Here is a 57,671-nt window from a genome sequence, read left to right as displayed (position 1 = left end):
CGGTCGGGGTAGACGGAGATGTCGAGGAAGTGGTCCTCGGAGTCGACGCCGCCGGCCCAGCGGCGGCGCGGCTCCTCCAGGTTCACGTACCAGCTGCGGAAGCGCCAGCCGCGCTCCCAGAAGAGCCAGACCGACCACGGGTCGCCGGGGCGGGCGAGCTTGAGCACCCCGCTGCCGGCCCAGCGGGCGCGCTCGGTGGTGCGGGGCGCGGTGTAGCGGGTGGCGAGCGGCTCGTCGTGGACGGCGGTGCCGTCGGCGAGGACGGGCCGGACGCATTCGGTGCCGGGCGCCATCCACACGGCGAGCAGGTCGGGCGCGTCGTGGACGACCGTCACCGGCCGGCAGATGTGCACCTCGTCGGTGCCGATGCCGCGGTAGCGCCAGAGGATGTGCTCCCCCGGCGCCCAGTGCTGGATGTCGCCCGAGCCGTCCGATCCTGTCATGCGCAGATCTTAGGGGCGCGCTCCCACCGGCGCTGCGGTACAGGTCACGCTTGAGTCACGCGGGGGACGGCCGGGCTTCACCGGGGGGTCAGGGGCGGGTCATGCGCAGGACGTCCAGGGCCTCGTCGAGCTGTTCGAGGGTGAGGTCGCCGCGGTCGACGTAGCCGCCCTCCAGGACGACCTCGCGGATGGTCTTCCGCTCGGCGAGGGACCGCTTGGCGATCTTGGCGGCCTCCTCGTAGCCGAGGTACTTGTTCAGCGGGGTGACGACGGAGGGGGAGGACTCGGCGTACTCGCGGGCGCGTTCGGCGTTGGCGGTGATGCCGTCCACCGTGCGGTCGGCGAGCAGCCGGGAGGCGTTGGCCAGGAGCCGTACGGATTCCAGCAGGTTCTTGGCCATCACCGGGAGCATCACGTTGAGCTCGAAGTTCCCGGCCGCGCCGGCCACGGCGACCGTGGTGTCGTTCCCGGTCACCTGGGCGGCGACCATGAGGACCGCCTCGGGGATCACCGGGTTGACCTTGCCGGGCATGATCGAGGAGCCGGGCTGGAGGTCGGGGAGGTTGATCTCGGCCAGTCCGGTGCGGGGGCCGCTGGCCATCCAGCGCAGATCGTTGGCGATCTTGGTGAGGGAGACGGCGACGGTCCGGAGCTGGCCGGAGGTCTCCACCAGGCCGTCCCGGGCGCCCTGGGCCTCGAAGTGGTCGCGGGCCTCGGTGAAGGGCAGGCCGGTGGCGCGGGCGACCTCGGCGATGACGGCGGCCGAGAAGCCGGGCGGGGTGTTGATGCCGGTGCCCACCGCCGTGCCGCCGAGGGGGAGTTCGGCGAGCCGGGGGAGGGAGGCGCGCAGCCGTTCGATCCCGTACCTGACCTGGGCCGCGTAGCCGCCGAACTCCTGGCCGAGGGTGACCGGGGTGGCGTCCATCAGATGCGTACGGCCGGACTTCACCACCGTCGCGAATTCGGCCGATTTTCGCTCCAGGGCGGTGGCCAGGTGGTCGAGCGCCGGGATCAGGTCGCGGGTGACGGCGGCGGTGGCGGCGATGTGGATGGAGGAGGGGAAGACGTCGTTGGACGACTGTGAGGCGTTGACGTGGTCGTTGGGGTGGACGGCCCGGTCGGCGGGGAGCCGCTCGCCGGCCAGGGTGGCCAGGACCTCGTTGGTGTTCATGTTCGAGGAGGTGCCGGAGCCGGTCTGGAAGACGTCGACCGGGAACTGGTCGTCCCAGCGGCCCTCCGCGACCTCCTCGGCGGCGGCGGCGATCGCCTCCGCCCGGTCCCGGTCGATCACGCCGAGCTCGGCGTTGACCTTCGCCGCGGCGGCCTTGATCCGCGCCAGCGCCTCGATGTGGGCGCGCTCCAGGCGCTGCCCGGAGACCGGGAAGTTCTCCACCGCCCGCTGGGTCTGGGCCCGCCACTTGGCGTGCGCGGGGACCCGCACCTCGCCCATGGAGTCGTGCTCGACGCGGTAGCCGTCGTCGTCGTTCGTGCGTTCGCTCATGGTTCAACCTCCGTAAAAAGATGAGCACTTGTCTTGTTCGATGTATTCCCAAGGCGCGTACCGGCCAGTAAAAACCGTGGGTAACCCCACTTCCAGGAGGCGCAATGACGCGCACCAGGCACAGACTCCGGTGGCCCATCGCCGCCGTCGCCGCGGCGGCCGCCGCCCTCGGCTCCCTGACCGCCGCACCCGCCGGAGCGGCCGACACCGGTACGAGGGCCGCCGTCGCCTCCGTACCCCTCCCGCCCGAGCTGGAGGCGATCCGGGCCGCCGAGGCCACGAAGATCTACGGCAGCCCCGAGGAGCGCCCCCTCGACCAGCGGAAGACCGGCCTGATCTCGCTCGGCGACAGCGAGATCTCCGGCGAGGGCGTCGGCAGCTACGAGCCCCCCACCAACGGTCCCACCAACTGGTGCCACCGCTCGCCCGACGCCGCCATCCACCGCACCGGCATCGCCGCCGACCTCACCTTCAACGTCTCCTGCTCCGGCGCCTACACCGGCCACATCCGGATCGGCGGGCACAAGCAGTACGCCGACGAGCTCGTCCAGAGCGACAACCTCGCCGTCAAGGCCCGCAACACCCGCGTCAAGATGGTCCTGCTGGTCGCCGGCGCCAACGACGACCTCCAGTTCGGCCCCGTCATGACCGACTGCGTCACCCGCTTCGTCCTCAGCCAGGGCGCCTGCGAGCCGAAGTACGCCCCCGGCTGGCAGGCCCGCGTCGACGCCCTCGTCCCCAAGGTCGAACAGACCGTCCGCGACCTGAGGACCGTCATGCGGGACGCCGGGTACGCCGACGGCGACTACAAGCTCGTCGTCATGGGCTACCCCAGCCCCATCGGCCCCGACTTCCACGACAACCCGAACTTCCCCGGCAAGCTGGCCTGCGGCGGCATGGGCTACGACTCCGACACCAAGTGGGGCCGCAACGTCGCCGTGCCCGCCTTCGAGCGCGGCATGCGCCGGGTCGCCGCCTCCACCGGCGCCGTCTACCTCGACAACTCGCGGCTCTTCCACGGCCACGAGGTCTGCATGGAGGACGCCTGGGCCCGGGGCCTGTACATCGACCTCTCCAAGCCCGGCGGGATCGACGAGAACTCCACCCGCCAGTCCTTCCACCCCAACAAGAGCGGCCACGCCGCCTTCGCCTCCTGCCTGACCCAGCTGTACGCCTCGGGCCTGCGCGAGGCGAGCTGCGCCGACGTCAACTCCTCCGGCACCCCGACGCTCTTCCCGCTCGCCTGGGACGACGTCTACGAGCCGCTGCGGAACGAGGCGACCGGCAACTGCCTCGACGTGAACGCCTCCGAGTCCGCCAACGGCACCGCCGTCCTCGGCTGGGACTGCCACGGCGGCCGCAACCAGGGCTGGTGGTACGACTCCGCCCGGAAGACCGTCCACACCGAACTCACCCAGGACCGCTGCCTGGACGTGCCGGGCGCCGCCTACCAGGCGGGCAAGGCGCTCATCCTCTGGAACTGCTCCGGCGCGGCCAACCAGAAGTTCGTCCGCGACGGCGCCACCATCCGGCCCGCCGCCGCGACCGGCCTCTGCCTGACGCAGGGGGCGGCGAAGGAGCCGGTCCGGCTCCAGACCTGCAACGGCTCGGCGAACCAGAAGTTCGCCTAGGCCGCGGGCCCGAGAACGCCGTGGCCCTCCGTCCGGTGCGGGGCGGGGGGCCACGGCCCTTTCACGGGGCCCGGGCGTGTCCGACGGGGCCTGGGCGCGCCTTCACGGGGCCCACGTGCGCCTCACGGGTCCCGCACGCGCCTTCACGCCTCACGTCCCGTACGCGCCTTCACGCCTCACGTCCCGTACGCGCCTTCACGCCTCACGTCCCGTACGCGCCTTCACGCCTCACGTCCCGTACGCGCCTTCACGGTCCCCAGGGGCGTCTCACCGGACCCAGGGGCGTCTCACCGGACCCAGGCGTCTCACCGGACCCGGAGGCGCCTCACCGGACCCGGACGCTCGACCTCGCCAGCTCGTACGCGGCGATCATCTCGTCCTCCTCGGCGTCGAAGCCGCCGAGCTCCACGACGACCGTGCTCTTCGCGGTCTCCACCGCGAACGCCCGCCCGTCCCGGTCCTCGTCGAGGAGTTCGCTGTGCACGGTGTAACGGGCCTCCACGACGGGCGCTCCCCCCGCCCCCACCTCCGCCAGGGCGAGCCCCTTGCTGCCCTCCTCGGCCTTCACGAACGCCTGAAGGGCGGCCCGGGCCGAGCCCTTCGGCGCGGACCACACCCGCAGGAAGCCCAGGTTCCCGGTGGCCTTGGCGTTGGCCTCGCACACGGCGGTGGCCGGGCCCTGCTTCACCAGCTCGGCGAAGTCGGGGTCGGCGGGCATCTCGACCGCCTTCGGCTCCCAGTCCTCCGCGAGGGAGAAGGAGACGGGCAGGGCGCAGGCCGTCCCCGGCCCGCCGAGCGAGGCGGCGGCGACCGCCGCGGCGGACTCCTCCGGCGTCGTGGCCGGGGCCGCGGGCGTGGCCGCGTCCGTCGTCCTCGCGGGCGGCGCGGCGGGTTCCCGCCCCGCGCCGCAGCCGGTCAGCAGCGAGCCCGTGACCAGCAGGCCCAGGGCGGCGAGGGGCACCGCCGCGCGTATCGGTGATCTTTCTGGCATGTGCCCATCATCGCCGACCGGCGTGCGGGCCCCCGGGCCCGGCCGGACAATGGTGGGCGGGCCTCGGGGGAGATCCGCCACCCCACAGGAGGACGGACATGATCCGCAGCTTGACGAGGACCGGACGCCCGCGCGCCGGCATCGCGCTCGGCGCCTGCGCCGTCGCCGTCGTCGCGTTCGGCACGGCGGCACCGGCGGCGGCCGTGCCCGCCGACGGCTACGAGTTCACCCTCTACTCCAAGGAGATCCCGACGGACCGGAACGGCGGCGGGACCTCCGAACCGCCCGAGGCGCCCGAGGTCGGCGACTCCTTCGCCTTCGCCGACGACCTCTTCCGCACCAAGGGCGGCGAGAAGGCCGGCCGGGACGGCGTCAGCTGCACCGTGGTGCGCACCGGGAACCCGACCGACTCGCTCTGCGTCGGCTCCTTCGCCCTGGACGGAGGCCCGGGCGGCCAGCTCAGCGGGCAGGCACTGATCTCTGCCGACCCCTCGGACGAGGCCCCCGCCGCGTTCGACATCGCGATCACCGGCGGCACCGGCGACTTCGCGAACGCCCGCGGCTGGATCCGCTCCACCCCCGACGGGGACTACTCGAAGCTGGAGTTCCACATCACCCGGTAGCGATCATCCGGTAGTGATCGCCCGGTAGTGATCGCCCGGTAGTGATCGCCTGGTAGTGATCGCCCGGTGGCGATCATCCGGTGGCGAGCGGACCCCTACGACAGCTTGCCGTAGTCCGGCAGCTTGAAAGCGCGCTCGGCGTGGCCGCCGACGATGTCGGTCGTGTTGTTCCCGATGTTCGCGATGATCGTGTAGCCCTTGGCCTCGATCTCGGCGCGCTTCTCCGTCTTGTACGCGCTGACCTCGGCGAAGAGGTCGGGCAGCGAGCGCACGTACAGCCCGTCCACCGGGTAGCCGACCTGCTTCAGGTTCCACTCGGTGAGCGAGTGGATGATCCCGGGGCGGGCGGTCACGAAGAAGACCTTCACCCCGCGCGCGTGCGCGTCCCGGACCAGCGCGCGGACCTCGGGAATCGCCGGGGTCGGCAGCTCCCAGAAGGGGTGGAAGTCCGTCTCCAGGGAGCTGTTGTCGATGTCGAGGACGATCGCCTGCTTCTCGGTGCCGGCGTCCTCGGCGCGCTCCTCGACGTACGGGCGGGCCTCGGCGACGACGGCCGCCACGTCACGGCGCCAGGTCGCGTAGTCCACGCCCTCGATCGCGGCGGCGGAGGTGAGGTGGGCGTCCGGGTCGGCGGCGGAGGCGGCGGGCGCGGGCCCGACGACGAGGAGGGCGGTGAGGCCGAGGAGGCCGGTGGCGGTGGCCGCGGACCTGGCGGAGGGCGTGGAGGGCATGGGGGGCTCCCGAGTGGTCGACCGTCTCAGTGGTTGACATGCTCGCGACCCATACTGACCAGTAAGTGGCCGGCTGACTACCGGTCGGTAGCGACTTTCGGAGCGGGACGTGACGCCGCCCCCGGTCCACGGGGGACCGGGGGCGGTGGAGTGGTGCTACCGGGGGTTACGAGAGCTGGGAGCCCTGACGCACCGGGATGTGCGTGAAGGTCGGCTCCGGCGCGGGGTTCTGGAAGAAGTCGTTGCCCTTGTCGTCGACGACGATGAAGGCCGGGAAGTCCTCGACCTCGATCTTCCAGACCGCCTCCATGCCGAGCTCCTCGTACTCGACGACCTCGACCTTCTTGATGCAGTCCTGCGCCAGGCGCGCCGCCGGGCCGCCGATCGAGCCCAGGTAGAAGCCGCCGTGCGCGCCGCACGCGTCCGTGACCTGCTTGCTCCGGTTGCCCTTGGCCAGCATGACCTTCGAGCCGCCCGCCGCCTGGAACTGCTCGACGTAGCTGTCCATGCGGCCGGCCGTCGTCGGGCCGAAGGAGCCGGAGGCGTACCCCTCGGGGGTCTTCGCCGGGCCCGCGTAGTAGACCGGGTGGTCCTTCAGGTACTGCGGCATCTCCTCGCCCGCGTCCAGGCGCTCCTTGATCTTGGCGTGCGCGATGTCGCGCGCCACGACCAGCGGGCCGGTCAGCGAGAGGCGGGTCTTCACCGGGTACTTGGTCAGCTCGGCGAGGATCTCGTCCATCGGCTGGTTGAGGTCGATCTTCACCACGTCACCCGACTCGTCCAGGTGCTCGTCGGTGGTCTCCGGCAGGAAGCGCGCCGGGTCGGTCTCCAGCTGCTCCAGGAAGACGCCCTCGGCGGTGATCTTCGCGACGGCCTGGCGGTCGGCCGAGCAGGAGACGGCGATCGCGACGGGCAGCGAGGCGCCGTGCCGGGGGAGGCGGACCACGCGCACGTCGTGGCAGAAGTACTTGCCGCCGAACTGCGCGCCGATGCCGATCTTCTGCGTCAGCTCGAAGACCTTCTCCTCCAGCTCCTTGTCCCGGAAGCCGTGGCCGGTGGCCGGGTCGCCCTCGGTGGGCAGCTCGTCCAGGTAGTGCGCGGAGGCGTACTTCGCGGTCTTGAGCGCGAACTCGGCGCTCGTGCCGCCGACGACGATCGCCAGGTGGTACGGCGGGCAGGCCGCCGTGCCGAGCGAGCGGATCTTCTCCTCCAGGAACTTCATCATGGACGCCTCGTTGAGGACGGCCTTGGTCTCCTGGTAGAGGAACGACTTGTTGGCCGAGCCGCCGCCCTTGGCCATGAAGAGGAACTTGTACGCGCCGCCGTCGGTCGCGTACAGCTCGATCTGCGCGGGCAGGTTCGAGCCGGTGTTCTTCTCCTCCCACATGGTCACCGGGGCCATCTGCGAGTAGCGCAGGTTCAGCTTGGTGTACGCGTCGTAGACGCCCTTCGACAGGGCCTCCTCGTCGCGGCCGGAGGTCAGCACGTTCTGGCCGCGCTTGCCCATGACGATCGCGGTGCCGGTGTCCTGGCACATGGGGAGCACGCCGGCGGCGGCGATGTTCGCGTTCTTGAGCAGGTCGAGCGCGACGAACTTGTCGTTGCTCGACGCCTCCGGGTCGTCGATGATCTTCCGGAGCTGGGCCAGGTGGGCCGGGCGCAGGTAGTGCTGGATGTCGTGGATGGCCTCGGCGGCCAGCTTGCGCAGCGCCTCCGGCTCGACCTTGAGGAACGTACGGCCGTCGGCCTCGAAGGTGGAGACGCCCTCGGAGGTCACCAGGCGGTAGGGCGTGGTGTCCTCTCCCAGGGGGAGCAGATCGGAGTACGCAAACTCTGGCATGACGGCAGCCATTCCTCACTCGGCAGACAGCAGCGCGCCGCCTCCGTTGGCGGGCGCGCCCTCCAGCGTAGAACGCGGGCGCGGCCCCGATCCTGTGAGGTAAGGCTCACCAGGGACCGGCACCGCGCCGATGTGGAGTCTTCCGTCACGGGACGGCGGCCGCCGGCGCGTGCGGGCCGGCCCGCGGCGGGGAGGCGCGGCGGGCCCCGACGACCTCCGGACCGGATCCGGTCGGAGGGTCCGGAGGCGGGTCGGCCCCGGCTGCGAGCCGACCCGGCGGTCCGCCGCGCCTGCCGGATCTCGTCGAGCCGTCTCGGGACGGGCCCCGGAGGCGTCGGGGCCCTGTCGTCGCCGGTTCTGAACGCCCGTCACGTCCGTACGTCCGTCATCCCTCGCGCCTCCCGTCCGCCCGTCGTCCGCCTCCCGTCCGCCCGCCGTCCGTCCGCCGTCCGCCCGTCGTCCGCGTGCCGTTCGCGGGGCGCGTCCCCTAGGGGAGAGATGGGGGTTCGGATCCCTGGTCGCGATCTATCGCGTGTGTCAGGGTGGATGCGTGGACCTCGAAAAGCAGCCCGACCCCGCGCGGCGGCCCGCCGCCACTCCGCCCGAGGCACCGGCACCCCCCACGCCTCCGGCGCCTCCCGTCGCGCCCGCCGCCCCGACGCCCCCCGAGGCTCCGGCACCTCCCGCCGCGCCCGCGCCTCCCGCCGCGCCCGCGCCCCCCGCCTACGCCGACCCCCAGGGGTCCCTCCGGGCCTCCGACGCGGACCGGGACCGGGTCGCGGACGTCCTGGCGGAGGCGCTGGCGCAGGGGCGGCTGGACGCGGAGGAGCACGCGGAGCGGATCGAGGCGGTCTACCGGGCGAAGACCGTGGGGGAGTTGGAGCCGATCGTGCGGGACCTGCCGGCCGCCGACGGGCCGGCCGGAGGCGCGGTCGGCGCGCGGCCGGAGCCGGTCCCCGCGGCCTACGGCCCCGAGGACGCGGAGGGGAACGAGGACCGGCTGTTCGCGGTCTTCTCCAGCACCGCCCGCAAGGGCCGCTGGCGGGTCGCCCGCCGCACCAGCGCCTTCGCGATCTTCGGGAACGTCGAGATCGACCTGACCGAGGCGATCTTCGCCCAGCCGCTCACCACCATCGACGCCACCTCGATCTTCGGGAACGTCGAGATCCGCGTCCCGGAGAACATCAGCCTCCGCGGCACCGGCGTCGGCATCCTCGGGAACTTCGAGGTCACCGCCCTGGAGGGGGTCGACCCGCAGGCGCCGCTGGTGGTGGTCAACGGCTACGCGCTCTGCGGGAACGTGGAGGCGCGGCCCAAGCGCGGCAAGTGGGTCATGGACCTCCAGAAGAAGGTCCGCAAGCACCTGGGCCACTGACGACTCCCCGGCCCCCTGACGGCCGCCCGGCCCCCTGAGGGCCGCCCAGCCCCCTGACGGTCGCCCGGCCCCCTGACGGTCGCCCGGCTGCCGGTGACCCTCCCCCTGCCGCTCGGCCGCCGGGTATCGGCCATCACGTGACCGGAATGCGTCACCGGGGCTCCGGACTCCGGATGGGAGGTCTACGGGGTGCATAGGCGCGCGTACAGCGGGTAGGGCTGCTGCATCGCTGCTCGCTCGCGAAGCCGTCGTCAGGAGTAGACCGTGCTGCAACTGCCGCATCAGCCCCTCCAGGTAGCCCCCGTGCCGCCCCAGCGTGCTCCCGCGCGGCAGGACGAGGACGGCCCCTGGCACGCGGAGGCGGTGTGCCGCCGGGACGAGGCGGGCCTCTTCTTCGCCCCCTCCAAGGAGCCGACCGCCGCCCGGCTGGCCCGGGAGGAGGCGGCGAAGCGGGTCTGCGCCCGCTGTCCCGTGATGGTCGACTGCCGCGAGCACGCGCTGCTCCAGCCGGAGCCGTACGGCGTGTGGGGCGGGCTCACCGCCGCCGAGCGCCGGGTGGTGCTGGCCCGCCGCCGGCGCCGCGAGGTGGAGCTGCGCAAGGCGGCCGCCGCGGAGCGGATCGCCCAGGCCGGCTGACGGGCCGGACCCGGTTCCGTACGGAGAGGGGCGCCCCCACCGCACATGGGGGCGCCCCTCTCCGTGTCCGCCGTCGTCGGGCCGGCGCCGGTCCGTCCGGGGTCAGTTCGCCCGGTCGAAGTCGATCTTGCTGTAGGCGCGCAGCTTCGCGAGCCGGTGCGTGGAGTCGATCTGGCGGATCGTGCCGGACTTCGAGCGCATGACCAGGGACTGGGTGGTCGCGGTCTCGGAGCGGTAGCGCACCCCGCGCAGCAGCTCGCCGTCGGTGATGCCGGTGGCGACGAAGAAGACGTTGTCGCCGCTGACCAGGTCGGTCGTGGTGAGGACCCGGTCCAGGTCGTGGCCCGCGTCGACGGCCTTCTGGCGCTCCGCGTCGTCCTTCGGCCACAGCTTGCCCTGGATCACGCCGCCCAGGCACTTGATGGCACAGGCCGAGATGATGCCCTCGGGCGTGCCGCCGATGCCCATGAGCAGGTCGACGCCGGTGCCCTCGCGGGCGGCCATGATCGAGCCGGCCACGTCGCCGTCGGAGATGAACTTGATCCGGGCGCCGGTCTCGCGGATCTCCTTGACCATGCCCTCGTGGCGGGGGCGGTCCAGGATGACGACGGTGACGTCCTCGGCGTTCATGCCCTTCGCCTTGGCGACCCGGCGGATGTTGACCGAGACGGGCGCGTTGATGTCGACGAAGTCGGCGGCCTCGGGGCCGGTGACCAGCTTGTCCATGTAGAAGACCGCGGACGGGTCGAACATGGCGCCGCGGTCGGCGGCGGCGAGCACGGCGATGGCGTTCGGCATGCCCTTGGCGTTCAGGGTGGTGCCGTCGATCGGGTCCACGGCGATGTCGACCTCGGCGCCGGTGCCGTCGCCGACCCGCTCGCCGTTGAAGAGCATCGGCGCCTCGTCCTTCTCGCCCTCGCCGATGACGACGACGCCGTTCATCGAGACGGTCGAGATGAGGGTCCGCATCGCGTTGACCGCGGCGCCGTCCGCGCCGATCTTGTCGCCGCGGCCGACCCAGCGGCCGGCGGCCATGGCGGCGGCCTCGGTCACCCGGACCAGTTCGAGGGCCAGGTTGCGGTCGGGAGCCTCGGGGGAGACCTCGAGCTCGGGGGGCAGGTGGTGCTCGGTCATCGGAGCGCACCTTTCTGTACGACGACGGCCGGAAAAAGGAGGGTGCTGTGACTCTATCGCCAGGTCGACAAATTGAGCAGAGGGGCCCACGTATGAGCGCGGGACCCGGATGCGACCATATGGGGCGTGGCAGCTAAGCGAGGCAGGCAGACGGTACGCGGGATGTTCCAGTCCCTCGGTGTGATCATGGTCGCCGCGGGGGTCATGTATCTCTTCATCCCGCACGACGAGGACGCGGCTCCGGTGAAGGCCAAGGACTACCGGGTCGAGCTGATCACGGCCCAGCGCGCGGCGCCGTATCCGGTGCTCGCGCCCGAGGGCCTCGGCGAGGGCTGGAAGGCGACGGTCGTCTCGTACAAGCGCGAGCAGGGCGACGCCTGGCAGCTCGGCTTCCTCTCCCCGGACACCCAGTACGTCTCGGTCAACCAGTCGACCACCGAGCCGAAGAAGTTCGTGCCCAAGGTCACCCACGCGGCCAAGGACACCGGGAAGACGCAGACGGTGGCCGGCCAGGTGTGGCAGCGCTGGGAGGGCCCCAAGTACGACGCGCTGGTGCGGACCGACGGCGGGGCGACCACGGTCGTGACGGGGACGGCGTCCTTCGACACCCTCGCGGAGATGGCCGCCGCGCTCCGGTCGAAGCAGGCCTGACGCCCCGGGCGCGACGAAGCCCCCGGTGCCGAGGCACCGGGGGCTTCGCCGTGCGCGGGTCCGGCTCAGACGGTCGTGATGACCTCGTCGTAGGCCAGGCGCGGGGAGCGCGGGAACCAGGCGTCCTCGCCCGGCTTGCCGATGTTGACGACCATCAGCGGGGTGTGGTCGGCGTCCAGGAACTCCTTCTGGACGCCGGCGAAGTCCAGGCCGGTCATCGGGCCGGCGGCCAGGCCGGCGGCGCGGATGCCGATGATGAAGTACGCGGCCTGGAGGGCGGCGTTCAGCAGGGCGGAACCCTCGCGGACCGGACGCTCGGCGAAGAACATGTCCTTGGCCTGCGGGAAGTGCGGGAGCAGGGCCGGGAGCTCCTCGTGGAACTCGTTGTCGGCGGAGAGGATCGCGACGAGCGGCGCCGTGCGGGTCTTGGCCTGGTTGCCCTCGGCCATGTGCTTCACGAGGCGCTCGCGGGCCTCCTCGGAGCGGACCAGGGTGATGCGCAGCGGGGTCTGGTTGAAGGCGGTGGGGCCGTACTTCACCAGGTCGTAGATCGCCTGGACCTGCTCGTCGGTCACCGGCTCGTCGGTGAACGTGTTGGCGGTGCGGGCCTCGCGGAAGAGGAGGTCCTGGGCGGCGGAGTCGAGAACGAGGGACATGCTGCGTACCTTCCGGACTGCAAGGGGACCGCCCGGCGGGGATCCGGGCGATGTCTCGACAGTACGCCCAGGATTGGTGAAAGTTCAACTATCCGATCCGGATAGTGATCCGGTTCACTCGCGCCAGTCTAACGGCCCCTCGGCCCCCGCCCCCGTCCGCTCACTCCTCCCCGTCCCCCTCGTCGTCCTCCCCGGCCGCCAGGGAGGCGTCGAGCCGGGCCCTGGCCCCCTCCAGCCAGCGCCGGCAGACCTTCGCCAGCTCCTCGCCGCGCTCCCAGAGCGCCAGCGACTCCTCCAGCGTCGTCCCGCCCGCCTCCAGGCGCCGGACCACCTCGACCAGCTCGTCGCGGGCCTCCTCGTATCCGAGGGACGCCGTCGTCTCCGTACCGCTCGCCATCTCTTCTCCGTCCTCCATGTCCCGTCCGGTTCCGTGCCCGATTCCGGGTCCGGTCCCACTTCCGTGCCCGCTTCTGTACCCGTGCCCGTTTCTGCGCCCGGGCCCGCTCCCGCGTCCGCCCCGGCTCAGGCGCGCCGCACCGTGAACTCGCCCTCGGCCACCCGAGCCCGCAGCTCCTCGCCCTCCGCGACCTCCGCCGCCGCGCGGACCACCGCCCCGTCCGCCCGCTGGAGCACCGCGTAGCCGCGCTCCAGGGTCGCCGCGGGGGAGAGCGCCCGCACCCGCGCCCGGGTGTGCGCCACCTCCGACTCCGCCCGGTCGAGCAGGTGCCCGAGGACCCGCCGGCTCCGCGCGAGCAGGGCGTCCAGCTCGTCCTCCCGGGCCTCCACCATCCGCAGCGGCTGCTCCATCACCGGCCGGGCCAGCGCCTGCGCGAGCCCCCGCTCCTCCCGCTCGACGAGCCCCCGGACCGTCCGCAGCGCCCGGTCCCGCAGCCCGCGCACCCGCTCCAGCTCCTCGCCCACGTCCGGGACGACCTTCTTCGCCGCGTCCGTCGGCGTGGAGGCCCGCAGGTCGGCCACCAGGTCGAGCAGCGGGGAGTCCGGCTCGTGCCCGATCGCGGACACCACCGGCGTCCGGCACGCGGCCACCGCCCGCACCAGCTGCTCGTCCGAGAAGGGCAGCAGGTCCTCGACGCTGCCGCCGCCCCGGGCCACCACGATCACGTCCACGTCCTCGTGGGCGTCCAGCTCCCGGACCGCCGCGATCACCTGGGGGACCGCCTTCACGCCCTGCACCGGCACGTTCCGCACCTCGAAGCGGACGGCCGGCCATCTGCGCCGCGCGTTCTCCAGCACGTCCCGCTCGGCCGCCGACGCCCGGCCGCAGACCAGGCCGATCAGCCGCGGCAGGAACGGCAGAGGCTTCTTCCGGTCGAGCGCGAACAGCCCCTCGGCCGCCAGCCCCCGCTTCAGCTGCTCCAGCCGGGCCAGCAGCTCGCCGACCCCCACCGGCTTGATCTCCGCCGCCCGCAGCGACAACTGCCCGCGCGGCGCGTACCACTCCGGCTTGGCGTGCACGACGACCCGCGCGCCCTCCGAGACGACGTCGGCCACCGCGTCGAAGACCTGCCGGTAACAGGTCACCCCGATGGAGACGTCGTACGAGGGGTCCCGCAGCGTCAGGAAGACCACCCCGGCCCCGGGGCGCCGCGAGAGCTGGGTGATCTGCCCCTCGACCCAGATCGCCCCCAGCCGGTCGATCCACCCCCCGATCATCCGGGAGACCTCACCGACGGGCAGCGGCGCTTCGGCGGACGTAGTCAGAGCCATGCACCGAGCGTAACGGCGCCCTCCGACAACGTCAGCGCCACGACGGCCCGAGCGGCCCCCGCCCCGGCCCGCCCCGGCCCGCCCCCGGGACCGCGGAGCCCCGCGGGCTCACCCCCCGGCGGGCCGCCGCCCCGCCCCCTGCACCGCCAGCACCACCAGGCCCACGCCCAGCCAGACCACGCCCACCAGCTGCGCCGCCGCCGACGCCTCCACGATCACCGCGACCAGGATCGCCGCGCCGACCACCGGCAGGACGACGTGCTTCAGCCAGTGCGGCTCGCCCTCCGCCCGCCGGACCGCGAACCAGCCCACCACGCTCGCGTGCAGCAGGACGAAGGCCGTCAGCGCGCCGATGTCGACCACCGACACCAGGTGGTCCAGGCCGTCGTCGCGGCGGGCCGCCCACACCGCCGCGATCATCGTCACCGTCGCCGACACCAGCAGCGCCACCCGGGGCACGCCCGAGTCGGTCCGCGCCAGCGCGTGCGGCAGCCGCCCCTCGCGGCCCATAGCGAAGAGCAGCCGGCCGCCCGCCGCCTGCCCGGCCAGCGCCGCGAAGGCCGCGCCGATCGCCTTCGACACGGCGACCAGGTCGTGCAGCCAGCCGCCCACCGAGGCGTCCACCGCGTCGTAGAAGGCGGAGCCCTGCCTCCCCGGGTCGGCCGCCAGCTCCGCCGAGGAGACCGGTTCCAGGAGCGCCACCAGCCAGGTCTGCGCGACGAACAGCACACCCGCCAGCACCAGACAGAAGAGCAGCGCCCGCGCCACCTTCGCCGAGCCCCCGGTGACCTCCTCCGCGAAGGCCGCGATCGCGTCGAAGCCGAGGTACGACAGGACCGCCACCGACACCGCGCCGACCACCGCCGCGAGCGAGAAGGTCCCGTCGCCGGTGAGCGGCGACCACCAGTCGCGCTGCGCCCCGTCCCGTACGAGCACCACCACCGCCGACACCACGAAGACCAGCAGCACCACGATCTCCATCGCGAGCACCGCGAAGCCCACCCGGGCCGCCGCCCGCACCCCCCACAGGTTGAGCAGGGTGGTCACCACCACCGCGATCCCCGTCCACACCCACCGGTGCACCTCCGGCACCAGCGCCTCCATCGCGATCCCCGCGAAGAGGTACGCGACGGCCGGGATCAGCAGGTAGTCGAGCATCGCCATCCAGCCGGCGACGAACCCGGGCCCCTCGCCCAGCCCCTTGCGGGCGTACGCGAAGACCGAGCCGGCCTGCGGGGCGACCCGGACCATCTGCGCGTAGCTGAAGGCCGTGAACGCCATGGCCACCGTCGCCACGACGTACACCAGTGCGACCGCGCCGCCGGACTTCGCGTCGAGCGTGCCGAAGACGCCGACCGGCGCCATCGGCGCGATGAACAGCAGTCCGTACACGACCAGGTCGCGGAAGCCGAGCGTCCTGCGGAGCCCCGTGTGGTCCGGCCCCGGCTCCGCCCGGTCCACCTGCGCGTTCTCAGCCATGGCGTCAGTCTCGGACACGGCCGCGCTCCAGCCGGTCACCGACGCGGCCTTACGATGGGACGCATGACTGCAACGCCCGCGACCAACCGCCCGAAGCGTGTCCTGCTCGCCGCTCCCCGCGGCTACTGCGCGGGCGTGGACCGTGCCGTGATCGCCGTGGAGAAGGCCCTGGAGCAGTACGGGGCCCCCGTCTACGTCCGCCACGAGATCGTCCACAACAAGTACGTCGTCCAGACCCTGGAGCGGAAGGGCGCGATCTTCGTCGACCAGGCCACCGAGGTCCCGCCCGGCAACATCGTGATGTTCTCCGCGCACGGCGTCGCCCCGACCGTCCACGAGGAGGCCCGCCGGGGCCGGCTCGCGACGATCGACGCGACCTGCCCGCTGGTCACCAAGGTCCACAAGGAGGCCGTCCGCTACGCCAAGGAGGACTTCGACATCCTCCTCATCGGCCACGAGGGCCACGAGGAGGTCATCGGCACCTCCGGCGAGGCCCCCGACCACATCCAGCTCGTCGACGGCCCCGAGGACGTCGCCAAGGTCGAGGTCCGCGACCCCTCCAAGGTCGTCTGGCTCTCCCAGACCACCCTCTCGGTCGACGAGACCATGGAGACGGTCGACGCCCTCAAGGACAAGTTCCCGCAGCTCCTCTCCCCGCCGTCGGACGACATCTGCTACGCCACGCAGAACCGCCAGACCGCGATCAAGGAGCTGGCCGGCCAGGCCGAGCTCGTCATCGTCGTCGGCTCCAAGAACTCCTCGAACTCGATCCGCATGGTCGAGGTCGCCAAGCAGGCCGGCGTCCCCGCCGCGTACCTGGTGGACTTCGCGAGCGAGATCGACGAGGCGTGGCTGGAGGGCGTGACCTCGGTCGGCCTCTCCTCCGGCGCCTCCGTCCCCGACGTGCTGGTCCAGGAGGTCCTGGAGTGGCTGGCGCAGCGCGGCTACGCGGACGTGGAGCTCGTCAAGACCGCCGACGAGCACCTCACCTTCTCGCTCCCCAAGGAGCTCCGCCGCGACCTGCGCGCCGAGGCCGCCGAGCTCGTCAAGGAGTAGGACCCGCCCCCGCCGGTTAGCTTGGGTCCATGAACGTCTTCGGAGTGGACATCGGCGGCTCGGGCATCAAGGGCGCCCCCGTGGACCTGGAGCGGGGCGCCCTCACCGAGGAGCGGTACAAGGTCCTCACCCCGCAACCCTCGACGCCCCGCGACGTCGCCGCCAGCGTCGCGGAGGTCGTGGCCCACTTCGGCTGGACCGGCCCGATCGGCGTCACCTTCCCCGGCGTCGTCACCGGCAGCACGGTCCGCACCGCCGCCAACGTCGACCCGTCCTGGATCGACACCGACGCGGGCGCCCTCATCAGCGGAGCCGTCGGCGGCCTCCCCGTCACCGTCCTCAACGACGCCGACGCGGCCGGCGTCGCCGAGATGACCTTCGGCGCCGGCCGCGGCCGCACCGGCACGGTGATCCTGCTGACCCTCGGCACCGGCATCGGCTCCGCCGTCTTCACCGAGGGCCGCCTGGTGCCCAACACGGAACTCGGCCACCTGGAGCTCAAGGGCCACGACGCCGAGAAGCGTGCCTCCTCGAAGGCGCGCGAGGACGAGGAGCTGAGCTGGGAGCACTGGGCCACCAAGCGGCTCCGGAAGTACCTGGCCCACGTGGAGATGCTCTTCTCCCCGGAGCTGTTCATCCTCGGCGGCGGCGTGAGCCGCAAGGCCGACAAGTTCCTCCCGTACCTCGACGGCCTGCGCACCGAGATCGTCCCGGCGGAGCTGAGGAACGACGCCGGCATCGTCGGCGCGGCGATGGCCGCGAGCACGCGGCGGACCCGGCCGGAGCGGACCGTACGGGCGTGACCGCACGGGCGTGACCGCGGGCGGCGGGCCGGCTACGGGGTCGTCCGCCGGCCGCGGGCGGCGGACGGGTTCCGCCGGGCGGGGCCGGGGCCGGTGCCGCGGGGGGTCCCGGCCGGCTGGGCCGGGCCGGCGGGACGGCGCCGCCGGCGGCCCATCTCCCGCACCTTCCGTACGCTCGCGATGACCCCGGCGACCAGCGTGCCGCCGTACAGCCAGCCCGCGTGCACGGCGAGGGCGGTGATCACGGCCATCGCCTGGCCGCCGAAGCCCCCGCTGCCGCCCGAGATCGGCACCACGCCCACCGCGAAGGCGATCGGGACGGCGATCGGGGCCGTGACCAGGTCGGCGGTACGGACCCAGAGCGCGGTGAGCGCGCTCACCGGCAGGAACAGCAGCCCGAAGGCCAGCGGCGAACCGTCCAGGACCAGCCAGTCCAGGAAGCCGACGACGAGCATCGCCGCCGAGGCGAAGAGCCCCGCGCCGAGACCGGTGAGCCGGGGCGCGGGCAGCCGCCGCAGGGCCTGCACCACCGGCGGCGCCGGCCGCCGCGCGGCGGCCGGGGTGCCGACCCGGTAGACGGTGGCCGCACCGGCCCCGGCCCCCTCCACCTCCACGAGCGCGCCGGGCGGCGTGAGCGGGGTCTGCGGCCGTCTGCGGCCTTGCGGCTGACTTGTCCTGCGCTGCTGCTGCTCCACCTCACCAACGTAGGTCGGCGGGCGGCGGGAGGGGCCCGGGACACGCCCTTCGGGTGATCTCGGGCCGCACTTCGACCGAAGTCGGCCGAAGACGACTGCCGCCCGGCCGGTGAGGGGCGCCCCGGGCCCCCCGTAAACTGGGGGATCGACCCATCATCCGTATCTAGGGAAGTCGCCACCGTGTCGCTCACGATCGGAATCGTCGGCCTGCCGAATGTCGGCAAGTCGACCCTGTTCAACGCCCTGACCAAGAACGACGTGCTGGCGGCCAACTACCCGTTCGCCACGATCGAGCCCAACGTCGGCGTCGTCGGCGTCCCCGACCCCCGCCTGGCCAAGCTCGCCGAGATCTTCGGCTCGCAGCGCGTCCTTCCGGCCACCGTCGACTTCGTCGACATCGCCGGCATCGTGCGCGGCGCGAGCGAGGGCGAGGGCCTGGGCAACAAGTTCCTCGCGAACATCCGCGAGTCGGACGCGATCTGCCAGGTCATCCGCGCCTTCAAGGACGAGAACGTCGTCCACGTCGACGGCAAGGTCTCGCCCAAGGACGACATCGAGACGATCAACACCGAGCTGATCCTCGCCGACCTCCAGACCATCGAGAAGGTCCTCCCGCGCCTGGCGAAGGAGGCCCGCATCAAGAAGGACGTGGCCCCCAAGGTCGCGGCCGTCGAGGCGGCGAAGGAGATCCTGGAGCGCGGCGACACCCTCTTCTCCCAGGGCATCGTCCAGGGCTCGGAGAAGGCGGAGCTCCTCCACGACCTCCACCTCCTCACCACCAAGCCCTTCCTCTACGTCTTCAACGTCGACGAGGACGAGCTCACCGACGACGCCTTCAAGGCCGAGCAGAGCGCCCTCGTCGCCCCGGCCGAGGCGATCTTCCTCAACGCCAAGCTGGAGGCGGACCTCGCCGAGCTCGACGAGGAGGACGCCATGGAGCTCCTCCAGTCCGTCGGCGCCGAGGAGCCCGGCCTCGCCACCCTCGCCCGCGTCGGCTTCGACACCCTCGGCCTCCAGACCTACCTCACGGCCGGCCCGAAGGAGTCCCGCGCCTGGACGATCAAGAAGGGCGCCACGGCCCCCGAGGCGGCCGGTGTCATCCACACCGACTTCCAGAAGGGCTTCATCAAGGCCGAGGTCATCTCCTTCGCCGACCTCGTCGAGACCGGCTCCGTCGCCGACGCCCGCGCCGCCGGCAAGGCCCGCATGGAGGGCAAGGAGTACGTCATGCAGGACGGCGACGTGGTGGAGTTCCGCTTCAACGTCTGACCCGCGTCCGTGCCGAGCGCCCGTTCCTCCCTCCGGGGGTGCGGGCGCTTCGGTATCGGGCGTCCGCCCGTCGGTTTCGGCCGAATCGGGGGGTGGGGGCGGGATCGGTGCAGGTGGGGGCGGGAGCGGCGCGTATTCTCTGCTGCCGGGGGAGCGGCGGGGGAGAAGCGACGCGGAGGTACGGGTGGAGTTCCGGCTGCTCGGGTCCGTGGCCGTGGTGACGGAGAGCGGCGACGTGGCGCCCGGGCCGGTCAAGCGGACCAGCCTGCTGGCCGCGCTGCTGCTGCGTCCCAACACGGCCGTGAACGTGACGGGCCTGATGGACGCGCTGTGGGAGGACGAGCCTCCGACGCACGCCAAGACCGTGCTCCAGGGGCACGTCTCGCGGCTGCGGGCGCTGCTCGCCGCGCACGGGGCCGAGGCGTACGGCGTCGAGCTCACCACGCAGGGGTCGGCGTACCTGCTGCGGATGCCGGAGTCGCTGGTCGACGCGCACCGGTTCGAGGAGCTCGTGGGGCTCGCGGGCGCGCAGCGGCACGCGGCCGACAGCGTGCGGATGCTGCGCGAGGCGCTGTCGTACTGGCAGGGGCCCGCGCTCACCGGCACCGTGCCCAGCGGGCCGCTGGAGGCCGCCGCCACCGCCCTGGAGGAGCTGCGGCTCTCCTCGGTGGAGGCGCTGGCGGAGGCGTACGGGAAGCTCGGCGAGCACGGCCGGGCCGCCGCCGTCCTGCGGACCGAGGCCGTCGCGCACCCGCTGCGCGAGTCGCTGGCCGCCGCGCTGATGACGGCACTGGCCCGGGCCGGCCGCCGGTCGGACGCCCTCGACTGGTACCACCGCACCCGCCGGCTGCTCGCCGAGGAGCTGGGCGTGGATCCGGGCGGGGCGCTGAGCGAGACGTACGCGGCGCTGCTGCGGGACCCGGGGAGCGGCGGGCCGGTGCCGGCCGTGGCCCCGGTGGCCGCGGTGCCCGAGGCCCCCGACGTGCCCGTGGTGCCCGAGCTGTTGCCGCGCGCGCCGCGCGGGTTCACCGGCCGGGAGGCCGAGACCGCGCTGCTCGACCGGGCGGCCGGCGGGGGCGAGGGGCCGGTCTGTCTGGTGACCGGGCCCGCCGGGGTCGGCAAGACGGCGTTCGCGGTGCAGTGGGCCCACCGGCGGCGGGTCGCCTTCCCCGACGGGCGGCTCTTCGCCGACCTGCGCGGCTTCAGTGACACCCCGGCGCCCGAGACGGGCGTCGTGCTGCGGGAGTTCCTGCTCGCGCTCGGCGTGCCGCAGCAGCGGGTGCCGGAGACGGCCGTGGGGCGCGGGGCGCTCTTCCGCAGCCTCACCGCCGGCCGCCGGATGCTCGTCGTCCTCGACAACGCCCGTTCCTCCGAGCAGGTCAGGCCGCTGCTGCCCGGCGGCGAGGGGTGCGTGACCGTGGTGACCAGCCGGGACCGGCTCGGCGGGCTGATCGCCTCCGACGCGGCCCGCCCGGTGCCGCTCGGCCAGCTGCCGCCCGCCGACGCGACGGAGCTCCTCGCGACCGTGCTCGGGGAGGCGCGGGTCGCCGCCGAGCCGGACGCCGCCGCCCGGCTCGCCGGGCTCTGCGACGGGCTGCCGCTCGCGCTGCGGGTGACGGCCGCCCGGCTCGCCGAGCGGCCGGGGCGGTCCCTCGGCGCGATGGTCGGCGAACTCGCCGACGAGCAGGGCCGGCTGGCCCTCCTCGACGTGGAGGACGTCGGGGTCTCCGCCGCCCTGCGCCTCACCGTGCAGCAGCTGCCCGAGTCCGCCGCCCGCGCCTTCCGCGCGCTCGGCCTGCACACCGGCTCCGACGTGGACCACTTCGCCGCCGCCGCGCTCGCCGGCACCACGCCCGCGCGGGCCTCGGCCGACCTGGAGCGGCTCGCCGCGGCCCACCTCCTCACCGAGGCGGTGCCCGGCCGCTGGACCCCGCACGACCTCGTACGGCTCTACGCGCGCGGACTCGCCCCGCAGGCCGATCCGGAGGGGCTGCGCCGGCTCCTCGACCACTACCTGTACACGGGGCTCGCGGCCGACGCCGCCGCGGAGCCGGGCTCGCAGCCCTGCTACGCGCTGCCCGCCGACGTCCGCCGGCCCGCCGCGATCCCGGAGTTCGAGGGGCGGGCGGCCGCGCTCGACTGGTACGCGGCCGAACGCCCCGCCCTGGAGGGGGCGGTGGCCGCCTCCGCCGCCCTCGGGCTGCACGACCGGGCCTGGCGGCTCGCCCTCGTGCCGTGGCCGCTGATGCTCATGCGGCTCCAGGACGGCTGGACCCCGCTCCTGGAGGCGGGCCTCGCCTCGGCCGAGGCGGTCGGCGACCCCGACGCGCAGTCCCGGACCCGGGCGCTGCTCGGCTGGATCCTCCACGAGGAGGGGCGGGACGAGGAGGCGCTCGTCCACCTGGAGCAGGCGCCCGGGCTCGCCGCCCGGGCCGGCGACCCGATCAGCGAGGCGATCGCCGTCGTCAACCACGCGGCGGTCCTCGACGCCACGGGGGAGTGCGCCCGGGCCCGCGCGCTCATGGCGGAGGCGGTCGTGCTCGCCGACCGGACCGGGCACCCGTCCACGCAGGTGCTGACCCTCCAGCACCTGGCCGGGCACTGTCTGCGGGCGGGGGAGTACGAGCAGGCCCTGGCGCACGTGCTTCGCGCGGGGGAACTCGTGGCGCCCGACGCCGTCGTGGTCCAGGCCCAGCTGCGGATCACGCGGGGCGAGGCGCTGGCCGGCATCGGCCGCCTGGAGGAGGCGGCCCACCAGCTGGAACGGGCCGCCGCCGACGCCGAGGCGGCCGGTTTCCCGGAGGGCACGGCGCGGGCGACGGAGCGGCTCGCGCGGCTGGCGGCGGGGCGTTAGCGATACGCAAGCGGTACGGCAGCGCGGAGCCGGAAGCTGAACTCGGCAACAACCGACCGCTTCACACTTCACGCTCCACGGGGGAAACCGACATGCGTACGTCGCACCGCACCACCAGGGCCGCCCTGCTCGTCGCCGCCGTCACCGCCGCCTCGCTCGGCCTGACGGCCTGCGGGGGCGAGGACGGCGCGAAGGACGCCGGCAGCGCGAAGACCTCGCAGCAGGCCGCCGCCCCGGAGACCACGTCCGCCGCCCCGGCCGCCTCGGCCACCGCCGGCGGGAGCGGCGCCGCGGGCGGGTCCGGGGACGCCACCGCGTCCGGCGCCCCGGCCGCCGCGAAGGGCTCGACCGGGGGCCAGGGTTCCACCGGCGGCCAGGGTTCCACCGGCGGGCAGAGCTCGACCGGTGACCAGGGTGCCGCCGACGCGCAGGCGCCCGTCTGCGCCTATGGCGACGTGAAGATCACCGCCGCGAAGGCGGACGAGGTGCCCACCGAGCACATCGTCCTGACCGCCACCAACACCTCCGGCCGCGCCTGCCGCCTCCTCGGCCACCCGCTCATCGCCTTCGGCGAGATCCAGACGGCGAAGGACGTCCCGCCCGTCGCCAAGAGCAAGCCGGCCGCCCCCGTGGTCCTGAACCCGGGCGCGCCCGCCTACGCCAACGTGCGCGTCGCGCTCGGCGGCGTCCACGAGGACAACAAGGTGGTGAAGGAGTTCAACGTGAACCTCTTCGCCGCCGACGGCCCGGCCGAGGGCAGCGTTGTGGTCACCGCCCCGGCGGGCGGCATCGCGGTCGACGAGGCCGTCGCCAAGACGGGGTACTGGACGCCGGAACTCCGCAACGGCGCCGACGAGTTCTGATCCGGGCGGCCCGCCGGGCCGCCGACGACGGGCCCGTCTCCCGGGGGATCGGAGACGGGCCCGTTCCCGTGTGTCGCCGCTGTGAATTCGCGGAACGGGTTCGCGGGCGCCGGCGGGAGGGCCGGGCCGGGGTCCGGGAGCGCGCCGCCGCAGGTGAGGGGGCCGGTGAGGGCCGCCCGAAGCTACCGGCCGGTCATGTCGGTTCTGTGGCACGGGTGTTGCGGGGCCGCAGGGGCTCTTGTGCGATTCCTATGGATCGGCCAATCTTTCGGTCGACGACAGGGCGGTCGGGAGTCGCGGGAGTCGGCGTCGGGCCGTACGTGCTCTTGTCATGTCCCTGTCGAGAGTGATGGTCACTCGGGCTCCACCCCCACGGGAGCACCCCCCACGAGGAGGACACCTCACATGGCAGTGATGCGCGCATCGCGTCGCCGTATCTCCACCGCCGCGGCCATAGCCGTCGCCGCGCTCGCCCTCGGCTCGCTCTCCGCCCTCCCCGCCTCCGCCGCCGCCACGGCCCCGGAGGGCGTCATCGAGAACGCCGGCGCCGAAGGCACCGTCCCGGGCAGCTACATCGTCACCCTCGACGAGTCCGCCCAGGCGGAGACCGCCCGGGGCCGGGCCGTCGCCACCAAGTTCGGCGCGAAGATCAAGCGCACCTACACCTCGGCGCTCAACGGCTACTCGATCGAGCTCTCCGAGGCGCAGGCGAAGAAGCTCGCCGCCGACCCCGCCGTGAAGTCCGTGGTGCAGAACCGCGTCTTCACCATCGACGGCACCCAGCCCTCCCCGCCGTCCTGGGGCCTCGACCGGGTCGACCAGAAGGCCCTGCCGCTGAACTCCAGCTACAGCTACCCGGACAGCGCGGGCCAGGGCGTCACCGCGTACATCATCGACACCGGCGTACGCGTCAGCCACAGCGACTTCGGCGGCCGCGCCGCCAACGGCTACGACGCCATCGACAACGACAACACCGCCCAGGACGGCCACGGCCACGGCACCCACGTCGCCGGCACCGTCGCGGGCGGCGCGTACGGCGTCGCCAAGAAGGCGAAGATCGTCGGCGTCCGCGTCCTCGACAACTCCGGCTCCGGCACGACCGAGCAGGTCGTCGCGGGCATCGACTGGGTGACGCGCAACGCCGTCAAGCCGGCCGTCGCCAACATGAGCCTCGGCGGCGGGATCGACAGCGTCCTCGACACGGCCGTCCGCAACTCGATCGCCTCCGGCGTCACCTACGCGGTCGCGGCCGGCAACGACGGCTCCAACGCCTCCAACTACTCGCCGGCGCGGGTCACCGAGGCCATCACCGTCGGCTCCACCACGTCGACCGACGCCCGCTCCAGCTTCTCCAACTACGGCAGCGTCCTCGACATCTTCGCCCCGGGCTCCTCCATCAAGTCGGCCTGGAACACCAGCGACACCGCCACCAACACCATCTCCGGCACCTCGATGGCGACCCCGCACGTCGCCGGCGCCGCCGCCGTCTACCTCGCCGACAACCCGACGGCCACCCCGGCGCAGGTCTCCACGGCCCTGACGACCGCCGCCACCCCGAACGTCGTCACCAGCCCCGGCACCGGCTCCCCGAACAAGCTGCTCTTCGTCGGTGGCGGCGGCACCACCCCGCCGCCCGGCCCGAAGTTCGAGAACACCGCCGACTACGCCATCGCCGACAACGCGACCGTCGAGTCCCCGGTCACCGTCAGCGGCGTCTCCGGCAACGCCCCCTCGGCCCTCCAGGTCCCGGTGAACATCGCCCACACCTACATCGGTGACCTCCAGGTCCAGCTCATCGCCCCCGACGGCACGGCGTACACGCTGAAGGCCTTCGGCACCGGCGGCAGCGCGGACAACATCAACACCACCTACACCGTCAACGCCTCCGCGGAGGTCGCCAACGGCACCTGGAAGCTCCGCGTGACGGACAACGCCAACGCCGACACCGGCAAGATCGACTCCTGGGCGCTCCAGTTCTGAGCGACCGTGAGCCAGTGAACGCCTGAGGGGCGGCCGTCGGCGGACGGCCGCCCCTCACCCGTTCCCGTACGCGCCCCCGTCCTCCTCCTCGTCCTCCCAGCGGTACTCCACCGGCTCCTCGACCCATCCCGCCGACAGCACCAGCCGCGAGGTGCGGTGCACGGCGAGGAAGCCGAACGGCCGGTCGCAGGTGAAGTCGACGCGGCGCACCACGTACGGCTTCGGCGGGTCCCACGCCCCGCCCGCCACGAGGCTCAGGGCGGTCACCGCCGCCGCCTCGAAGCCGTCCTCGGTGAAGCGGGCCAGGGCCGACTGCGCGCCCCGGGTGACCGCCAGCGGGTGGTCGCTGACGCCGGGGAAGTGACCGCGGCTCGTGTCCGTCGCCGCGGTCAGGCCGAACACCCCGGCGAGGGCCGTCAGATCGTGCTCGCCGGTGATGTCGAACGGCGAGGCCGTGACGTCGAGGACGGGCGTGCGCTTCGTGGCGCGCACGTGCCGCACGGCGAGACCGGGACCGGGCTCGCCGAGCGGCAGCAGGTCCCCGGGGACGAGGGGGTGCGTCCGGTCCAGCACGCCGAGCCCGGCGGCGAGCACCGCGCCCGGCGCGGCGTCCTCCTCGCCGAGCAGGAGGTGGACGTCGACCCCGGTGTCGCCGAGCACCCGCAGGACCGTGAGCGGCCCGGCGGGCGTCCGCGCGACGCCGACCCGGTCGAGCAGGCCGGTCGTGCGGCGCAGCCCGACCAGGTCCCGGCCCGCCCAGGGACCGCTCTCCGGGGCCATCCCGCATTCCCAGAAGGGGCGCAGCCAGCGGGTCCGTACGGTCAGGGCGCCCGCGAGCACCAGCCGGACCGACGCGTCGAGGTCCAGGGGCATCGCCGGGATCAGCCCGCCCGTCCGCTCCGCCGCCCAGGCGTCCAGCGCCGCCTTGTCCGCCGCGTCGTCCCCGCCGAACCGGCCGAGCGAGGCGCCGGGCAGCCCGGCCGCCCACTCGTCGCGCAGCGGCAGGTCCGGCCGGGCCCACAGCCCGATCGCGGCCGCCGAGCCGCGGATGCCGTCCAGCGCGCGCACCAGCCCCCGGGCCGCCCCGGCGGCGTCCTCCGCCCGCATGCCCAGCGCCTCGGCGAGCTCCGCGCGGGCCGGGCCCGCCGCGCCCGCCGCGAGGAAGGCGAGGAGGGGCCAGACGCCGGCGGCGGAGAAGACGGTGTTCCGGCGGGGGCCGGGGAGCGCGGCGGCCCAGCGCCCGGTGAGCCGGTTCACCGCCCGGACGGTGCTGCCCGGGAGCGACGGCGTCCAGCCGGACGGCGCCGGTCCGTCCGTCCGCGTCGGGGTGGACGGCTCCGTGTCGTCCGCTCGCGTCGGGATGGACGGGGCCGGTCGGTCCGCTCGCGTCGAGGCGTGCGGCGTCGGTCCGTTCGCTTGCGTCGGGGTGGACGGCGCCGGTCCGTTCGCTCGCGTCGGGGTGGTCGGCTCCGGTCCGTCCGTCCGCTTTTCGCCCCGCATCGCCGCCCCCTCCGCCGGACCGCGTACGATGCGCGCCCGATCGTCTGTTCGCCCCCGCCCCAACAGGAGCACCGTACCCGTGGAGCCGACCCAGCCGCCCCAGCCGTCCGAGCCGGGGGCGTCCGCCGTACCGCCCGCGCCCGCCGCGTACCCGGTCTCCGGCCCGTACGCGGCCCCGGGGCCGTACACCTCGCCGGGGATGCCCTACGTGGCGGCGCCCGGGCCCTACGGGCCGTACGGGGCGCCGCGGGCGACCACCAACGGGCTCGCCGTCGGCTCCCTCGTCAGCGGCATCGTCTGCTGCCTGCCGCCGCTCGGGCTCGTCCTCGGCGTCTTCGCGCTGCGGCAGATCAAGAAGCGGGGGCAGAACGGCAAGGGGCTCGCGATCGCCGGCACCGCGCTCTCCACGATCAGCACCCTGCTGGTCGTCCTCGGTCTGATCACCGGTCAGATCCAGGAAGGCGTACGGGCGTTCAGGGACGGCATGCGGGAGGCCGCCGCCGTCCGCATGCCGACGGAGCTGCGCACCGGCGAGTGCTTCCTCGACGACAGCGAGCAGGGCGAGTACACCCTCGGGGTCCGGGTCGTCGACTGCGCGGAACCCCACAACGGCGAGATCACCGGCCGGTTCGAGGTCACCGGCTTCGACGCGTGGCCCGGCGAGAAGAAGCTCCAGCAGCTCGGCGAGGAGCGCTGCGAGACCATGGCCGGCACCTACGCGCTGGACACCTGGTCGCTGGGACCCGACGCCTGGACCCTCCACTACTTCCCGGACCGGCGGGCGTGGCGCGAGGGCGAGCACCGCATCGCCTGCGGCATCGGCGGCGAGGAGCGGACCAGGGGCTCGCTCCGCTCCGACGCGACCACGCTCACCACGGACCAGATGGCCTTCCTCACCCATGTGAACCCCATCGAGGACGCCGTCTACGAGGAGCCGGAGGACGACCCGGAGGACGACATCGAGGCCAACCGCGCCTGGGCCGCCGACGTCCGCGCGGCGATCGACTCGGCTCGCGTCGGGCTGCGCGGCCGCGCCTGGGAGAAGTCCGCGCAGGCGCCGGTGGGCACGTACCTGGCGAGCCTGGACTCGGCGTCGAAGCAGTGGGGGAAGCTGGCGGGGGCCGCCGACGCGGACGCCTTCTGGGCGGAGTACGACCGCGCCTGGGAGCTGCTGCCGGAGGAGGGCAGCAAGGACGTCCGCAAGGCCCTGGACCTCACGTCCACGCCTCCGCCGGCCGACGGCGAGAAGGGGTCCGCCTAGCGGGGCCGCGCCCGGCGGGACTCCGGCCGGACGGGGCTCCGCCCGGGCGGTTCTCCGGCCGGGCGGGGTGTCCTGCGGGGCGGGGTGTCCTGCGGGGCGGGGTGTCCTGCGGGGTACGCGGGCGGGGCCGGGTCCCGGTGTGGGAGACCCGGCCCCGCGGCGTGCGGACCGGACCGCCGGTGCCGGGAGGCGGCCCGGGGCGGGGACGGCGGCCCGTGACCGGCCGCCGTCCCCGGTTCCCGGGCACGCCGTCACCGGCGGTCCGGTCCGCGGCCCCCGGGGCGCCGGCGGGGCGGCCCGGGGGAGCGGGCGGGGTCAGCGGCGGGTGAGGCCGCGGTCGATGGCGTCGATCAGCTCGCCGTCGGCGGTGTCGCCGTCCAGCGACCAGACCATCGCGCCGGCGAGCCCGTGGGCCCGGACCCAGTTCGCCTTGGTGCGCAGCACGGCCGGGTCGTCATAGGTCCACAGGGTGGTGCCGTCGAAGAGCCAGGCGTGCCCGTTCCGGTGGCCGCGGTGGAGCGCGTACGTCCCCGACTCCGCGAGCTTCTTGAGGTTCTTGTAGTCCTCCGAGCCGGGCGCCCAGGTCGCCGGCGCGGGGCCCGCGGCGGGCTGCCCGAGGCCGTCGCCGCCGCCGGTCACGCCGGTCCAGCCCTGGCCGTAGAACGGCATGCCGACGACGAGCTTGTGGGCGGGGGCGCCGCGCCGCAGCCAGGACCTCACGGTCCCCTCGACGCTCCAGTCGTCCTTGGCGAAGAGCGCGGACTGCTGGGCGGTGGTCTTCTCGCCGGAGACGTGGAAGTCGTAGCCCTGGAGGTTCACGAAGTCGAAGTCCCGCATGATCTTGGCGACTTCGAAGCCCGCGTCGATCTTGGCGGGGGCGGTGGGCACGTACGCGCTCAGCTCGTAGTGCTTCCGCTGCGGGAGCGAGCGACCGTACGCGTCGAGCTGGGTGCGGAACTCCCGTACCAGGGCGGTGAAGTTGACCTTGTCCTCGGGCCGGATGACGTTGCCCGGGTTGCCCTCGGAGCCGGGCCACTCCCAGTCGAGGTCGATGCCGTCGAAGAGGCCGGCGGCCGCGCCGGCGCCGCCGCGGGCGCCGTCCTGCGGGAGGTTGCCCTTGATGTACAGGTCGATGCACGAGGAGACCAGGGCCCTGCGGGACTCGGGGGTGCGCGCGGCGTCGGAGAAGTACGCCGAGCCGCTCCAGCCGCCCAGCGAGATCATGACCTTGAGGTTCGGGTGCTTCGCCTTCAGCTCGCGCAGCTGGTTGAAGTTGCCGGCCAGCGGCTGCTCGGCGGTGTCGGCCGTCCCGTCCACCGAGTCGGCGGCGTCGACCGGGCGGACGTAGTCGGCCCAGGGGTCGGAGCCGGGGACCGGCCCGATGACGCACTTGCCGGCCTTGTCGACGATGCCGAAGGCGTAGTTGATGTGGCTGAGCCGGGCCGCGGAGCCGCTCGTCTCCAGGTCCTTGACCTGGAAGTCCCTTCCGTAGATGCCCCATTGGGTGAAGTAGCCGACCCGCTTGAGGGCGTGTTCGGCGGCCGGCGGGCGGGGTGCGGGGCGCGGGTGGGCGTCGGCGGCGGGGGCCAGGGAGGCGAGGAGGCCGAGGGCGGCCGCGGCGGCCGCGGCGAAGGCCGGCTTGGTCAGGGCTCTGGGGCGCATGGGCTCGTTCCTGTGCGAGGCGGGCGGGCCGAGAAGCTGCTGAGCGGGCGTGCAGGCAGGAACGTATTGGTCCAGACCAATAGGGGTCAAGGGGGTGGGAGGTGACGGACTGTTTCATCACTTCGAGTGAAACTCTGGCCCATGCTTGCGGATGGCCACATTCGGTTGTCAGGCTGTAGCTGTCTGTCAACCTGAGGGGAGTGTCCAGTGACGTTCGGTGAGCAGCCCGCCTACCTGCGCGTGGCGAGCGATCTGCGGGAGAAGATCGCGAACGGCTCGCTCCCGCCGCATACCCGCCTTCCCTCGCAGGCACGCATCCGCGAGGAGTACGGGGTGTCGGACACCGTCGCGCTGGAGGCCCGCAAGGTGCTCATGGCCGAGGGGCTCGTCGAGGGCCGCTCCGGCTCGGGGACGTACGTCCGGGAGCGGCCGGTGCCCCGCCGCGTCGCCCGCTCCGGCTACCGGCCCGCCGCCGGCGCCTCCCCCTTCCGGCAGGAGCAGGCCGCCGAGGGCGCGCGCGGCACCTGGGACGCGCACAGCGAGCAGGAGGAGGCGGGCGGGGAGGTCGCCGCCCGGCTCGGCATCGCGCCGGGCGACCGCGTGATGCGCACCCGGTACGTCTACCGGGACGGCGGCGAGGCCATGATGATCGCCACCTCCTGGGAGCCGCTCGCCGTCACCGGCCGCACCCCCGTCATGCTCCCCGAGGAAGGGCCGCTCGGCGGCTGCGGCGTGGTCGAGCGGATGGCGGCGATCGACGTCGTCGTGGACAACGTGGTGGAGGAGGTCGGCGCCCGCCCCGGCCTCGCGGAGGAACTGCTCGTCCTCGGCGGCGTCCCCGGCCATGTGGTCATGGTCGTCGAGCGCACCTTCTACGCCTCGGGGCTGGCCGTCGAGACCGCCGACATCGTCGTCCCCGCCGACCGCTACCGCCTCTCGTACCACCTCCCGGTCCGCTGATCCCCGGCGCCCCGGCCCCCTCCCGGTCCGCTGACCCCCGGCGCCCCGGCCCCCCTCCCGTCCGGCGCCCCCGCACCGCTCCCGTTCCCATGCCGGGCCCCGCCGTCCCCGCGGCGGGGCCCGGCATGCGGCCTTCGGCCTCCTTCCGTCGGTAACCGGCCGATCCCGTGCCTCTTGGTGAAAACCCGTATCCGCTGTGTGAAGGTCAGGCGTAAGCTCAGGCATATGCGGATTGCGGTTTCCCGGAGATCCTTGGTGACGCCTGGCCCGGCGGAGGGAGAAGCCTGATGACCGACAGCGGCCCCGTCCACCCGTGGCTCGTGATACGGCAGGACGACAACGGCAACCGCTACCGGGTGGGGCGGTACGCGACCCAGGACGAAGCCCAGAAGATCGCGGACACGCTCGACGAGCGCGGCCACAAGCAGCTCTACTGGGTCGAGCGCATCGCCCCCACCGGCTGACGCCCGGATACCCTCGCGGGCATGACCGAACGCACCACCCCTCACGGCACCGGACCCGACCGCGGGACCGGTGCCGTGCTCGTCGTCGCGGCCGCCCTGGTCGACCGCGGCCGGCTCCTCGCCGCCCGCCGCAGCGCCCCCGCCGACCTCGCCGGCCGCTGGGAACTCCCCGGCGGCAAGGTCGAACCCGGCGAGCGCCCCGAGGACGCCCTCGTCCGCGAACTGCGCGAGGAGCTGGGCGTCGAGGTCGAGCCCGGCGAGCGGATCCCCGGCGAATGGCCCCTCAAGCCCGGCTACGTGCTGCGGGTGTGGACCGCCCGCCTCCTCTCCGGCGAACCCCGCCCGCTCCAGGACCACGACCGGCTGCGCTGGCTCGCCCGCCACGAACTGGACGCCGTGGACTGGCTCGACCAGGACCGCCCCGCCGTCGCGCGGGCGGCGCTCGGCCTCCCCGCCGCGCGCCCCTAGCCCGGGCGCGCGGCCGGCGCCCTACGCCGTCCGTGCCACCGTGCGCCCGCGGTCGCACCCGGAGGGATATTTCGTCCTTATTTTCGGGTATGTCCCCATTGGTTCCTCGGGAGAGGGTGCTCCTCTTCCTGCCGAATTCCTGCCGAACCACGGTTGGGGAAGTGATCGCGTGTGATCGACACCGACGGCGCCCGCGCCGAGTGGAACTTCCCGGCGGAGGCCGACGCGGTGCGCACCGCACGCCACGCCGTCCGCGAGACGCTCCGCTCCTGGCGGATCGACGCGGCCGTCGGGGACGTGGCGGTCCTGCTGGTCAGCGAGCTGGTCACCAACTCCCTGCGGTACGCCTCCGGACCCATCGGCGTGCGGATCCTGCGCGCCGAGGGCGCCGCCACCGACCCGCCCCGCCACTCGGCGCTCCTCGTGGAGGTCTCCGATCCGCTTCCGGATCCCCCCACCGAACGGCCCGCGGGACCCGACGACGAAGGGGGCCGCGGGCTCGCCCTCGTGGCCTGCTCCGCCCGCCGCTGGGGGACCCGGCAGGGCGGCACCGGGAAAACCGTATGGTTCGAGCTGGCTCTCCCTGGTGAGTAAAGAGGGAGGGATGACGATCACCGGAGCGGGTCAGGAGCCGACCGAGACCACCCTGTGATCGTGGACGTCGTGCCGCCGGGGCCCGCCGTGCTGAATACTGCGGGCATGGCCGGTCCGGTGCGGTGAGCTGGAGGGGACGGTCGCGTGAGCGAGATATCCGAGACGACGAGCGGCGTCGTGTGGCAGAGCAGCCCGCCCGGTTCGATCTACGACTACATCCGGGTCGCCTCCTTCTCCCTCGGCCCCGACGGACGCGTCGAGCAGTGGAGCAGCCGGGCCGCCGACCTCTTCGGGGTGTCCGCCCAGGAGGCCCGCGGCAAGGACCCCGTCGAGGCGTTCATGCCCCCCGAGCTGCGCGATCGCGGACACCGGCGGGTCAAGGAGATCCTCGACGGGCGCGAGTGGACCGGCCTCGTCCCCTTCCGCCTCCCCGGCGCCCCCGGCCAGGACCGGCCGCACGGCATCGCCGAGATGTACGTGATGCCGAGCGAGACCGGGACCGGCGAGCGGGCCGCGCTCTGCATCGTGGTCGACGTCCGGGCGCTGCGGCGGATCGAGACCGACCTCGCCGCTTCCCAGGCGATTTTCGGCCAATCGCCCTTCGGCTTCCTCCTCTTCGGCACCGACCTCACCGTCAAGCGGGCCAACCAGCGCTTCGCCGCGGTCTTCGGCGGGGACGCCGACGACCACCGCGGCCGCCGCGTCCACGACTACCTCGCCAAGCCCGAGGCCGACCGGATGACCGAGGCGCTCCGCCGCGTCCTGGAGACCGGGGAGTCCGTCACCGACCTGCACATCACCGGCGCCGCCCCCGGCGCCCGGATCCGCCGCCACTGGTCCGTCAACCTCTACCGGGTGCACAGCGGCTCCGGCCGCCCGATCGGCGTCGCCGGCCTCGGCGTCGACGTCACCCGCCGGCAGAACGCCGCCCGCGAGGCCGCCAGCGCCCGCCGCAACCTCGCCCTCCTCAACGAGGCCGGCTCCCGCATAGGGAACACCCTCGACCTGGAGGCCACCGCCCGCGAACTCCTCGACGTCGCCGTCCCCGGCTTCTGCGACCTCGCCTCCGTCGACCTCTACCAGGGACTCCTCACCGGCGACGAGGCCCCGCCCGGCCGCTGGGGCAGCTCCCACGACGTCGGCTACGGCGCGGGCAGCGCCGAACTGCGCCGGGTCGCCTTCGCCAGCGCCGTCTCCGACACCCCCCTCAGGACCGACGAGGGCCACGGACCGGCCGGGGACGGCGGCGGTCCCGTCCCCATCGAGGTCGGCGCCGTCCACCGCTACCCCTTCAACTCGCCCTGCGCCGGAGCCCTGCGCACCGGCCGCGTCCGGACCGTGCCCGGCGGCGAGGGCGACCTCGTCCACTCCACCCTCGTCGTCCCGATGGTCGCCCACGACACCGTCGTCGGCCTCGTGCAGTTCTCCCGCGCCAAGGGCAGCGAACCCTTCGGCGACCGCGACCGGGCCCTCGCCGTGGAACTCGCCGCCCGCGCCGCCGTCTGCATCGACAACGCCCGCCTCTACCGGCGCGAGCACGAGCGGGCCCTCATCCTCCAGCGCAGCCTGCTCCCGCCCGGCGACCCCGAGGCCGCCGGACTCGACATCGCCTGCCGCTACCTCCCCGGCACCGACGCCACCGAGGTCGGCGGCGACTGGTTCGACGTCATCGAACTCCCCGGCCACCGCACCGCCCTCGTCATCGGCGACGTCATGGGCCGCGGCCTGCGCGCCGCCGTCGCCATGGGCGAACTGCGCACCGCCGTCCGCACCCTCGCCCAGCTCGACCTCGAACCCGCCGAGGTCCTCTCCCACCTCGACGAGATCGCCCGCGGCCTCGGCGCCCCCATCGGCGCCCAGCAGTCCCGCGCCCACAAGAACAGGGGCCCCGAACTCTCCGAGGTCTACCTCGCCACCTGCGTCTACGCCGTCTACGACCCGGTGACCCGGCGCTGCACCTTCGCCAACGCCGGACACCTCCCGCCCGTCCTCGTCGAACCCGGCGAGGAGGCGCTGCTCCTCGACGTGCCCCCCGGCATGCCGCTGGGGGTCGGCGGCGAGCCCTTCGAGGAGGTCGAGGTCGAACTCCCCGAGGGCTCCCTCCTCGCCCTCTACACCGACGGACTCGTCGAATCCCGCGACCACCCCCTCGACGAGGGCCTCAGCGCCTTCCGGCGGGCCCTCGCCGACCGGGCCCGCCCCCTGGAGGACGTCTGCGACCGGGTCCTCAGCAGCCTCGACACCGGACACGGCGAGGACGACATCGCCCTCCTGATGGCCCGTATCCGGGGACTGCCCGCCGAGGCCGTGGGGGACTGGCAGCTGCCCCGCGAACCCCGCTCCGTCGGCCGGGCCCGCGAACTCGCCCGCGCCCAGCTCACCGCCTGGGAGCTCGAACCGCTCGTCGACACCGTCGAACTCCTCGTCAGCGAACTCGTCACCAACGCGCTCCGGTACGGCGAGGGCGAGATACGGCTCCGGCTGCTGCGCGACCGCACCCTCGTCTGCGAGGTCTGGGACGCCGGACTGGTCCAGCCGCGCCGCCGCCGCGCCAAGGACACCGACGAGGGCGGCCGCGGCCTCCAGCTCGTCGGCCTGCTCTCCGCCTCCTGGGGCTCGCGCCGCACCCCGCGCGGCAAGACCGTCTGGTTCGAACTGCCCCTCCCCGACGGCGGGCCCACGGCGGAGCCCACCGTGGACCAGCTCCTCAGCATGTTCTGAACCGGGCCCCGGAGCCCTCAGGCCGCCTTGAGCGCGGCCAGCCGGGCCGCGATCTCCGCCTCGTCGCCCAGCGCGTCCAACTGCTCGAACTGGGCGTCCAGCGAGGACGCGGCCAGCTCCTGCTTGCCCAGCGCCCGCGCCTCCTCCCGGCGCACCTTCTCCTCGAAGCGGCTCAGCTCGCTCGTCGGGTCCAGCACGTCGATGTTCTTCACCGCGTCCATCATCGTGTTCTGCGCCCGCGCCGACCGGGCGCGGGCGACCAGCTCGTCCCGCTTCGCCCGGAGCTCGCCCAGCTTGGCCTTCATCTGGTCGAGGCCGGTGGTGAGCTTGCGCACGACCTCCGTCTGCGCGGCGATCGTCGGCTCGGCCGTCCGCGCCTCCTTCTCCGACTGGAGCTGGCGGCCCAGCGCGACCCTGGCCAGGTTGTCGAAGCGGTCCGCCTCCTCCGCCCGCCCGCCGGCCCGCAGCTCGTCCGCCTTCCGGCTGGCCGCCAGGGCCTTCCCGCCCCACTCGGCCGCCGCCGCCACGTCCTCCGCGTGGTCCTGCTCCATCAGCCGCAGGTTGCCGATGGTCGCCGCCACCGCCTCCTCCGCCTCCGCGATGTTGCCCGAGTAGTCGCGGATCAGCTGGTCCAGCATCTTCTGCGGGTCCTCCGCCTGGTCGAGGAGGGCGTTGATGTTGGCCTTCGCCAGCTGGGTGACCCGGCCGAGGACGGTCTGCTTGCTCATGGCACTGCTCCTTGGGGGAATCCGTGGGGACCGGACGACACCGGGGGACCCCGTGAACCGCGTGGAACTCAGAAACGGCCGCCGCCGCCCCGCCGGCCGCGCGTCCCGCCGCCGCCGAAGCTGCCGGGACCGCCGCCGAAGCCTCCGCCCCCGAAACCACCCCCGAAACCGCCCCCACGTCCCCCTCCTCCGCCGGAACCCCCGCCGAACAGCCCGCCGAGGATGATGCCGCCGAGCACCGCCCCGCCGAGCCCGCCGCCACCGCTCCCTCCCCCTCCTGTTACACCGCCCAGCCCGTTCGGGTTCCCGTACCGGCGCACGTCCTGCTCGGCGAGCTCCTGCGCGCGCCGCGCGAGCCCGTCCGCCTGCCGCGCCTCCGCCAGCGCCGCCTGCGGATCGTCCGCCGCCAGCTCCCGCGCCCGCGCCAGCCGCCGCCGCGCCTCCGCCAGCCGGGTCCGGGCCTCGCCGCCCACCGCGCCCCGGTGGGTCTGGACGTAGTCCGCGGCCGCGCCCGCCTCCGCGCCGGCCGTCAGCAGCGCCTGCTCCAGGAGCCCGCGGGCGCGCCGGTCGCCCGACTCGCGCTCCCGCGCCCCGGCCAGGGCCCGGTCGAGCGCCCCGTCCGCCTCCTCGATCCGGCGCAGCGCGTCCAGGGGGTCGTACCGGCCGGCCTCCACCGTCCGCCGCACCTCCGCCGCCACCGCCTCGGCGCGCGCGATCCGGCCGCGCAGATCGCCCGTCGGCCCGCCCCCGGGGGTCCCTTCGAGGAGCCCGCGGGCCTCGGCCAGGTCGGCGTCGGTCTCGGTCAGCGCCCCCGGCAGCCGGCCGGCCGCCTCGTCGAGCTCCCGCGCCCGCCGGTCCACCGCCTCGGTCAGCCGGGCCGCCTGGTCGACCGCGCCCTCCGCGGCCCGCACGTGCACGGCCGCGGAGCCGCTGTCGCCGTCGTCGAGGGCCTGGCGGGCCTGGTTGACGCGGGCGGTGGCGAAGACCAGCCGGTCCTTGGCCTGCTCGACGTCGCCGGCGACCGGGGAGACCGCGGACTCCGCGTACCGCTCCCGCATCGCCGCCAGCGCCGCCTCCGCCCCGCCGACCCGGCCGGTCTGCTCGCGGAAGGCCGCCTCGACCGCCGCCAGGGCCTCCGGCGCGGTCCGCTCCAGGGCCCGCAGGCGGTCGAAGTCCTCGGTCACCGCGTCCAGCCGGGCGTTCGCCTCGTCGCAGTCGCGCAGGATCTCGTCGAGCATCGAGCGCCGGGTCGCGTCGTCCTCGGGGAAGGAGTCGTCGAGCCGCTGCCGCAGCCGGAAGGCGGCCGTCAGCCGCTCCTCGGCGAAGGCCACCGCCTCCTCGAAGGGGCGGGTGGCCTCCTCGCCGAACTGGGCGGTGGCGAAGCCCAGTTCCTCCTGGCTGGTGCGGACGGCGTCGTCGGTGGCGACCAGCGCCCGCCCGGCCCGTCCGTCCAGCTCCTCCAGGGAGGGCTCCGGGGGCCGCCACCGGCCCGCCGCGCCGCCGCCGGGCGTGGTGCGGGTCTCGGCCCGCCGGCGCCGGCGGGCGTACGCGTACGCCGCCACCGCCCCGGCGCCGCCGACGAGCGCGACCGGGAGGACCAGATAGGCCGCGGAGCCGGCCTCGGAGCCGCCGGGGTCGGCCGGGCCGGGGGAGATCGACGGGGCGGGGACGGGCCGTCCGGCGAGGACGGCGGCGTAGCCGTCCGCCGCGCCGATCGCCGCGCCCGCCCAGTCGTTCGCCCGCAGCGCCGGTTCGATCGCGGTCCGGGCCACGTCGTCGAGCTGCGCCTGGGTGAGCCGGGAGCCGGGGTCGGCGGAGTAGCCGTAGCGCCGGTCGTGGGTGGCGACCGCGAGCAGCACGTCGTCGAGGCCGAGCCCGTTGCGTACGGCGGTCGCGTCGGCCCAGTCCTGGCCGGAGCGCCCGGAGAAGTCCCGTACGTAGACCACGAAGAGCTGGATCCGGCGGTCGTCGTAGAGCCGGTCGAGGGCCGCCGTGACCTCGGGGCGCCGGTCGCGCAGCGCGCCCACCCGGTCGAGGACCTGCCCGTCGGAGGGGAGGACGACGGGGTCGTCGGCGCGGGCGCCGGCCGCGACGAGCCACCACGCCGCCACCAGCGCCGCGAGCAGGGCTCGGATGGCTGTTCGGGTCACAAAAGGGAGGTTATGTACGGTGCCGCGGGCCCGCGACCGGACGGGCACCGGCCCCCCCGGAAACCGACAGCGCCGGCCGGGCGTCCCTGTCGGTGCACGTCATGACGGTGGTCTCCAGCGGGCGGGAGACCCGCGGCTCCAGGGGGTTCGGATGGACGGACAGCTGAAACGCGTGTGGCGCAAGGGGCGCTGGTGGGTGCTGGGCCTGGCGCTGCTGCTCGTCGTGCCGCCGCTCTTCGGCGCGCTCGCCCTGCGCGTCAGCTACGCGGGCGACCTCCGCGACGACGCCCGCACGCGCGGCAAGGACGCGTACTGGATCGGGCACGCGTGGGTGGACGGCCGGAAGAAGGACGCCGACCTGAAGGCCCTCGCCGAGCGGCTGAGGGGCACCGGGATCAAGGACCTGTACGTGCACGCCGGCCCGCTCGAACACGACGGCACCCTGCCCGCCGCCCGGCACCCGCGCGCGCGGTGGCTGATCGAGGGCGTCCACCGCGTGCTGCCGGACGTCCGGGTCCAGGCCTGGCTCGGCGACATCCTCGCCAACGACGGCCCCGTCGGCCTCAGGCTCTCGGACCCGGCCTCCCGCCGGGCGGTCGTCGGCTCCGCCCGGCAGATCCTCGACGCGGGCTTCGACGGCGTCCACTTCGACCTGGAGCCGCTGCAGTCCGGCGACCGGGACTACCTCGTCCTCCTCGACGAGCTGGGGAGACTGACCCGGCAGCGGACGGCGCTGCTCTCCGTCGCCGCCCACCAGATCGACCCGCTGCCGGGCGCCCACTCCGCGCTCGGCCTCTTCGGGGACAACGGCAAGTGGTGGTCGCAGGAGTACTTCGGCGAGGTGGCCCGGCGGGTCGACCAGATCGCCGTGATGTCGTACGACACCTGGATGCCGCTGGAGAGCCTGTACGGCGGTTACGTCGCCCAGCAGACCGCGCTCGCCCTGGAGGCGACCCCGGAGAGCACCGACCTGCTCATGGGGCTGCCCTTCTTCCACGAGGACGACCTCGGCCACCACGAGAACGCGGAGACCGTCGCCGCCGGCGTCCGGGGCGTCCGCCTCGGCCTCGGCCGCACCGACCCGGGCCGCGAGCGCTTCGGCGTCGCCCTGTACGTCGACTTCGCCGAGCGGCCGGAGGACTGGGCCGCCTACCGCGCCGGCTGGCTCCGCGCGGGCTGACCCCAGGGGCGGCGGGGACCGGCGCCGGCCCCCGCCCACGCGCGCGTACGAGGGGCCTGGGTCGCCCCCCTCGTACGCGCGCGTGGGCGGGGGAGGAGGATGGCGCCGCGGCACCGGCCGCGCGTCGACCGAGGGGGAGCCACCATGACCAGCCGACTGCTGATGCCCGTCCGGAGCCGTGGGGCCGGCCGCCCCGCCGCCCCGGAGCCCGCCGCCGACCCGGCCCCGGGCTCCACCCGGCCGACCGCGATCCTCGACCACGGCCACCCGCTCGTCGCCGCCTTCACCGCGCGCGTGCGGCGGGAGGCCGGGACCCGGGGCGACGGCTCCGGCCGGGAGCTCCTGCGGACCGCCCACCGGCTGCTCGTCGCCGAGGTGCGGCCGGTCTACTCGGTGGAGGACCGCCGCCGGGCCTCCCGCACCCTGCGGCTCGGCCGCGGCTCGTGCAGCCAGCGCATGGCCGTCCTGGAGGCCGTCGCCCGCGCCCTGGGCACGGAGACCCGGGTGCGCGGCCTGCTGGTCGACGGCTCCTTCTGGTACCCGCGGTTCCCGCGCCTGCGCCCCTTCGTCCCGGCCGAGGTGCTGCTCGCCTGGCCGGAGTTCCGCCTCGACGGCGTCTGGGTGCCGATCGCCGGCCTCTTCGACCACGGAGGACCGGCGGGGGACGCGGGGGACGGGGTCGGCGCCTTCGCCAACACCGGGGCGGAGACCCTCTTCGAGGCCGTGGCCCGCACCGGCGTCGACTGGGACGCCCCGGCCGCCTGCGACGGCGCCTCCGGCGCCTGTGACCTCTCCGCCCACCTCCGTACCGACCTGGGCCGCTTCACCTCCCGCGACGAGCTGTTCGCCCGGTACGGCCAGACCCTGTGCCGCCCCGCCCGGACCCTGGCCGAGCCCGTCCTGGGCCGCTGGAGCGCGGGCGCCGCCTGAGGCCCCGCCGGGGGAGCGCCGGGAGGTGCGGGAGGGGCCGCCGTCGCCACGGGGGCGTTGGGCCGCACGGGTGGGTTCCCCGGGATCCGTCGCCGTGTCGTCGCGGTGGGGCACGTCGGGTGCCCTTCAGTGGGACGACCAAGAGATGTGATCATCTCTAAATGGCATAAAACGGACGAAGGGGTAAAAGTCATGTCCCAGGTCGGCGCCCCCCAGGGGAGGACATGGGCCGGTCCGTCCAGGAGTCCCCGCTCCCGGACCCTCCGCTCCGTCGCCACCCTCACCAGCGCGGTCCTCGCCGTCACCGTGCTCGCCGGATGCAGCTCCGACGGGGACGAGGGCGCCCCGGCCGCCGCCCAGGACAACGCGCCCACCGCGCGCGCCCTGGTCGACGACGGCGGCACCCTGCGCTGGGCGGTGGACGCCCTGCCGGCCACCTTCAACGCCTTCCAGGCCGACGCCGACGCCACCACCAGCCGGGTCGCGGGCGCCGCCCTGCCCGCCCTGCACACCCTGGACGAGCGCGGCCGGCCCCGGCTCAACCCCGACTACCTGGAGACCGCCGAGGTCGTCGAGACCGAGCCCCGGCAGGTCGTCCTCTACAAGCTCAACCAGCAGGCCGTGTGGAGCGACGGCCGCGAGATCGGCGCCGCCGACTTCGTCGCCCAGTGGCGGGCCCTCAGCGGCCGCGACACCGCCTACTGGACGGCCCGCAACGCCGGCTACGAGCGGATCGAGAAGATCGAGAAGGGCAAGAACGACCTGGAGGTGCGGGTCACCTTCGCCAAGCCCTACGCCGACTGGCGGTCCCTCTTCACCCCCCTCTACCCGAAGGAGGTGATGGGGTCCCCGAACTCCTTCAACGACGGGGCGCGCACCACGCTCAAGACCAGCGCAGGACCGTTCCTGCTGAGCAAGGTGGACCGGAAGTCCGGCGACATCGTCCTCGCCCGCAACCCCCGCTGGTGGGGAAAGCCCGCCAAGCTCGACAGCCTCGTCCTGCGCGCCGTCCCCCGCGCCGACCGGGAGGAGGCCCTCGCCGCCGGCCGGCTCGACCTGGCCGAGATCGACCGCTCCACCGCCGAGCGGATCGCCCTCGCCCTCAAGGACGCCGACGCCGGCCGCAGCGGCGCCCAGGCCGCGGCGCTGCACGGCCCCGGCGCCTCGATCACCCCCGGCAAGGCCCTCAAGTCCTGGGCGCTCGCCCACGGCGAGGACGAGGAGCTGGCCGAGCGGGTCACCGCCGCCCGCGCCGAGAACGAGGCCGCCGCGGCCCGCTACGCCAAGGCCCAGGACGCCCTCGCCGACTACGTCGTCCGCAAGTCCCTGGAGCCCGCCTACACCCAGCTCTCCCTCAACGGCGAGTCCGGGCCGCTCGCCGACGAGCGGGTCCGCCGCGCGGTCGCCCGCGCCATCGACCGCAAGGAGCTGGCCGAGTCCGTGCTGAAGCCGCTCGGCCTGCCCGCCGAGCCGCCCGGCAGCCACCTCGCCCTCGCCGGCCAGGCCGCCTACGCCGACAGCAGCGACGCCCTCGGCGGCCAGGACACCCAGGAGGCCCGCGCCCTCCTCGCCGACGCCGGCTGGGTCCCCGGCGGGGACCGGCGGCAGCCGGCCGGCACCAAGGCCGGCTCCGAGGCGGAGAAGGCCGGCTCCGAGGCGGAGAAGGCCGGGAAGAAGGAGACCGCCGGGGAGAAGGGAGCCGCCGGGAAGCGCGCCGGGGAGAGCGACACCGCCTCCGACGACGGCCTCTACATCGTCGGCGACGACAAGCCCGGCGAGCTCCGCGCCGCCCCCCGGATCGGCCCGGGCGGCCCCGAGAACGCCCGCGTCCTCGCCCCGGCCCCCGCCGCCGCCCGCGAGAGCGCCGCCCTCCTCGCCCGCGCCGAGGCCCTCGACACCGGCGCCCGCGCCGCGGTGGGCCCCGGCAACGCCAAGCCCGACCGGGGCGTCGCCGGGGCCTACGCCCCGAGGGGCAGCGCCGCCCCGGCCGCCGCCCCGGCCGCCTCCCAGACCCTCGGCAAGGACGGCAAGGCCCTCAGCCTCCGCTTCGTCCTGCCCTCGGGCCCCGGCTCGGAGACGCTGCGCGCGGTCGGCGACCGGATCGTCCGGATGCTCGACGCCGTCGGCATCCGCACCGAGGTCACCAAGGTCTCCGACGAGAGCTTCTTCAAGGACCACATCGCCTCCGGCGACTACGACCTGGCCCTCTACTCCTGGCCCGCCTCCGCCTTCCCGGCGACCGACGCCCGGCCGATCTTCGCCAAGCCCGAGGCGGCCTCGGACGGCTCCCTGCTGGTCGAGCAGAACTACTCGCGCGTCGGCACGGACCGCATCGACCAGCTCTTCGACCAGGCGGCCGGCACCCTCGACGAGGAGGAGGCGGGCGAGCTGATCCGGCAGGCCGACGCCCGCATCTGGGCCGCCGCCGGCTCCATCCCGCTCTACCAACGCCCCCAGCTGGTGGCCGCCCGGAAGGACGTGGTGAACGCCGGGGCCTGGGGCTTCGCCGCCCCGCAGTACCAGGACATCGGTTTCAAGAAGAGCGAAACGACCAAGGGTAGCCCGTCCCGGGGCTGAGAAACCACGTCACAACCTCAGAACCAGCTCAAGTTCCTTGCCCGCCGGCGACCCCGGCGGGCAGGATCGCGTCGGCCCCTTGACCCGGCCCGCATGACCTTCCCCACACCCTGAGACCCACCCTGAAACGTCCCAGTAGACCCTCTCGGATCGATCCGGGGAAGCCCCTTGCACGGCAGCCCCGTACCATAGGACATAGCCGTGGCGCGTCCGCCCGGCGGGCGTAAGAGGAACTGACGCCGATTCCCACGATCCGAGAGAAGCGCAAGCCACCCATGCCCACGCGCCACGACATCCGTAACGTCGCCATCGTCGCCCACGTCGACCACGGCAAGACGACCATCGTCGACGCCATGCTCAAGCAGGCCGGTGCCTTCGCCGCCCACCAGCAGCTCGACGACCGCATGATGGACTCGAACGACCTGGAGCGTGAGAAGGGCATCACGATCCTCGCCAAGAACACGGCGGTGAAGTACCACCCCAAGGACGGCGGGGCCCCGATCACGATCAACATCATCGACACCCCCGGCCACGCCGACTTCGGCGGCGAGGTCGAGCGCGGTCTGTCGATGGTCGACGCCGTCGTCCTCCTGGTGGACGCCTCCGAGGGTCCGCTCCCGCAGACCCGCTTCGTGCTGCGCAAGGCCCTCCAGCAGCGCAAGCCCGTCATCCTCTGCATCAACAAGACGGACCGCCCGGACTCCCGGATCGACGAGGTCGTCAACGAGACCTACGACCTCTTCCTCGACCTGGACGCCGACGAGGACCAGATCGAGTTCCCGATCGTCTACGCCTGCGGCCGCGACGGCATCGCCTCGCTGACCAAGCCGGAGGACGGCACCGTCCCGGCGGACTCCACCAACCTGGAGCCGTTCTTCTCGACGATCCTGGAGCACGTCCCGGCCCCGGTGTACGAGGAGGGCGCGCCGCTCCAGGCCCACGTCACCAACCTCGACGCCGACAACTTCCTCGGCCGCATCGCGCTGCTCCGCGTCGAGCAGGGCGAGCTGCGCAAGGGCCAGACGGTCGCCTGGATCAAGCGCGACGGCTCGGTCCAGAACGTCCGCATCACCGAGCTGATGATGACCGAGGCGCTCACCCGCAAGCCGGCCGAGGTCGCCGGCCCCGGTGACATCTGCGCCGTCGCCGGCATCCCGGACATCATGATCGGCGAGACCCTCGCCGACCCCGAGAACCCGGTCGCGCTGCCGCTGATCACGGTCGACGAGCCCGCGATCTCCATGGTGATCGGCACCAACACCTCCCCGCTGGTCGGCCGCGGCGGCACCGGCAAGGGCGCGGACGCCAAGGCGGCCGTCAAGGACCGCAAGGTGACGGCCCGCCAGGTGAAGGACCGCCTGGACCGCGAGCTCATCGGCAACGTCTCGCTCCGCGTCCTCGACACCGAGCGCCCCGACGCCTGGGAGGTGCAGGGCCGCGGCGAGCTGGCGCTGGCCATCCTGGTCGAGCAGATGCGCCGCGAGGGCTTCGAGCTCACCATCGGCAAGCCGCAGGTCGTCACCAAGGAGGTCGACGGCAAGGTCCACGAGCCGGTCGAGCGCATGACGATCGACGTGCCCGAGGAGCACATGGGCGCCGTCACCCAGCTCATGGGCGTCCGCAAGGGCCGCATGGACAACATGTCGAACCACGGCTCCGGCTGGGTCCGCATGGAGTTCGTCGTCCCGTCCCGCGGCCTCATCGGCTTCCGCACGGAGTTCCTGACCCAGACCCGCGGCACCGGCATCGCGCACTCGATCCACGAGGGCCACGAGCCCTGGTTCGGCCCGCTCCAGACCCGTAACAACGGCTCCCTGGTCGCCGACCGCGCCGGCGCGGTCACCGCCTTCGCGATGACCAACCTCCAGGAGCGCGGCGTCCTCTTCGTGGACCCGGGCACCGAGGTCTACGAGGGCATGATCGTCGGTGAGAACTCGCGCTCCGACGACATGGACGTGAACATCACCAAGGAGAAGAAGCTCACCAACATGCGCTCCTCCTCCGCCGACTCCTTCGAGGCGATCGTCCCGCCGCGCAAGCTCTCCCTGGAGCAGTCCCTGGAGTTCTGCCGCGACGACGAGTGCGTCGAGGTGACCCCGGAGGCCGTCCGCATCCGCAAGGTCAACCTGGACCAGCGCGAGCGCGCCCGCGCCGCCTCGCGCGCCAAGAACGGCTGATCCGGCACCCGGCCGCTGACGCCGGGGAACGGCTGAGCCGCATCTCACACGAAGGGCCTGGCCACTCGCATCACATGCGAGTGGCCAGGCCCTTTTCGTCAAACGCATTGCCCCGCCCGAGCGTCCGGATACCGGTCATCGCTCTCCGGTACGTGTGTTAACGGTCCGTTTCGGGGGTGTCTGTCTGTGCTCAGTTTGTCCGGATTTCGGTATCTGGAACGTAGGTGATGTTGTCAAACCGAGACCACTTAAGTGTGGTTTACGGCCCGGACGTACTTAATAGTTGGCTCCATTGAGCTCGGGTCAATGGGTCACGCACTGTGGGGAGTGCCGACTCACGAGCACACTCGGGGTACCGGGGGATCAGCGCCGTCAGGGGTGTCGGCAGGTTTCCAAGTGCCCTTCTTGTAGTGACAAGTGGACTCATGAGGAGGAAACCCATGCGCGGTGCCAAGAGCGCCAAGTGGGTAACGGGCGCGATCATCGTCGCCCTGGCTGCGACCGCCTGTGGCGGGGGCAAGAGCAACGAGGGCGGCAGCGCCGACGGCAAGGCCGACCCGAACGGCATCTTCTCCATCGAGGTCGGTGAGCCGGAGAAGCTCCTGCACACCGGTGACACGATGGAGTCCAACGGCTCCATCGTCATGTCCGGCCTGTTCTCGACCCTGGTCGACTACAAGGCCGACGGCTCGCTCGAGATGATCAACGCCGAGTCGGTCACCAGCTCCGACTCGAAGCTGTGGACGGTCAAGCTCAAGAAGGGCTGGACCTTCCACGACGGCACCCCGGTCACCGCCAAGTCCTTCGTGGACGCGTGGAACTGGAACGCCAACGTCGAGAACGCCCAGGGCCTCGCGTCCTGGTACGCCGACATCAAGGGCTTCGAGAAGGTCCACCCCGAGGCCGAGGGCGCCAAGCCCACCTCCAAGACCCTCGACGGCCTGAAGGTCGTCGACGAGACCACCCTCACCATCGAGCTCGCGAAGCCGGTTCCGTACTTCGCCCACAAGCTCGCCTACATCGCCTTCGCCCCGCTCCCGGAGTCCTTCTTCAAGGACCCCGCGGCCGCCGGTCTGAAGCCGGTCGGCAACGGTCCCTACAAGTTCAAGAGCTGGGACCGCAAGAAGCAGATCGAGATCGTCCGTTACGACGACTACAAGGGCCCGAACAAGGCGAAGAACGGCGGTGTGGTCTTCAAGAACTACACCACCCTCGAGGCCGCGTACGAGGACCTGAAGTCGGGCAACGTCGACGTCCTGCGTCAGATCGCGCCGAAGGACCTCCCGGTCTACCGCACGGACCTCGGCGACCGCGCCGTGGACCAGCCGTACTCCTCGATCCAGACGATCGCCGTCGCCTTCTACGCCGACCAGTGGAAGAAGCCGAAGCCGGTCGACCCGAAGGTCATCCAGGGCCTGTCGATGGCGATCGACCGCGCCACGATCACCAAGACGGTCCTCAACGGCACCCGTGAGCCCGCCACCGGCTGGGTCGCCAAGGGCGTGCTCGGCTACCAGCCGAACGCGGTCGAGATCACCAAGTACGACCCGGCCAAGGCCAAGGAGCTCATCAAGGCCGGCGGCGGCGTCCCGAACAACAAGATCTCCATCCAGTACAACGCCGACGGTGGCCACAAGGAGTGGGTGGAGGCCGTCTGCAACTCCATCACCCAGGCCACGGGCGTCGCCTGTGTCGGCGACGGCAAGCCGGACTTCCAGGCCGACCTGACCGCGCGCAAGACGCAGCAGGTCAAGTCCCTGTACCGCTCCGGCTGGGTGCTCGACTACCCGGTGAACGCCAACTTCATCTCGGACCTGTTCCGCACGGGTGCGGGCGGCAACCAGGGCGGCTTCTCCAACAAGGAGCTGGACGCCAAGATCGCCAAGGCCGACTCCGCCAAGACCCTTGAGGAGTCCGTCAAGGAGTACCAGGCGATCGAGAAGGACCTGGTGAACTACATGCCGTCCATCCCGCTCTGGTACTACAAGGTCAACGCGGGCTACTCGGAGAACGTCTCCGGCGTGGCGTACGGCCAGGACGGCGACCCGATCCTGACCGGCGTCGAGGTCAAGCAGAAGTAATCACCCAAGCGTAGTCCGCACGCCGTCACGGGACTTGACGGACCGTCAAGTCCCGTCGCGGCGCCTTACGCAGCGGCTGGGGGGCCCTTCCGCGGCACCGCGCTGCCCGAAACCGGGCGGCCGTGTCGTGGGAGGGCCCGTCGGCTGCGGCCGTCACATCTCAACGGAGGCATGATGGGGCGCTATGTCGCACGACGACTGCTCCAGATGATCCCGGTCTTCTTCGGGACAACAGCTCTGATCTTCTTCCTGGTCTACAGCCTGCCCGGCGACCCCGTGCTGGGCCTGTTCGGCGACAAGGGTGCCGACCCGTCGACCCTGGCCGCGAAGAGACACGAACTCGGGCTGGACCGGCCCATCCTGGTGCAGTACGCCGATTACATGTGGGGGATCATCGGGCACCTGGACTTCGGTACCCAGATCCGCAACGGCCGTCCCGTCACGGAAGTGCTGGGTGACGCCTTCCCCGTCACCATCCAGCTGGCCGCCCTCGCCTTCGCCTTCGAGCTCGTCTTCGGCATCGGCCTCGGCATCATCGCCGGCCTCCGCGCCGGCCGCCTGGCCGACAACGCCATCCTGATCTTCACCCTGCTGATCATCTCGATCCCGGTCTTCGTGCTCGGCTTCCTCATCAAGATGGTGTTCGCCTTCCAGCTCGGCTGGATCCAGCCGAACGTCAGCAACGACCAGTTGCTCTCCGAGATGATCGCTCCCGCCATCGTCCTCGGTGGTCTCTCCCTCGCCTATGTGGCGCGGCTCACCCGCACCTCGATGGCGGAGAACCTCCGCGCCGACTACATGCGCACGGCCGTCGCCAAGGGCCTGCCGAAGCGCCGCGTCATCGGCGTCCACCTGATGCGCAACTCGATGATCCCCGTGGTCACCTTCCTCGGCACCGACATCGGCGCCCTCATGGGCGGTGCGGTCGTCACCGAGGGCCTCTTCAACGTCAAGGGCGTCGGTGGCCTGATCTACGAGTCGATCAGCCGTCGCGAGGGCTCCACCCTCGTCGGCCTCGTCACCGTCCTGGTGGTCGTCTACCTCGTCACCAGCCTGCTCATCGACCTGCTGTACGCGGTCCTGGACCCGAGGATCCGGTATGCCTGACGTGACCAAGACCGCCGACGCGGCCGCCGTGGACGCCGTCGCCACCCCCTCGGTGGACGCCTCCGAGCCGCAGCCCAAGCAGGACAAGCCCCGCTCCCTGTGGGGCGACGCCTGGCGCGACCTGCGTCGCAACCCGTACTTCCTCGTGTCGTCGGTGCTGATCGCCTTCCTGCTGCTGATCGCCGCCTGGCCGAGCCTCTTCACCAGCGCCTCGCCGACCGCGGGCGACCTCGTGAACCACTACGTGGGCAAGCCGGAGCTGAGCAAGATCGGCTCCGAGGGCTGGCTCGGCTACGACATCCAGGGCCGCTCCGTCTACGCCCGCCTGATCTACGGCACCCGTGCCTCGGTCATCGTCGGCATCCTCGTGACGCTGATCGTCACCGTCCTCGGCGGCCTCGTGGGCATGCTCGCCGGCTACTTCGGCGGCTGGATCGACGCGCTGCTCTCCCGGATCACCGACATCTTCTTCGGCATCCCGTTCCTGCTCGGCGCCATGGTCGTCCTGCAGGCGTTCACCGAGCGCACCGTCTGGGTCGTCGTCGGCGCCCTCGCCTTCCTCGGCTGGACCCAGATGGCCCGCGTCATGCGCGGTGCCGTGATCACGGTCAAGCAGGCCGACTACGTGCACGCGGCCAAGGCCCTCGGCGCCGGCACCCGGCGGATCCTGTTCCGCCACATCCTGCCGAACGCCATGGCCCCCGTCATCGTCGTCGCCACCATCGCGCTCGGCGGTTACATCTCCGCCGAGGCGACCCTGTCGTACCTGGGTCTCGGCTTCGCCGCCCCGACCGTCTCCTGGGGCCTCGACATCTCCGCCGGTGTCCAGATGATCCGTACGTCGCAGCACATCCTGCTGTACCCGTCGATCATGCTGAGCATCACCGTCCTGGCGTTCATCATGCTCGGCGAAGCCGTACGCAACGCCCTCGACCCCAAGCTGCGCTGAGGAGGGCGTAAACCGTGAGCACCATCGACAAGACCGCGACCGTTCCGGCGCCCCGTGAGGGCGGCGACCACACCGGGCCGCTGCTCGAAGTCAAGAACCTGCACGTCGAGTTCCACACCCGTGACGGTGTGGCCAAGGCGGTCAACGGCGTCAACTACTCGGTGGACGCCGGCGAGACCCTCGCCGTCCTCGGCGAGTCCGGCTCCGGCAAGTCCGTCACCGCCCAGGCCATCATGGGCATCCTCGACATGCCGCCCGGCAAGATCCCGCAGGGCGAGATCCTGTTCCGCGGCGAGGACATGCTCAAGATGTCCGACGAGGAGCGCCGGAAGATCCGCGGCCGCAAGATCGCGATGATCTTCCAGGACGCGCTCTCCTCGCTGAACCCGGTCCTCACCGTCGGCTACCAGCTCGGCGAGATGTTCCGGGTCCACCAGGGCCTGTCCAAGAAGGACGCCAAGCTCAAGGCCATCGAGCTGATGGACAAGGTCAAGATCCCCGCCGCCAAGGCGCGGGTCGGCGACTACCCCCACCAGTTCTCCGGCGGCATGCGCCAGCGCATCATGATCGCCATGGCGCTCGCCCTGGAGCCCGACCTGATCATCGCCGACGAGCCGACCACGGCCCTCGACGTGACGGTCCAGGCCCAGGTCATGGACCTCCTCGCGGAGCTCCAGCGCGAGTACAACATGGGTCTGATCCTCATCACCCACGACCTCGGCGTCGTCGCCGACGTCGCGGACAAGATCGCCGTGATGTACGCCGGCCGGATCGTCGAGCAGGCGCCCGTCCACGAGCTGTACGCGCGCCCCGCCCACCCGTACACCCGGGGTCTGCTCGACTCGATCCCGCGCCTGGACCAGAAGGGCCAGGAGCTGTACGCGATCAAGGGCCTGCCGCCCAACCTGCTCAAGGTGCCCTCGGGCTGCGCCTTCAACCCGCGCTGCCCGAAGGCCACCGACCTCTGCCGTACGGAGATCCCGGCCCTGGTGCCGGTGACCGAGCAGGACGGCGCGGATCTGCCGGGCCGCAAGAGCGCCTGCCACTTCTGGAAGGAGACGATCCATGGCTGACCTCAGCAAGAACGACGAGGCCGTGGCCGCCGCCCTGGACGTCCCCGTCCAGCGGGGCGAGCCGATCCTCCAGGTGCGCAACCTGCAGAAGCACTTCCCGCTGACGCAGGGCATCCTCTTCAAGAAGCAGGTCGGCGCGGTCAAGGCCGTGGACGGGGTCTCCTTCGACCTCTACCAGGGCGAGACCCTCGGCATCGTGGGCGAGTCCGGCTGCGGCAAGTCCACGGTCGCCAAGCTCCTGATGAACCTGGAGCGGGCCACCGCGGGCGAGGTCTTCTACAAGGGCCAGGACATCACCAAGCTGTCCGGCCGCGCGCTGAAGGCCGTCCGCCGGAACATCCAGATGGTGTTCCAGGACCCGTACACCTCGCTGAACCCGCGCATGACGGTCGGCGACATCATCGGCGAGACCTTCGAGATCCACCCCGAGGTGGCCCCGAAGGGCGACCGGCGCCGCAAGGTGCAGGAGCTCCTCGACGTCGTCGGTCTGAACCCGGAGTACATCAACCGGTACCCGCACCAGTTCTCCGGCGGTCAGCGCCAGCGCATCGGCATCGCCCGCGGCCTCGCGCTCAACCCGGAGATCATCATCTGCGACGAGCCGGTCTCGGCCCTGGACGTCTCCGTCCAGGCGCAGGTCATCAACCTGATGGAGAAGCTCCAGGACGAGTTCAACCTGTCCTACATCTTCATCGCGCACGACCTGTCGATCGTCCGGCACATCTCGGACCGCGTGGGCGTCATGTACCTCGGCAAGCTCGCCGAGATCGGTACGGACGAGGAGATCTACGACCACCCCACGCACCCGTACACCCAGGCGCTGCTCTCCGCGGTGCCGGTGCCGGACCCGCAGGCGCGCGCCAACCGCGACCGGATCATCCTGACGGGCGACGTGCCCTCGCCGGCGAACCCGCCGTCGGGCTGCCGCTTCCGCACCCGGTGCTGGAAGGCCCAGGAGAAGTGCTCCACCGAGGTGCCGGTCCTGGCGATCCCGGAGCGCTTCCGGGGCCAGGACACCCTCGCGGCGCACGAGTCGGCGTGCCACTTCGCCGAGGAGCGGGACGTCGTCCACGCGAGCTGACCGGCCGTGACGGCTCGAAGGACCAGGGCCCTCGTACCCCCGCCGGGTGCGAGGGCCCTTCCGCGTGCCCCCGCCCGCCGAGCCGCCCCCGCCCGCCGGGCTGCTCTCGTCTGCCGGGTCGCCCGCCCCGCCGGGCCGTCCGCCCCCCGCCCCGCTCGGGTGCCGTAAAAGTGCACACCCGTCAATACCGGGTGATATTGGGCCCTAAGTCACGCTCGGGACAATAGGGAGGCACTCCATGCGCGGAGCCACGCACGCCAAGTGGGCCGCACTGGCCACCGCCGTCGCCCTCGCGGCGACCGCCTGCGGCGGCGGTGACGACAGTGGCGGCGGAGGGGCCGACGGCATCGTGAGCTCCTCCTGGGGTGACCCGCAGAACCCGCTGGAGCCGGCGAACACCAACGAGGTCCAGGGCGGCAAGGTCCTCTCGATGATCTTCCGCGGTCTCAAGCAGTACGACCCGAAGACCGGCGAGGCCAAGGACATGCTCGCCGAGAAGATCGAGACGACCGACTCGACCACCTTCACCATCACCGTCAAGGACGGCTGGACCTTCTCCAACGGCGAGCAGGTCACCGCCCAGTCCTTCGTCGACGCCTGGAACTACGGCGCCGCCCTGAAGAACAACCAGAAGAACGCCTACTTCTTCGGCTACATCGAGGGCTACGACAAGGTCCACCCCGAGAAGGGCGAGGCCACCGCCGACACCCTCTCCGGCCTCAAGGTCACCGGCCCGCGCACCTTCACGGTCAAGCTCACCCAGAAGTTCTCGACCTTCCCCGACACCCTCGGCTACGCGGCCTTCGCCCCGCTCCCCAAGGCGTTCTTCGACGACCGCGAGGGCTGGCTGGCGAAGCCCGTCGGCAACGGCCCGTACACCGTCGACTCGTACGCCAAGGGCTCCCAGATGGAGCTCAAGCGCTGGGACGACTACCCCGGCCCGGACAAGGCCCAGAACGGCGGCATCACCCTCAAGGTCTACACGGACAACAACACCGCGTACACCGACCTCACCGCCGGCAACCTCGACCTGGTCGACGACGTCCCCGCCTCCCAGCTCAAGAACGTCTCCGCCGACCTCGGCGACCGCTACATCAACACCCCCGCCGGCATCATCCAGACCCTGTCGTTCCCCTTCTACGACTCCGCGTGGAACAAGCCCGGCCAGGAGAAGCTCCGCCAGGGCCTGTCGATGGCGATCGACCGCAAGCAGATCACCGAGACGATCTTCCAGAAGACCCGCACCCCCGCCGTCGACTGGACCTCCCCGGTCCTCGGCGAGGAGGGCGGCTTCAAGGACGTCTGCGGCGACTTCTGCAAATACGACGCCGCGCAGGCGAAGAAGCTGGTCGCCGAGGGCGGCGGCATCCCCGGCGGCACGATGAGGATCTCGTACAACGCCGACACCGGCTCCCACAAGGAGTGGGTGGACGCCGTCTGCAACTCCATCAACCGCGCCCTCGGCGACAACAAGGCCTGCGTCGGCAACCCCATCGGCACCTTCGCCGACTACCGCAACCAGGTCACCACCCAGAAGCTCGACGGACCGTTCCGGGCCGGCTGGCAGATGGACTACCCGCTGATCCAGAACTTCCTCCAGCCGCTGTACTACACCAACGCCTCGTCCAACGACGGCAAGTACACCAGCGCCGAGTTCGACAAGCTGGTGAACCAGGCCAACGCCGAGACCGACATCAAGAAGGCCGTCGGCCTCTTCCAGCGGGCCGAGGAAGTCCTCCGCGACGACATGGGCGCCATCCCGCTCTGGTACCAGAACGGCAGCGCCGGCTACTCCGACCGGGTCGAGAACGTCTCCCTCAACCCCTTCAGCGTCCCGGTCTACGACCAGATCAAGGTCAAGTGACGCCCTCCTAGGCCGGTGGCGTACGGCCCGGCCCGCGGACCCCCGCGCCGGGCCGTACGCCTTCCTCACACCCCCCGGAGCCCCCCATGGGTCGATACGTGATCCGGCGGCTGCTGCAGATGATCCCGGTCTTCTTCGGCGCCACGCTGTTGATCTTCCTGATGGTGAACGTGATGGGCGACCCCATCGCCGGACTCTGCGGCGACCGGGCGTGCGACCCGGCGACCGCCGCCCGGCTGAGGCAGGAGTTCGGCCTCGACAAGCCCGTCTGGCAGCAATACCTGACCTACATGGGCAACGTCTTCACCGGCGACTTCGGCACCGCCTTCAACGGACAGCCCGTCACCGAGCTGATGGGCACCGCCTTCCCGGTCACCATCCGGCTCACCGTCGTCGCCATCCTCTTCGAGATCGTCATCGGCATCAGCCTCGGCGTGATCACCGGCCTCAAGCGCGGCCGCCCCGTCGACACCACCGTCCTGCTGCTGACCCTGGTCGTCCTCTCCGTCCCCACCTTCGTCACCGGCCTGCTGATCCAGCTGCTGCTCGGCGTGAAGTGGGGCTGGATCAAGCCGGCCGTCTCGCCCGAGGCCACGTTCAGCGAGCTGATCGTCCCCGGCCTGGTCCTCGCCTCCGTCTCCCTGGCGTACGTCACCCGGCTCACCCGGACCTCGATCGCCGAGAACAAGCGCGCCGACTACGTCCGCACCGCCGTCGCCAAGGGCCTCCCGCGCCGCCGGGTCGTCAGCCGCCACCTGCTGCGCAACAGCCTCATCCCGGTGGTGACCTTCATCGGCGCCGACATCGGCGCGCTCATGGGCGGCGCCATCGTCACCGAACGGATCTTCAACATCCACGGCGTCGGCTACCAGCTCTACCAGGGCATCGTCCGGCAGAACACCCAGACCGTGGTCGGCTTCGTCACGATCCTCGTCCTGATCTTCCTGCTGGCCAACCTCCTGGTGGACCTCCTGTACGCCGTCCTTGACCCGAGGATTCGCTATGCCTGAGCCGATCGAGCCCTTCGAAGAGGGCCGTGCCATCGCCGCCACCGGCGGCGGGGGAGCGGCCGACCTCGCCATGGCCGAGGCCGAGACCCTGGAGAAGACGCCCGGAGGCCCCCGGGGCACCGGCCCCGAGGGCAAGGCCCGCTCCCTCTGGTCCGACGCCTGGCGCGACCTGCGCCGCAATCCGGTCTTCATCGTCTCCGGACTGATCATCCTCTTCCTGGTGGTCATCTCCCTCTGGCCGTCCCTGATCGCCTCCGGCGACCCCCTCGACTGCGACCTCTCCAAGGCGCAGGAGGGCTCCCAGCCCGGCCACCCCTTCGGCTTCAACGGCCAGGGCTGCGACGTGTACACCCGGACCGTCTACGGCGCCCGCACCTCCGTCACCGTCGGCGTCCTCGCCACCCTCGGCGTCGCCCTCCTCGGCTCCGTCCTCGGCGGCCTCGCCGGCTTCTTCGGCGGCGCCTGGGACGGCATCCTCTCCCGCATCACCGACGTCTTCTTCGCCATCCCCGTCGTCCTCGGCGGCCTGGTGCTGCTCTCCGTCGTCACCAGCTCCACCGTCTGGCCCGTCATCGGCTTCATGGTGCTGCTCGGCTGGCCCCAGATCTCCCGCATCGCCCGAGGCTCGGTGATCACCGCCAAACAGAACGACTACGTGCAGGCCGCCCGCGCGCTCGGCGCCTCCAACTCCCGGATGCTGCTGCGGCACATCACGCCCAACGCCGTCGCGCCCGTCATCGTCGTCGCCACCATCGCGCTCGGCACGTACATCGCCCTGGAGGCGACGCTCTCGTACCTCGGCGTCGGCCTCAAGCCGCCCACCGTCTCCTGGGGCATCGACATCTCCTCGGCCTCGCAGTACGTCCGCAACGCCCCGCACATGCTGCTCTGGCCGGCCGGCGCCCTCGCGATCACCGTGCTCGCCTTCATCATGCTCGGCGACGCCGTCCGCGACGCCCTCGACCCGAAGCTGAGGTAGGGACCCATGCTGCTCGAAGTACGCGACCTGCACGTGGAGTTCCACACCCGCGACGGCGTGGCCAAGGCGGTCAACGGCGTCAACTACTCGGTGGACGCCGGCGAGACCCTCGCCGTCCTCGGCGAGTCCGGCTCCGGCAAGTCCGTCACCGCCCAGGCCGTCATGGGCATCCTCGACATGCCGCCCGGCAAGATCCCGCGGGGCGAGATCCTCTTCAAGGGGCAGGACCTCCTCAAGCTGAAGGAGGAGGAACGCCGGAAGATCCGCGGCGCCAGGATGGCGATGATCTTCCAGGACGCCCTGTCCTCCCTCAACCCCGTCCTCAGCGTCGGCGAACAGCTCGGCGAGATGTTCGTCGTCCACCAGGGGACGAGCAAGAAGGACGCCCGCGCCAAGGCCGTCGAGCTCATGGACCGGGTCCGCATCCCCGCCGCCAAGGAACGCGTCGGCCAGTACCCCCACCAGTTCTCCGGCGGCATGCGCCAGCGCATCATGATCGCCATGGCGCTCGCCCTCGAACCCGAGCTGATCATCGCCGACGAGCCCACCACCGCCCTCGACGTCACCGTCCAGGCCCAGGTCATGGACCTCCTCGCGGAGCTCCAGCGCGAGTACAACATGGGCCTCATCCTCATCACCCACGACCTCGGCGTCGTCGCCGACGTCGCGGACAAGATCGCCGTGATGTACGCCGGCCGGATCGTCGAGCACGCCCCCGTCCACGAGATCTACAAGGCGCCCGCCCACCCCTACACCCGGGGCCTGCTCGACTCGATCCCGCGCCTGGACCAGAAGGGCCAGGAGCTGTACGCGATCAAGGGCCTGCCGCCCAACCTGCTCGCCATCCCGCCCGGCTGCGCCTTCAACCCCCGCTGCCCGATGGCCCAGGACGTCTGCCGCACCGACGTGCCCCCGCTGTACGAGGTCACCGAGTCGCCCGTCCCGCGCACGAGCGCCTGCCACTTCTGGAAGGAGTGCCTCCATGGCTGAGGCGATTCTCGAGGTCCGGGACCTGCACAAGCACTACCCCCTCACCCAGGGCATCCTCTTCAAGAAGCAGGTCGGCGCGGTCAGGGCCGTCGACGGCGTCGACTTCGACCTCGCCGCCGGCGAGACCCTCGGCATCGTCGGCGAGTCCGGCTGCGGCAAGTCCACCGTCGCGAAGATGCTGGTCAACCTGGAGAAGCCGACCTCCGGCGCGATCCGCTACAAGGGCGAGGACATCACCAAGCTCTCCCCGCGCGCCCTCAAGTCGGTTCGCCGCAACATCCAGATGGTCTTCCAGGACCCGTACACCTCGCTCAACCCGCGCATGACGGTCGGCGACATCATCGGCGAGCCGTACGAGATCCACCCCGAGGTCGCGCCCAAGGGGGACCGGCGCCGCAAGGTCCAGGAGCTCCTGGACGTCGTCGGCCTCAACCCCGAGTACATCAACCGCTACCCGCACCAGTTCTCCGGCGGCCAGCGCCAGCGCATCGGCATCGCCCGCGGCCTCGCGCTCCGGCCCGAGATCATCGTCGCCGACGAGCCGGTCTCCGCCCTCGACGTCTCCGTCCAGGCCCAGGTCGTCAACCTGCTCGACCGCCTCCAGGCCGAGTTCGCCCTGTCGTACGTCTTCATCGCCCACGACCTCTCCATCGTGCGCCACATCTCCGACCGGGTCGGCGTCATGTACCTCGGCCGGATCGTGGAGATCGGCACCGACGCGCAGATCTACGACCACCCCACCCACCCCTACACGCAGGCGCTGCTCTCCGCCGTGCCCGTGCCGGACCCCGAGGCCCGCGCCCACCGCGAGCGGATCATCCTCACCGGCGACGTGCCCTCCCCGGCCAACATCCCCTCCGGCTGCCGCTTCCGCACCCGCTGCTGGAAGGCGCAGGAGCGGTGCGCGCTGGAGGTCCCGCTGCTCGCCGTCCCCGCCGTCTTCCGCCTCACCGACAGCCCGGCCAAGCACGACTCCGCCTGCCACTTCGCCGAGGAGAAGCAGGTCGTCCCGCCGGAGGACTCCCTCCCCCACCCGGACCCCCTGGCGGAGGGCCCGGCCCCGGAGGAGGCGGCCCGCGAGGCGCGGACGGAGAAGCGGGACGAGGGACCCGAGGGCTCGGGAAGCACGAAGTCGCTCTGACGCCGGGCGATCCCGCCGCACCGGATCCCGCCGAACGCGCGGCCGCGCGGGCCCCGCCCGCCGGCGCCCGGCCGGAACTCCGTCACGTCGGCTCCGACGGTTCCGCGGAACCGCTTGTCCCGGCCGTCCACGGCCGTGAGGATCGGGCCCGTGACTGTGACTCGACCGGCACGTCTCACCGGCGCCGCGCTCGCCGCCGTACTCGCCCTCGTCCCCTTCGTCTGGATCCTGCGCGACCTCGCCCTCCTCGGTTCGCCCGCGGACCTGTTCTGGCACTGGGCCGGCGACCGGCCCCCGCTCACCCGCGCCCGGTCGGCCACCACCCTCGTCGACCCGCTCCTCTGCCTCGCCGCCGCCGGCACCGCCCTCGCCGCCCTCCGGTCCCGGCACGCCGCCGCCGCGCTCGCCGCCACCGGCGCCGTCACCCTCGCCGTCCGCCTCCCCGGCCTCTGGACCCACGGCACCGGCCCCCTCGTCACGGCCCTCGCCGAACTCGTCCTCGCCGCGGGACTGCCGGCCACCGCCCTCGCCGGCCGCCGTCCGGCCGCCGGGCCGGACGAGCGGACCCCCACCCGGCCGCGCACCGGCCCCGCCGTCGCCGCCGGCGTCCTGCTGGCCGTCGCCGCCCTCGTCCTGATCGCCCGGGAGGTCCACCGGGCCACCCGGCTGGACCTCAGGCTCGCCGTCGACCGCTTCACCGGCGGCCGGTCCGTCCTCGACGCCGCGCTCGGCGTGCCGCCCGGCTGGCTCGCCGCCGTCCTCGCCGCCCTTTACCTGGCCGCCGCCGGCTCCGCCTTCGCCGCCGCCCGGCACACCCGCCCCCTCGGCCTCCTCGCCGGCGGGCTCCTGTGCGCCACCGGCCTCGCCGGGGCCGCGCGGGCGGTCCGCCTCCACCTCCACCACGACGTCTGGTACGTCAGGGCCCCCGAGCTGGACGTCCCCGCCCTCGCCGCCGCCCTCTACGGCGTGCTCGCCGGGGCCGCCGTCCTGGTCCTCCTCGCCGGGCGCGGGGGCCCCCCCCCCCCGCCCCCCCCCCGGGGCCCCGCGGGGGCCCCCCCCCCCCCCCACCCCCCCCCCCCCGGCGG

At 72.9% G+C, this 57,671-nt stretch carries 46 protein-coding genes (1 of these 46 cut by a window edge); 31 read left to right on the top strand and 15 right to left on the bottom strand.

From position 1 onward, the window contains the following. Positions 1-443, bottom strand: the 5' portion of a protein-coding gene (locus tag AB0E83_RS02895) for a DUF402 domain-containing protein (RefSeq protein ID WP_362104866.1). Its footprint begins 232 nt before the window's first position; only the first 443 of its 675 coding nucleotides appear in the window; the start codon lies at positions 441-443; its stop codon lies off the left edge, out of view. A gap of 88 nt (positions 444-531) precedes the next feature. Continuing rightward, positions 532-1,944, bottom strand: coding sequence for a class II fumarate hydratase (locus AB0E83_RS02890; RefSeq protein ID WP_362104863.1), 1,413 nt, complete (start codon positions 1,942-1,944; stop codon positions 532-534). 104 nt (positions 1,945-2,048) lie between these two features. Between AB0E83_RS02890 and AB0E83_RS02885 the strand changes: the two genes are divergently transcribed. Continuing rightward, positions 2,049-3,575, top strand: coding sequence for a ricin-type beta-trefoil lectin domain protein (locus tag AB0E83_RS02885; RefSeq protein WP_362104860.1), 1,527 nt, complete (start codon positions 2,049-2,051; stop codon positions 3,573-3,575). Positions 3,576-3,900: 325 nt separating this feature from the next. Here the strand turns inward: AB0E83_RS02885 and AB0E83_RS02880 are convergent, their stop codons facing one another. Beyond that, on the bottom strand, positions 3,901-4,566 hold the full coding sequence (locus AB0E83_RS02880; protein ID WP_362104857.1) for a lipoprotein: 666 nt from the start codon (positions 4,564-4,566) through the stop codon (positions 3,901-3,903). A gap of 98 nt (positions 4,567-4,664) precedes the next feature. On the opposite strand from AB0E83_RS02880, the gene AB0E83_RS02875 reads away from it, so the two are divergent. Beyond that, on the top strand, positions 4,665-5,189 hold the full coding sequence (locus AB0E83_RS02875) for a hypothetical protein (RefSeq protein WP_362104854.1): 525 nt from the start codon (positions 4,665-4,667) through the stop codon (positions 5,187-5,189). A gap of 95 nt (positions 5,190-5,284) precedes the next feature. Here AB0E83_RS02875 and AB0E83_RS02870 read toward each other — a convergent pair whose 3' ends face one another. After that, positions 5,285-5,920, bottom strand: coding sequence for an HAD family acid phosphatase (locus AB0E83_RS02870; protein ID WP_362104851.1), 636 nt, complete (start codon positions 5,918-5,920; stop codon positions 5,285-5,287). Positions 5,921-6,086: 166 nt separating this feature from the next. Then, complete coding sequence (locus tag AB0E83_RS02865) at positions 6,087-7,760, bottom strand: fumarate hydratase (RefSeq protein WP_362104848.1); 1,674 nt, start codon at positions 7,758-7,760, stop codon at positions 6,087-6,089. Positions 7,761-8,310: 550 nt separating this feature from the next. On the opposite strand from AB0E83_RS02865, the gene AB0E83_RS02860 reads away from it, so the two are divergent. Together AB0E83_RS02860 and AB0E83_RS02855 are read left to right on the top strand one after the other, a co-directional pair. Next, the gene (locus tag AB0E83_RS02860; protein ID WP_362104845.1) at positions 8,311-9,135 is read left to right on the top strand and encodes a DUF1707 domain-containing protein; all 825 of its coding nucleotides are present in this window, start codon (positions 8,311-8,313) and stop codon (positions 9,133-9,135) included. 264 nt (positions 9,136-9,399) lie between these two features. After that, a complete protein-coding gene (locus AB0E83_RS02855; RefSeq protein WP_362104842.1) occupies positions 9,400-9,771 on the top strand; it encodes a WhiB family transcriptional regulator in 372 nt (123 codons plus the stop codon). Positions 9,772-9,873: 102 nt separating this feature from the next. Here AB0E83_RS02855 and glpX read toward each other — a convergent pair whose 3' ends face one another. Then, positions 9,874-10,905, bottom strand: a complete 1,032-nt coding sequence (gene glpX, locus AB0E83_RS02850; RefSeq protein ID WP_362104839.1) for a class II fructose-bisphosphatase — start codon at positions 10,903-10,905, stop codon at positions 9,874-9,876. Between the two features lie 126 nt (positions 10,906-11,031). Between glpX and AB0E83_RS02845 the strand changes: the two genes are divergently transcribed. Continuing rightward, entirely contained in the window at positions 11,032-11,556 is a 525-nt protein-coding gene (locus tag AB0E83_RS02845) for a DUF4245 domain-containing protein (RefSeq protein ID WP_362104836.1), read from the top strand. Between the two features lie 65 nt (positions 11,557-11,621). Here AB0E83_RS02845 and AB0E83_RS02840 read toward each other — a convergent pair whose 3' ends face one another. The 4 genes from AB0E83_RS02840 to AB0E83_RS02825 form a co-directional block, all read right to left on the bottom strand. Continuing rightward, positions 11,622-12,212: a malonic semialdehyde reductase gene (locus AB0E83_RS02840; protein ID WP_362104833.1), complete on the bottom strand. Its 591-nt coding sequence runs from the start codon at positions 12,210-12,212 to the stop codon at positions 11,622-11,624. Between the two features lie 160 nt (positions 12,213-12,372). Further along, complete coding sequence (locus AB0E83_RS02835) at positions 12,373-12,627, bottom strand: exodeoxyribonuclease VII small subunit (RefSeq protein ID WP_362104830.1); 255 nt, start codon at positions 12,625-12,627, stop codon at positions 12,373-12,375. 107 nt (positions 12,628-12,734) lie between these two features. Beyond that, complete coding sequence (gene xseA / locus AB0E83_RS02830; protein WP_362104827.1) at positions 12,735-13,940, bottom strand: exodeoxyribonuclease VII large subunit; 1,206 nt, start codon at positions 13,938-13,940, stop codon at positions 12,735-12,737. 108 nt (positions 13,941-14,048) lie between these two features. After that, on the bottom strand, positions 14,049-15,419 hold the full coding sequence (locus tag AB0E83_RS02825) for an APC family permease (RefSeq protein WP_362104824.1): 1,371 nt from the start codon (positions 15,417-15,419) through the stop codon (positions 14,049-14,051). A gap of 54 nt (positions 15,420-15,473) precedes the next feature. On the opposite strand from AB0E83_RS02825, the gene AB0E83_RS02820 reads away from it, so the two are divergent. Together AB0E83_RS02820 and ppgK are read left to right on the top strand one after the other, a co-directional pair. Continuing rightward, positions 15,474-16,475, top strand: coding sequence for a 4-hydroxy-3-methylbut-2-enyl diphosphate reductase (locus tag AB0E83_RS02820; protein ID WP_362104821.1), 1,002 nt, complete (start codon positions 15,474-15,476; stop codon positions 16,473-16,475). A 29-nt stretch (positions 16,476-16,504) separates the two neighbouring features. Beyond that, positions 16,505-17,278: a polyphosphate--glucose phosphotransferase gene (gene ppgK / locus AB0E83_RS02815; RefSeq protein ID WP_362104819.1), complete on the top strand. Its 774-nt coding sequence runs from the start codon at positions 16,505-16,507 to the stop codon at positions 17,276-17,278. Positions 17,279-17,310: 32 nt separating this feature from the next. On the opposite strand, the gene AB0E83_RS02810 is transcribed toward ppgK, so the two are convergent. Then, complete coding sequence (locus tag AB0E83_RS02810; protein ID WP_362105102.1) at positions 17,311-17,886, bottom strand: DUF6542 domain-containing protein; 576 nt, start codon at positions 17,884-17,886, stop codon at positions 17,311-17,313. A gap of 267 nt (positions 17,887-18,153) precedes the next feature. On the opposite strand from AB0E83_RS02810, the gene ychF reads away from it, so the two are divergent. The 4 genes from ychF to AB0E83_RS02790 all read left to right on the top strand — a co-directional run bounded on the left by ychF (position 18,154) and on the right by AB0E83_RS02790 (position 24,939). Continuing rightward, positions 18,154-19,242, top strand: coding sequence for a redox-regulated ATPase YchF (gene ychF, locus AB0E83_RS02805; protein ID WP_362104816.1), 1,089 nt, complete (start codon positions 18,154-18,156; stop codon positions 19,240-19,242). A gap of 184 nt (positions 19,243-19,426) precedes the next feature. Next, the gene (locus AB0E83_RS02800) at positions 19,427-22,096 is read left to right on the top strand and encodes a BTAD domain-containing putative transcriptional regulator (protein ID WP_362104813.1); all 2,670 of its coding nucleotides are present in this window, start codon (positions 19,427-19,429) and stop codon (positions 22,094-22,096) included. Positions 22,097-22,188: 92 nt separating this feature from the next. Beyond that, positions 22,189-22,959, top strand: coding sequence for a DUF4232 domain-containing protein (locus tag AB0E83_RS02795; protein ID WP_362104810.1), 771 nt, complete (start codon positions 22,189-22,191; stop codon positions 22,957-22,959). A 405-nt stretch (positions 22,960-23,364) separates the two neighbouring features. Continuing rightward, a complete protein-coding gene (locus tag AB0E83_RS02790; protein ID WP_362104806.1) occupies positions 23,365-24,939 on the top strand; it encodes a S8 family peptidase in 1,575 nt (524 codons plus the stop codon). A gap of 54 nt (positions 24,940-24,993) precedes the next feature. Here AB0E83_RS02790 and AB0E83_RS02785 read toward each other — a convergent pair whose 3' ends face one another. Continuing rightward, positions 24,994-26,196, bottom strand: a complete 1,203-nt coding sequence (locus AB0E83_RS02785) for a serpin family protein (protein ID WP_362104803.1) — start codon at positions 26,194-26,196, stop codon at positions 24,994-24,996. Positions 26,197-26,518: 322 nt separating this feature from the next. Between AB0E83_RS02785 and AB0E83_RS02780 the strand changes: the two genes are divergently transcribed. Beyond that, positions 26,519-27,700 carry a DUF4190 domain-containing protein gene (locus AB0E83_RS02780; protein ID WP_362104800.1) on the top strand — a complete coding sequence of 394 codons (1,182 nt, stop codon included), beginning with the start codon at positions 26,519-26,521 and terminating at the stop codon, positions 27,698-27,700. 315 nt (positions 27,701-28,015) lie between these two features. Here AB0E83_RS02780 and AB0E83_RS02775 read toward each other — a convergent pair whose 3' ends face one another. After that, complete coding sequence (locus AB0E83_RS02775) at positions 28,016-29,362, bottom strand: glycoside hydrolase family 18 protein (RefSeq protein WP_362104797.1); 1,347 nt, start codon at positions 29,360-29,362, stop codon at positions 28,016-28,018. Positions 29,363-29,569: 207 nt separating this feature from the next. Between AB0E83_RS02775 and AB0E83_RS02770 the strand changes: the two genes are divergently transcribed. The 5 genes from AB0E83_RS02770 (at position 29,570) to AB0E83_RS02750 (ending at position 34,569) form a co-directional block, all read left to right on the top strand. Further along, positions 29,570-30,322, top strand: coding sequence for a GntR family transcriptional regulator (locus AB0E83_RS02770; RefSeq protein WP_362104794.1), 753 nt, complete (start codon positions 29,570-29,572; stop codon positions 30,320-30,322). A gap of 287 nt (positions 30,323-30,609) precedes the next feature. Beyond that, entirely contained in the window at positions 30,610-30,786 is a 177-nt protein-coding gene (locus tag AB0E83_RS02765; protein ID WP_362104792.1) for an SPOR domain-containing protein, read from the top strand. A 21-nt stretch (positions 30,787-30,807) separates the two neighbouring features. Continuing rightward, on the top strand, positions 30,808-31,254 hold the full coding sequence (locus AB0E83_RS02760) for a (deoxy)nucleoside triphosphate pyrophosphohydrolase (RefSeq protein ID WP_362104789.1): 447 nt from the start codon (positions 30,808-30,810) through the stop codon (positions 31,252-31,254). Positions 31,255-31,425: 171 nt separating this feature from the next. Beyond that, positions 31,426-31,848, top strand: coding sequence for an ATP-binding protein (locus AB0E83_RS02755; protein WP_362104786.1), 423 nt, complete (start codon positions 31,426-31,428; stop codon positions 31,846-31,848). A 144-nt stretch (positions 31,849-31,992) separates the two neighbouring features. Beyond that, positions 31,993-34,569: a SpoIIE family protein phosphatase gene (locus AB0E83_RS02750; RefSeq protein WP_362104783.1), complete on the top strand. Its 2,577-nt coding sequence runs from the start codon at positions 31,993-31,995 to the stop codon at positions 34,567-34,569. 17 nt (positions 34,570-34,586) lie between these two features. Here AB0E83_RS02750 and AB0E83_RS02745 read toward each other — a convergent pair whose 3' ends face one another. Continuing rightward, positions 34,587-35,297, bottom strand: a complete 711-nt coding sequence (locus AB0E83_RS02745) for a PspA/IM30 family protein (protein WP_362104780.1) — start codon at positions 35,295-35,297, stop codon at positions 34,587-34,589. Between the two features lie 68 nt (positions 35,298-35,365). After that, positions 35,366-37,447, bottom strand: coding sequence for a TPM domain-containing protein (locus tag AB0E83_RS02740; protein ID WP_362104777.1), 2,082 nt, complete (start codon positions 37,445-37,447; stop codon positions 35,366-35,368). Between the two features lie 151 nt (positions 37,448-37,598). Here AB0E83_RS02740 and AB0E83_RS02735 point away from each other — a divergent pair, with 151 nt between their 5' ends. From AB0E83_RS02735 to AB0E83_RS02670, 14 genes are all read left to right on the top strand, one after another. After that, the gene (locus tag AB0E83_RS02735; RefSeq protein WP_362104774.1) at positions 37,599-38,627 is read left to right on the top strand and encodes a hypothetical protein; all 1,029 of its coding nucleotides are present in this window, start codon (positions 37,599-37,601) and stop codon (positions 38,625-38,627) included. 144 nt (positions 38,628-38,771) lie between these two features. After that, positions 38,772-39,557, top strand: coding sequence for a transglutaminase domain-containing protein (locus AB0E83_RS02730; protein ID WP_362104771.1), 786 nt, complete (start codon positions 38,772-38,774; stop codon positions 39,555-39,557). Positions 39,558-39,749: 192 nt separating this feature from the next. Continuing rightward, positions 39,750-42,134 (top strand): ABC transporter family substrate-binding protein, encoded by a 2,385-nt coding sequence (locus AB0E83_RS02725; protein ID WP_362104768.1) that lies wholly within the window; start codon positions 39,750-39,752, stop codon positions 42,132-42,134. 275 nt (positions 42,135-42,409) lie between these two features. Then, positions 42,410-44,311 carry a translational GTPase TypA gene (gene typA, locus AB0E83_RS02720; RefSeq protein ID WP_362104765.1) on the top strand — a complete coding sequence of 634 codons (1,902 nt, stop codon included), beginning with the start codon at positions 42,410-42,412 and terminating at the stop codon, positions 44,309-44,311. A gap of 440 nt (positions 44,312-44,751) precedes the next feature. Then, positions 44,752-46,392 (top strand): ABC transporter substrate-binding protein, encoded by a 1,641-nt coding sequence (locus AB0E83_RS02715; RefSeq protein WP_362104762.1) that lies wholly within the window; start codon positions 44,752-44,754, stop codon positions 46,390-46,392. 174 nt (positions 46,393-46,566) lie between these two features. Continuing rightward, the gene (locus AB0E83_RS02710) at positions 46,567-47,499 is read left to right on the top strand and encodes an ABC transporter permease (protein WP_362105099.1); all 933 of its coding nucleotides are present in this window, start codon (positions 46,567-46,569) and stop codon (positions 47,497-47,499) included. Continuing rightward, positions 47,492-48,448, top strand: coding sequence for an ABC transporter permease (locus AB0E83_RS02705; protein WP_362104758.1), 957 nt, complete (start codon positions 47,492-47,494; stop codon positions 48,446-48,448). Before AB0E83_RS02710 ends, AB0E83_RS02705 begins: the two co-directional genes overlap by 8 nt. 14 nt (positions 48,449-48,462) lie before the next feature. Next, positions 48,463-49,521 (top strand): ABC transporter ATP-binding protein, encoded by a 1,059-nt coding sequence (locus AB0E83_RS02700; protein ID WP_362104755.1) that lies wholly within the window; start codon positions 48,463-48,465, stop codon positions 49,519-49,521. Further along, entirely contained in the window at positions 49,514-50,602 is a 1,089-nt protein-coding gene (locus tag AB0E83_RS02695) for a dipeptide ABC transporter ATP-binding protein (protein WP_362104752.1), read from the top strand. Before AB0E83_RS02700 ends, AB0E83_RS02695 begins: the two co-directional genes overlap by 8 nt. A 238-nt stretch (positions 50,603-50,840) precedes the next feature. Beyond that, on the top strand, positions 50,841-52,466 hold the full coding sequence (locus tag AB0E83_RS02690; protein ID WP_362104749.1) for an ABC transporter substrate-binding protein: 1,626 nt from the start codon (positions 50,841-50,843) through the stop codon (positions 52,464-52,466). Between the two features lie 86 nt (positions 52,467-52,552). Further along, complete coding sequence (locus AB0E83_RS02685; protein WP_362104746.1) at positions 52,553-53,476, top strand: ABC transporter permease; 924 nt, start codon at positions 52,553-52,555, stop codon at positions 53,474-53,476. Continuing rightward, positions 53,469-54,455, top strand: coding sequence for an ABC transporter permease (locus tag AB0E83_RS02680; RefSeq protein ID WP_362104743.1), 987 nt, complete (start codon positions 53,469-53,471; stop codon positions 54,453-54,455). Before AB0E83_RS02685 ends, AB0E83_RS02680 begins: the two co-directional genes overlap by 8 nt. Positions 54,456-54,461: 6 nt before the next feature. Next, the gene (locus AB0E83_RS02675) at positions 54,462-55,445 is read left to right on the top strand and encodes an ABC transporter ATP-binding protein (protein ID WP_362104740.1); all 984 of its coding nucleotides are present in this window, start codon (positions 54,462-54,464) and stop codon (positions 55,443-55,445) included. Then, positions 55,438-56,586 (top strand): dipeptide ABC transporter ATP-binding protein, encoded by a 1,149-nt coding sequence (locus AB0E83_RS02670; protein WP_362104737.1) that lies wholly within the window; start codon positions 55,438-55,440, stop codon positions 56,584-56,586. The genes AB0E83_RS02675 and AB0E83_RS02670 overlap by 8 nt, the downstream gene beginning before the upstream one ends. The last annotated feature ends 1,085 nt before the right edge of the window (positions 56,587-57,671 follow it).

It is taken from the genome of Streptomyces sp. NPDC035033 (genome assembly GCF_040636735.1).
Taxonomy (GTDB): domain Bacteria; phylum Actinomycetota; class Actinomycetes; order Streptomycetales; family Streptomycetaceae; genus Streptomyces.
The sequence above is the reverse complement of the archived record's forward strand: the minus strand, read 5'-3'. Positions and strand labels throughout refer to the sequence as shown.

Bases quoted from the DNA above. Each gene is read 5' to 3' on its own strand.
- AB0E83_RS02765 (WP_362104792.1), top strand. From the start codon at position 30,610: ATGACCGACAGCGGCCCCGTCCACCCGTGGCTCGTGATACGGCAGGAC.
- AB0E83_RS02825 (WP_362104824.1), bottom strand. From the start codon at position 15,419: ATGGCTGAGAACGCGCAGGTGGACCGGGCGGAGCCGGGGCCGGACCAC.
- AB0E83_RS02745 (WP_362104780.1), bottom strand. From the start codon at position 35,297: ATGAGCAAGCAGACCGTCCTCGGCCGGGTCACCCAGCTGGCGAAGGCC.
- AB0E83_RS02820 (WP_362104821.1), top strand. From the start codon at position 15,474: ATGGGACGCATGACTGCAACGCCCGCGACCAACCGCCCGAAGCGTGTC.
- AB0E83_RS02880 (WP_362104857.1), bottom strand. From the start codon at position 4,566: ATGCCAGAAAGATCACCGATACGCGCGGCGGTGCCCCTCGCCGCCCTG.
- AB0E83_RS02705 (WP_362104758.1), top strand. From the start codon at position 47,492: ATGCCTGACGTGACCAAGACCGCCGACGCGGCCGCCGTGGACGCCGTC.
- AB0E83_RS02835 (WP_362104830.1), bottom strand. From the start codon at position 12,627: ATGGAGGACGGAGAAGAGATGGCGAGCGGTACGGAGACGACGGCGTCC.
- AB0E83_RS02870 (WP_362104851.1), bottom strand. From the start codon at position 5,920: ATGCCCTCCACGCCCTCCGCCAGGTCCGCGGCCACCGCCACCGGCCTC.
- xseA (WP_362104827.1), bottom strand. From the start codon at position 13,940: ATGGCTCTGACTACGTCCGCCGAAGCGCCGCTGCCCGTCGGTGAGGTC.
- AB0E83_RS02840 (WP_362104833.1), bottom strand. From the start codon at position 12,212: ATGTCCCTCGTTCTCGACTCCGCCGCCCAGGACCTCCTCTTCCGCGAG.
- AB0E83_RS02790 (WP_362104806.1), top strand. From the start codon at position 23,365: ATGGCAGTGATGCGCGCATCGCGTCGCCGTATCTCCACCGCCGCGGCC.
- AB0E83_RS02865 (WP_362104848.1), bottom strand. From the start codon at position 7,760: ATGCCAGAGTTTGCGTACTCCGATCTGCTCCCCCTGGGAGAGGACACC.
- glpX (WP_362104839.1), bottom strand. From the start codon at position 10,905: ATGACCGAGCACCACCTGCCCCCCGAGCTCGAGGTCTCCCCCGAGGCT.
- AB0E83_RS02690 (WP_362104749.1), top strand. From the start codon at position 50,841: ATGCGCGGAGCCACGCACGCCAAGTGGGCCGCACTGGCCACCGCCGTC.
- AB0E83_RS02735 (WP_362104774.1), top strand. From the start codon at position 37,599: ATGGACGGACAGCTGAAACGCGTGTGGCGCAAGGGGCGCTGGTGGGTG.
- AB0E83_RS02685 (WP_362104746.1), top strand. From the start codon at position 52,553: ATGGGTCGATACGTGATCCGGCGGCTGCTGCAGATGATCCCGGTCTTC.
- AB0E83_RS02695 (WP_362104752.1), top strand. From the start codon at position 49,514: ATGGCTGACCTCAGCAAGAACGACGAGGCCGTGGCCGCCGCCCTGGAC.
- AB0E83_RS02680 (WP_362104743.1), top strand. From the start codon at position 53,469: ATGCCTGAGCCGATCGAGCCCTTCGAAGAGGGCCGTGCCATCGCCGCC.
- typA (WP_362104765.1), top strand. From the start codon at position 42,410: ATGCCCACGCGCCACGACATCCGTAACGTCGCCATCGTCGCCCACGTC.
- AB0E83_RS02775 (WP_362104797.1), bottom strand. From the start codon at position 29,362: ATGCGCCCCAGAGCCCTGACCAAGCCGGCCTTCGCCGCGGCCGCCGCG.
- AB0E83_RS02885 (WP_362104860.1), top strand. From the start codon at position 2,049: ATGACGCGCACCAGGCACAGACTCCGGTGGCCCATCGCCGCCGTCGCC.
- AB0E83_RS02710 (WP_362105099.1), top strand. From the start codon at position 46,567: ATGGGGCGCTATGTCGCACGACGACTGCTCCAGATGATCCCGGTCTTC.
- ppgK (WP_362104819.1), top strand. From the start codon at position 16,505: ATGAACGTCTTCGGAGTGGACATCGGCGGCTCGGGCATCAAGGGCGCC.
- AB0E83_RS02760 (WP_362104789.1), top strand. From the start codon at position 30,808: ATGACCGAACGCACCACCCCTCACGGCACCGGACCCGACCGCGGGACC.
- AB0E83_RS02715 (WP_362104762.1), top strand. From the start codon at position 44,752: ATGCGCGGTGCCAAGAGCGCCAAGTGGGTAACGGGCGCGATCATCGTC.
- AB0E83_RS02730 (WP_362104771.1), top strand. From the start codon at position 38,772: ATGACCAGCCGACTGCTGATGCCCGTCCGGAGCCGTGGGGCCGGCCGC.
- AB0E83_RS02725 (WP_362104768.1), top strand. From the start codon at position 39,750: ATGTCCCAGGTCGGCGCCCCCCAGGGGAGGACATGGGCCGGTCCGTCC.
- AB0E83_RS02890 (WP_362104863.1), bottom strand. From the start codon at position 1,944: ATGAGCGAACGCACGAACGACGACGACGGCTACCGCGTCGAGCACGAC.
- AB0E83_RS02670 (WP_362104737.1), top strand. From the start codon at position 55,438: ATGGCTGAGGCGATTCTCGAGGTCCGGGACCTGCACAAGCACTACCCC.
- AB0E83_RS02675 (WP_362104740.1), top strand. From the start codon at position 54,462: ATGCTGCTCGAAGTACGCGACCTGCACGTGGAGTTCCACACCCGCGAC.
- AB0E83_RS02875 (WP_362104854.1), top strand. From the start codon at position 4,665: ATGATCCGCAGCTTGACGAGGACCGGACGCCCGCGCGCCGGCATCGCG.
- AB0E83_RS02795 (WP_362104810.1), top strand. From the start codon at position 22,189: ATGCGTACGTCGCACCGCACCACCAGGGCCGCCCTGCTCGTCGCCGCC.